This is a genomic window from Candidatus Methylomirabilis sp. (assembly GCF_028716865.1).
Lineage (GTDB): Bacteria > Methylomirabilota > Methylomirabilia > Methylomirabilales > Methylomirabilaceae > Methylomirabilis.
This window is the reverse complement of sequence record NZ_JAQUOY010000015.1, coordinates 1-57,078: the sequence shown is the minus strand read 5'-3', so window position 1 is coordinate 57,078 and position 57,078 is coordinate 1. Positions and strand designations below refer to the sequence as shown.

Here is a 57,078-nt window from a genome sequence, read left to right as displayed (position 1 = left end):
AGATCCTCCTCGGCAAGGTACAATCGCTGCTGGGAGGCGAAGGAGACCTCCCGGATGGCGGCAGAATGAGCCCTCTAGGGAGCGCCTCTCCCTTGAAGGTGTTAACGCCCAGAGAGCAGGAGGTCCTCCGGTTCATCGCCCGTGGCGAAAGTGCCAAGGGAATTGCGAAACAGCTTCACATCAGTACCACCACCGCTCGTAACCATACCCAGAAGATCCTCGCCAAACTCGGCCTTCACACCAAACTCGAGGCCGTGGCAGTTGCCTTCCGCTACAAGCATTTCTAATCCCGTTCCGGCTTATGTCCTCCAGCTTTGAAGATGCGGCTTCCCCATACCTGAAAGGATTGCCCCCTTATCGCCATGGCAGACTGTTTGAGGAGGGTGGCAGAGAGCCGGTGAGTGAGGATTGGGTGAAGCTCGACTACAACGAAAATCCATTAGGGCCATCGCCGCTGGCGGTCAAGGCGATACGGGGGGTGTTGCAGGGCATCAACCGCTACCCCGATTGTCAGGGACACGCTCTCAAGGAGCGGTTGGCCGAACGGCTCGGGCTGTCTGCCGCGCATGTCGCGCTGGGGAACGGCAGCAGTGAGCTGATCGATCTGTGCGCGAGGTGCTTCCTCGGCCCCGGCATAGAGACCATCATGGGCGATCCCGCCTTCGCCTTCTACGGCCGGGTCGTCCAGGCCGCGGGAGGTCAACGGGTATCAGTCCCATTGAAAGCATTTCGTCATGATCTTCAGACAATGGCTGAACGGATCACGCCCCGGACCAGGATGGTTTTCATCGGCAACCCGAACAATCCGACGGGAAGCTGCGTCCCGCCTCACGACATCGCCGCCTTTGTCGAGGCGCTCCCGGAAGGGGTCATCGTCCTGCTTGACGAGGCATATCGTGAGTATGTCCCGGATGCGCTTCAGCCTGATACCGTGGGCTACGCGAAGGAGGGTCGCCCTGTGATCGCGTTACGGAGCTTCTCCAAGATTTATGGGTTATCAGGATTGCGGATCGGGTATGCAATCGCCCCGCCCGATTGCATTACACTCATCGACAGGGCGAGGCAGCCGTTTAACGTGAATGCCCTGGCCAGTGCAGCCGCCTTGGCCGCCATAGACGATGTGGTGCACCTCGTCAGCTCGAAGCGCCTCAATGAGGCCGGCAAGCGGTATCTGTACCAGGCCTTCGAGGAGCTTGGATTGCGCTACGCACCGACAGCGGCGAACTTCATCCTCGTCGATGTCGAACGGGACGGGGAACAGGTGGTTCGCGCCTTGGCGGACAGGGGGATAGCCGTTTGCCCCCTCACCCGTTATGGCCTCTCGACATCCTTAAGAGTGACCATCGGCACCCCCCGTGACAACGAACGCTTTGTCTCCGCCCTCCGCGAGGTATTCTCAACCCACTGAACTCGCCACGCTTCGCCCACCGTGGGCGCGGCAGGTAGTAAGAACACGGAGGAGGTAGTGCGATGGCTGACATCGATGCTGTGATCGAACACCGCTCCCGGTACGCAGTGGAGCTGCTGTCCCGCTATACCCCTGTAGCGGCGGCCTACCTGTTTGGTCCGTGGGTGGAGGGAAGTGCCGATGAATGGAGCGGCATCGATCTCGCGGTCTTTCTAGAGGACATCGAGTCGTGGGACCTTACTACCCGCGCGCACACCACAGCCCTGGTACAAGAGAAGGCAGGCGATGATATCACACTCCATTTCTTTTCCGCACGCTCGCTGCACCAACCTGAACCCGCCAGTCTCGCCGCATACGTCCTGATGCATGGTGTCGCAATCACCCCGTAAGTGTGAAGGAGCCTCCATCTCAGTTTCCCTGGGCTTACGACGGGTACGCCTCGAAACCGGCTGCGCCATATACGCGAAAAGGCGTTTTGACACAACGGTCGGCATCTACGAAAGTCAGCGGAAGTGTACAGGGACCTGTGGCTAGCCCGTTGATTCCGGTAGGTCGAGGAGAAAGCGCCATGCCGGAACGACCTCGATGGTTCTACCGTCCACCTCGATTCGCTCATGCTCGCTCCGGGTCACGATGGTTCCTGTTGTGAGCTTGAGTTCAGCCATCGCCTCGCTCAACGCCGCTGTTTCTCGTTTCCGTGTCTGCGGGTCGGCCAGGGACTCGCATACCTGAACCAACATCCGCGGTTGACCACGCATCGGGACGATGAAGTCGACCTCCCGTCCGGTCTTCGTCTTGTAGTAGTAAATCTCCGGGTACAAGCGCCGAAGAGCCGTAAACACGAGGTTCTCCAGGAGATGCCCGGAGTTGACCAGAATTCCCGAAGACACCGACGTGACCAGGGCGTGATCGACGCAGTAGATCTTTTTCGGATTGGTGTTGCTGCGTGCGAGCGACGGGTCGAAGATGCGCACGGTGAATAGGAAATAGGCATCCTCGAACCATTCCAGGTAATCCGATACGGCTGACTTCGGCGCCTTGTGGCCCAGTGACTTGAGATAGCCTGTGAGGCTGTTGACGGAGTAGTGCGATGCCGTGTTATCCACCAGCCAGTGCGCGAGATCGGTCACCGCTTTGGGGTGTGAGACGTCGTGGCGCTCGACCAAATCTCGAAACAGGATGGTGTGAAAGTATTCCTGGTGAGTCTTGATCCGCAGGTTTCGGCCAAGGCCGACGACCTCGGGGAAGCCACCGGTCTCCCGGTAGGTCTCGAAGGTCTTCTGAATGAGGAACCGCTTCTTCGTCGACAGCGCGCCCTCACTTTCGATGCCTTTGTAGTCCAGGAATTCCCTGAACGAGAACGGAAACAGCTCCCATGAGAGCGCCCGTCCGCGCATCTGCGTGGCAATCTCCTTTGAGAGCATCTTGGCCGACGAGCCCGTGAGATAGACCTCGCATTGTTCCGTCCGCATCACGCGGTCGACGAAGCGCTCCCATCCGGGAACGGCCTGAATCTCGTCGAAAAAGCAGTAGACCTTTTCGGTGTTTTTTTTCTCCGGATAGAGGGAGTAATAGGCTTCAGTGATCAGACCGAGATGGTCCTGCTGCAGGGTGTGGAGGCGGTCATCGAAACAGTTCAGGTACAGGATGTTCTGCCTGGAGACCCCGCTGTCCAGCAGCCGCTGGATCATTTGAAACATGTACGTCGACTTGCCGCTTCGCCGCACCCCAATGCAGACGGCGGCCTTGCCGTGAACGGTCTCGATACGCACACGCCGGGGCACCCCGGTCTCCAGCGGGGCTTCCTGGAAGTCCAGGATGATGGATTTGATCGTCTCAATCAACTGATCGCCCCCGGACATATATGTTTCCAGTGACTACCGCATCCGGTTACAAATATAGCCAGTATAGCCAATAAGTGTCAAGCGATATTACCGGATGCGGCACGAACTGTTTCGGACCGCCCATGCCGATTAAGGTGTCCTCGTGAGAAGGACAGATCTTGCTGAAGCCATCCTTCTGATAGTGGCACCTGATTCTTACCGCTCCAATTTTTTAAGGCCGTGAAGTGATCAGGAATGGCGGCAGCGATGACCCGGCTACCGAAGACATCACCCCAGCACGCGGAGATCTGGTCAGCAAGAAGCGATTTCCGGCCCCTTCGATGATATGGACCGCGTCGAGCGAACAGAGCGAGAAGAACATCGTGCGTAGGGTCGCTTCGCTTCAGCAGCCGAAGGCGCGCCGCCACCTGGCGCGCGGGTTGTCGAACTTCGGAGCAATCGGCGAATCGCCGATTCGCCACAACTCGCAATCTGTGGGGGTAAGATGTTTATCACCCATGCGATACTCTGAGACCTTACTGAAAAGTCTTCGGAAAGTCTCGGCTCTTATGGAAAAACAGCCCTCCCCCAATCTCCACATTCACCTCATCCCCTCGACCTTCGACACGGGTAGACGCGCCTTGCAACCTTTTACACCCTTTCTGAATGCCACCCTCTTTCTGCCGCGAAGTGAGACTAATATGGGGCAGAACACTCATTTTGGGGCTTTTGCCCCATTGCTTATCTTTCTCCGCTGACGTAGTCCGGCGACACTCCTCATTATGCTAGGCTAAGTATTTATAATCAAATAGTTACATAATCCGCCTTGAGGACGGTTGGCACTGGATGTGCATTGTCCCTTCAAGTCCTACTATTGGACTACAGCGTCCTTGCTACTCATTTCAAAACGAACGCGGAGGCGGAGATGTTTGAACTATCCACGCACATCCCTGGTCCAAAGCAGCTACACGAGATCGATCTGACCGCGTACGACGCGCTCTATCTGGGAGACTTTACGTGTCCCCTCTATCCTGGCAATTTCTCCCGCCATATCGACACCCTCGCCCTTGGGGTAGAGCGGGTCAAATCGATGGGAAAGAGGTGCTATCTAAGCCTGTATGCCATCCCGAAGGACAGCGACCTGGTCTGGATCAAGGAGCTGCTCCGGGGCGCTCAGGGGCTGCCCCTCGACGGTGTCGAGGTCCACAACATGGGACTGTTGGAGACCGTGCGCGAGATTCTGGGCGACATCCCTATCCACCTGGGGGTCTTCGGCAACCTTTACACCCACGAGACCGCGCGGGTGCTGAAAGGGTACGGGGTTGAACGGGTCTTTCCGAATGCCGAGTTAAGCCTGGAAGAGCTGATCTATATCCGGGATAACTCGCCCGTCCAGGTGGTGGTGCCCGTTCACGGGAAGATCCCGCTGGCGATCTCTGGGACCTGCTTCGTCACCGACTACACCGGTCAGGTGCCGACCAATTGTGAAGAGAGTTGCTCGCAGGGGCACTGGCTGACCCATGAAGATTGGCAACTCAAGAGCATCGGGAGGGCGAACCTGAGCGGCAAGGATCTCTGTATGCTTGAGTACCTGGATCGCCTGATACGGAGCGACCTCAACCTGTTCTACATTTATACGCTAGGAGAAACGGGGACCTACGTTGAAACGATCGGGAAGATCTACCGGGAGGCGCTCCACAAGGCCCAGTCTGGTGAGGAGTCTTGCACCGAGCGGTGGCTGGATCAGTCGAGATCGTTGTCGCAGAGCGGCCTCTGCAATGGATTTTATTTCGGCGTATCCGGGCAGGAATATCTCAGCCCCCATGCGCTATCCCAGACCGCGTAATGAAGAGCTTCAGGAGGCATAGACGATGGCGAAATTGATGGCGCCTGGGGGAACGCGGCGGATGGCCTTCTCGGTCCTGGAAGCGGGGGCCGATACGGTCTACGTGGGTGTCAGGGGATGGAGCCGGAGAGGTTCTGACACTGAACTGACCGATGCGGAGGTTCGGGATCTCTGCGCTGCAGCACGTGCTCAGGGCAAGCACGTGAGGGTTGTCCTGAACACGATGCCCAGCTCGGAAGAGGTCCCGCTCCTCTTGAAGAAGGTTGACATGTACGCCGGATGGGGCGTCTCCGGGTTCATGATCAGCGACATCGGTTCGATGGTCCAGGTGCGATCCCACTTCCCCGATATCACGATCCACGTCAGTGTAGGAGCCGGGCTGAGCAATGCCCTTGAGGTGCGGTTTTATCACGATCTGGGGGCCAGTGTCGTCATCCTGCCGTATCGAATGGGGATCGAAGACGTCCGGGCCATCAAGCGATCGATCGATGTCAGCCTGGAGGTCTTCCTGTTCAGGACCGAGAACCTGGATGGGATCGTCTGCCCGGGGAAGTGTACGATGAGCAGCTACTTCAGCTCCAACCGGTGGCTCGATCACGAGGGGAAAGATTATTTCTACGGCAGCGCCAACCGGGGCGGGGATTGCTTGCGGGTCTGCCAAGTCGGGTGGGAGGCGACGGCCGATGAGCGGGAGATCGACGGAAAGTTCGGCCTGAAAGGTAATCCGAAGCTCTGGCTGCAAGAGCTGTCGGACTACGTTCAGGCGGGCGTAGACTATTTCAAGGTGCCCGGGAGAGATCGATCCGATGAGCTGGTCCGGGACATCGTTCGCTTCTACCGGAAGGTCGTGGACGATTTGGAGACCTTTCCAACCGATGAGGTGGTAACACAGTACGCGCCTGAGTTGGAGGAGTTGAAGAAGCGATGGGCGAGCGAGCGGCGGAGGCGAGACGACCGCCTCGTTGCGCGGGCGAAGGCCTGACGTCGATGACGCTCAGTACACGCACTGCTACGCAGACGGTGAAACTGCTGGCCCCTGGCGGGACCCAGCGAATGGCTATCACGGCGCTTTCCGAGGGGGCAGATGCGGTCTATGTGGGCGCCCGCGGATGGAGCCGACGACCGTCACAGATGGACCTGACGGATGAGGAGATCAAAGAGCTTAGCGAATCAGCCGCCGCCATGGGGCGAGAGGTCAAGGTGGCCTTGAATGCCATGCCCGGTCCCACCGAAATGCCGCGTCTTATGCAGAAGGTCGAAGCGTATGCCGGCTGGGGCGTGTCCGGGTTTGTCCTTTCAGATCCCGGGTGTATCCTGGCCGTCCGACGCCATTTCCCCACCATTGACATCCACGTCAGTATCGGAAGCGCCGTCACCAACCGCGAGGACATCCGCTTTTACAAGGCGCTCGGAGGAAGTTGCATCATCCTGCCGTACCGGCTGCAGCCCGATGAGGTCAAGGCGATCAAGGCGGAGGTCGGCATGAACGTGGAGATCTTTCTCTTCCAGCCGATGCCTCATGGACTCGTCTGCCCCGGTAAATGCATCATGAGCAGCTACCTGGTCTATAAGGAGTGGTCGGACGAGGAAGACGATGCGCTGAGCGGTACCGCCAATCGCGGCGCACGGGGCTGCGCACGAGTCTGTCAGGCGGGATGGGAGGTGGCGGCGCCCGCTGCGGAACTCGATGGCAAGAGTACGCTGCGGAACGATCCCTTTCTCCAATTATGGGAGCTGCCTGGCTTTGTCGAGGCGGGAGTCGATTATCTCAAGCTCCAGGGACGGGAGCGGTCGGAAGAGTTGATGCAGGATATCACGCGGTTTTACCGGGGGCTGATTGATGCGATTGTGGCATCCGGGGCCGAACTATCGCTGCAGCCGTTCGTTCCAGAATGGCAAGAGCTGAGAAAGCGATGGACGATGGAGCGCACCAGGCGAGTCGGTCAATTGCTTGGAAGCGTCAGGGGTCCTCAGTGAGGCACAGAAAAGGGAGCGCATCGGAATGATGGTCGTAAAGGACGGCACAACCGCACTACCGGTCCTAAGAGCGGCCTTCGAGCCGACCGGGAGCCCCCGCTGGTTCGTGTACGCGATGAAGAAGCTGGGGCTTGATACCAAGCACGGTTTTGATCTGCAGATCACTCTTGTCCGGGATCAGATCACCGGCGCGTTTCAATCGTTTGAGGTGGCCCTTAAAGAGGGGGCCGTCGATCTCATCGATATCGATTGGATTGCGATCGGCCGCCACCGGGCAAACGGCCTCTCCCTGACAGCCTTCTTTCCCTATGGCCGGATCGCAGGCGGGCTCGTCGTCCCTTGCGACTCATCGATCAGCGGGCTGCAGGACCTGCGCGGAAAGCGAGTCGGGGTAGTCCGGCTGCGCGACAAGAACTGGATCATCTTGAGGGCCGCGTGCATGAAACGGTACGGCTTTGATCCCCAGCAGGAAGCGACAGTGGTCGAGGCGCTCTCGAAGGGGACCTTGGCTGAGATGCTGAAGGGGGGGCAGGTCGATGCCGCGCTGCAATGGTGGCAGTTGATCCCACCCTTGGTGGCGACGGGAGCGTACCGACAGATCGCGGATGTGCTCGACCTGATTGCAGACCTCGGGATCACCGGTCCGGTGCCGATTACTCTTTTTACCGTGAGTGATGAGTTCGCAATGCGCAACGCCGACATGCTGCGCGGCTTTATCCGCGCGTTCTGTGAAACGGCTGAATACATGCAGAAAAACGATGAGATCTGGGTTGAGGTGGGCGAGCAGGTCATGGGTGGGATCGATCCCAGGATTCTCACGATCCTGCGCGATAGCTGGCGGCGACGGGTGATGACCGCTTGGGATAAATCAACCATTCGGCAGATTGAACGTCTCTTTGGCGAACTCCTGAAGGTAGGCGGAGGGGCGCTCCTCGGTATCGACCGGTTGCCTCCAGGAACCTTTGCTGCAGGGTTTGTAGAGTAACAGCAGGTAAATAGACTGAAGACTGAAAGTTTTTGAGTAGTTTCCCTTCAGCCTTCAGTCTAAATCCCTAACTGCTGAATGCTGTTTCAGGGAAGGATAAGGACCATGGTGAAATTGTTGGCTCCAGGGGGGACGCAAGCGATGGCCTTGGCCGTGTTGGAAGCCGGCGCGGATGCCGTCTATGTGGGTCCCGCGGGCTGGAGCCGGAGACCTCCCGAGGATGAACTCCACGATGAGGAGATCCGCGAGATCAACGAGTTTGCGCGGAGCAGGGGGCAGGAGGTGAAGGTCGCGCTGAACAGCGTGCCTGGTCCGCAGGAAATCTCCCTCCTGTTCCAGAAGATCGAGAAATACATCGACTGGGGTCTGTCGAGCTTCATCCTCAACGATATCGGGTGCATCAGACAACTTCACCAGCGTTTTCCGGGAGTGAATATCCACGCCAGCGTGACGTGTGCCGTCTGCAACCGGGAGGACCTGCGGTTCTACCAGGAGATCGGCGCCGACTTCGTCATCCTCTCCTATCGATGGGGCGTAGAGGTCGACCAGATCCGCGCGATCAAGGCAGAGGTGCCGGTCGGCATCGAGGTCTTCCTCTTTACGTCGCTTCAGGAGGGGATCATCTGCCCAGGCCGGTGCACGATGAGCAGTTACCTCCGCTTCGAGCGATGGGTAGACTCCGAAGGGAAAGACCATTGCTTTGGCAGCTCCAATCGCGGGGGGAGCTGCTATCGGGTCTGCCAGGCCGGATGGGATCTCGACCGCACGAATGGGTCTCCAACGAAGCGGCTGGGCCTCAAAAGCAGCCCGTCACTCATTCTCCACGAACTGCCGGACTACGTCGAGGCGGGGGTCGATTACCTGAAGATCCCGGGACGGGAGCACCCGGATGGGGTGATGCGGGATATTACCAGGTTTTACCGGAAGGTGCTCGACGAGGTCCAAGCTTCCCCAGCCTCTGTTGAGATAGAACACTTTGTGCCGGAATGGGAGCAGTTGAAGTACAGATGGAAAGTCGAGCGAGTCCAGCGCGACCGCTTCCGTATCTGGCGGGCCGGGCAGTCAGACGCCTGAGAAACATGACGGGGCGATTCCGCATCATCGATCTTCAGGATGTTCGGGAGGGTGATCTGCCCCGTGTCGGGCGGAAGGCCCTGCACCTGGGTGTGATGATGCGGGCTGGCTTCACGGTGCCAAGAGGGTTCGTCATCCCCACCGCCGCCTGTGAAGAGGCGATACGATCTTCCGGTGAACAGATCGAACTCGATGAGCAGTTGCAGGCGGCGATTGTTGCAGCCTATCGGGCAAGAGGGTTTCAGCGGGTAGCGGTGCGAAGCTCGGCGACCTTGGAAGACCTCCGCCATGCCAGCTTTGCCGGTATCTACACGACGCGCGTCAATGTCGCCTCCGAAGTGGAACTGATCCAGGCTGTTGTGGAGTGCCTCCGCTCCTTGCGGGCGCCACGCACTGCCTTGTATAGGCAGCAGGTGAGCCTGGAAGAGAACGGCTGCGGGCGGGGCATGGCCGTCCTCGTGCAGGAGATGGTGGAGGCTGAGGTCTCGGGCGTCATCTACACCCTGAACCCGGTCACCTTCAGCCGAGACGAGTGCGTCGTCAACGCCGTATTCGGTCTTGGCGAGCCGCTGGTGTCTGGCCTGGTGCCGGGGGATACGTTCCGCGTAGATCGAAAGGGCCAGGTGCTGGAGACGCGAATCGTCGCAAAGGATGCGACGCTCACGCCGACCCAGCTCTGCGGCCTTGTTGATGTCGGTATTGCCCTGGAGACGCTCTTCGGTCATCCCCAGGATATCGAGTTTGCCATCGCCGGACGGCAGACCCACATCTTGCAGAGCCGACCCATCTCGGCCACGAGCGATTCGCTTGAACGCAAGGCGGCACGGTATCGGCAGATGGAGATCGACCGGCTACGCCGTCGGATCGCCGGGTTGAGACGAAAAGGGAAGCTCACCTGCGGCGAGGCGATCTATAGCGACGGCAACATCGCCGAAATTCTGCCCACGCCAACGCCCATGAGCTTCGGAATCTTCACGACGATCTTCAGTGATGAGGGCGGCATTCAGCTTGGCCGCCGCCGGCTTGGATATACACTCGCTGACGAGACCTCCGAAGGGCTGTTCGAGCTCATCTGTGGCCATCCCTACTTCAACCTTGAGTTGGATGCGAAGACGTTCCAGGTCGACTTTCCCCTCGATATCACGGCATATCTAAACCAGGTGAAGGCCGAACCGCACCTGGCCAATTATCCTGAGATCGGGCTCTATCAGCAGGAGTTGACCCTTGATGAGGCCGTAGGGAGATTCGGTCCAGATAAGGGCAGAAAGTACCACGACCGCTTTCTCGAATTTCTAAGCGGGATGATAAGGTGGGGGGAGGCATATCACACGCAATTCTCGGACACAATAGAACCGGAACTCCAAAGCTACCTGACCAGGGAGGAACCGGTTGCGCTGACAGGGCTTTCATGTGGGGAGATCATTGCGAAGCTCCAAGGCTACCTGGATCACCTGAGGTGGTCGACTGCCGTACATTACGTCGTCGCGGCGAGACTTGGTTTCTTCTTCACCGACAGGGTGAAGCGGCAACTACAGGGTTGGTTTGGTCTGGAAGCCGATGGGTTGATCGAGAAGCTGCTGCATGGACTCGAGCGAAGCAAGATCGGTCGGGAAGAGATCGACCTGTTAAGGCTTGCGCAAAAGGAGATGTCGCGCGAGGAGTTCCTCGCGACGTATGGCCATCTAGCCGCGAATGAACTGGAGATTGCGATGCCTCGTATGGCTGACGATTCCCAGAGCCTCGAGCGATTGCTCAGGAAGGCCGTGGCTACCGATTATCACCCTACCGTGGAATCGTTTCAACAAGTAGAGCGCAGAGAGCGGGCCGAGGCGGAGGTTCGAAATCGAATGGCGCAGTCCGGCGCGAGTCGGCTCGACATCCGGACGCTGTTCAAGAACCTCGAGTACGCCCAACGATACCTGCCGTTTCGCGAGACGATCAAGTATTACCTGGTCGCAGAGTATGCGCTCATTCGGCGGGCGCTGATGGTCTTGGGCCGGAAACTCGAACTGGAGCCTGACGAGGTCTTCTATCTGTTTCCGACGGAGCTCCCGGAATTGCTCAGCGATCTCAAGCGTGCGCGAGACACGATACAGGTCAGACGCAAGGAACGGGAGATCGCCCTGCTATTCGCAAGGCGCAAGTGGATGCCGAGGGTCATCTTCGAGAACTCGCTTGAAGAGATCGGCAGGCCACCAAGGCTTGATACCTCACAGGAATTTCAGGCTGTTCCTGTTTCTTCCGGCGAAGCGGTGGGGAGGGTCCGAATTATCGACCCCGATAGGCTCGACTCACTGAGCAACGGGAACGGCCTCCAAGCTCATGACGTCATTGTCGTTCCGGCGGTGAGTCTCGGCATGTTCCTCCACATCAGAGGGGTGGCCGGACTGGTGATGGAGACCGGCGGCATCCTCGCCCACGGCGCGTGCCTGGCCCGTGAGAGTGGAGTTCCTGCCGTGATATTAGAAAACGCCTCGTTGCTGCTCCCGGATAAGAGCCAGGTCAGGATAGATGGCAGCAGCGGGAAGGTCTCCCTGTTGAACTGTCCGATCTCCCCTGAGAGGCCGTAGGTCCTGAAGCTGCACCCTTTTGTTCCTCACTGTAGCCCACCTGCGAATACGTACTCTCTCTCTCCGGAAAACAGTTGACACCCTGATCCAGATACCATAGGTTTGCAATGTGAGAGCATTTTTCGCGCGAAGACCTCAAGTAGCAATTAAGGAACGATCCATTCGCGACGCGATAGATGCAATAGACTCTTTCTGAGGAAGTGTAGCGGCATGGAGGAGGAGAGGTGATGAAGGGGCTGGGCGAGCGGATGATCCGGGCCGCCAAACTGGATGGAAGCCTTTATGAGGAAGTTAAGGCTGATCGGCGCGCTCCGATGCAAGCCGCGATGGTGGTGATTCTGTCGGCTGTGGCCGCCGGAGTCGGTGTCATCATTCATGACGGGATTGGCGGCTTCTTTTTCGAGACGATGCAGGCGATGGTGCGGTGGTATGCCTGGGCGTTTTTCACCTACCTGGTCGGCACGCGATTACTGCAGGAGCCGCAGACCAAAATCGACTTTGGCGCAACGGTGCGGATAATCAGTTTTGCCAGCGCTCCGGGAGTCGTAAGTCTGCTGGGCATCATTCCTGGTTTGAGCGGCGTCGTCTTTGGACTCGTGTTGGCCTGGATGTTTGGAGCCATGATTATTGCGGTGAGGGAGACCCTTCGCTACACGACAACCTTCAGAGCGGTGGGAGCGTGCGTGATTGGATGGGTCATGCAGTGGCTTTTTATGGGCATCTTACTCAGTCTGAGAGGCCCGGCCCCAGGGGCATGAACAACAGCGATCAGCGTTCAGCCGTAGGTCGGGTTGGCGCAGCGTAACCCGACAACTTGGCTGACAGCGTGTTCTCCATGACACAGTTGCACGTCCTCGTCACAGGATCGACCGGATTCATAGGTTCGACGCTGGTTCCGTTTCTTGCGGCCGGCGGACATCGTATCACGCGCCTGGTTCGTGCCACTCCTGAGCACGAGATTGCAGAGGTTCGTTGGGACCCTGAGGCGGGAGTGATGGATACCGCCCGCCTTGAGGGGCTGGATGCGGTGGTCCATCTTGCGGGAGAAAACATTGCGACCGGAAGGTGGACGACTGAGAAGAAAGCGAAGATCCGCGACAGCCGGGTGGGCGGCACCAGGTTGCTCTGCGACTCGCTCGCCGGGCTGAAGCAGCCGCCAAGGGTGCTGGTGTGCGCGTCGGCCACCGGCTATTACGGCGATCGTGGTGATGAGGTGCTTACAGAGGAAAGTACCATGGGAACCGGCTTTCTCGCCGGAGTCTGCGCTGAATGGGAGGCAGCGGCCAAGCCTGCCGTCCAAAAAGGGATCCGCGTTGTTCATCTCCGCTTCGGGATGGTGGCCAGCGGAGCCGGTGGGGCGTTAGCGAAGCTGCTCCCACCCTTCAAAATGGGCCTCGGAGGGGTACTGGGGACGGGACACCAATACATAAGCTGGATCGCCTTGGATGACCTCTTGGGTGTGATTGCGCACGCCCTTACAACTGAGGCGCTCCAGGGTCCGGTCAATGCGGTGACGCCGAATCCGGTGACCAATCAGGAATTCACGCGGACATTGGGGCGGATTATCGGCCGATTCACCCTGTTTTCAATGCCTGCCACCGCAGCGCATCTCGCTTTTGGGGAGATGGCTGATGAAGTGCTGCTGGCCAGTCAGCGCGTCCAGCCTACCCGGCTGCTGGCCACAGGGTATCGCTTCCGCTACCCTGATCTCGAAGGCGCGCTTCGACACTCGCTTGGGCATTAACGCAGTACGTCACATCCCCTTCGTTAATTGTCATTCCGGGCTTGACCCGGAATCCAGGTTTAACGCGATCATCAGAAGCTGACGGCTAAGGGCTGATAACTGACCGCTTTCTTAAATCGGAACATGGCGAACGTTCTTATAGCTGGCTGTGGTTATATCGGAACGGCGCTGGGCTCTCTGCTCGCGGCTGAGGGACATACCGTCTGGGGACTGCGTCGCCATCCCGACACGCTTCCGCCTGACATTCGACCAGTTGCGGCCGACCTGACCTCGCCCGAGACACTTCAGACACTACCGTCAATAGTTGATTGGATGTTCTATACGGCTGCGCCCGATACTCATGACGATGCGGCCTACCGGGCAGTCTATGTGGAGGGAGTGCGAAACCTGCTCCACGCGCTTACCTTGCAGCAGGCACATCCCCGGCGTGTCTTCCTCACATCGAGTACGGGGGTCTATGGGGAGTCTTCGGGGGCCTGGGTAGACGAGACGTCTTCCACTAAACCGACTGAGTTCGCAGGGATGCGTCTCCTCGAAGGCGAGCGTCTCCTGCTGGAGGGCCCTTTCCCGACCACCGTATTACGCTTGGGCGGCCTCTACGGTCCTGGCCGCGCCTCGCTGATCGAGCGGGTGCGTCGAGGCGAGATTACATGGGGCAATGATGAGTCGCCCGTCTATTTTAACCGCATTCACCGGAATGACGCTGCCGGGGCTCTGCGCCATCTGATGATGCTGTCGAACCCGGACCCAATCTACCTTGGGGTCGATCACGAACCAACCACGCTGGCCGTGCTCCTTGACTGGCTGGCTGCAACACTTGGCGTGCCGCCGACTCGGCCGAGTGAATCTGCCTCGCCTCGAACGCCTCGTCATCCCGCCAACAAGCGTTGTCGCAACGCCAAGCTTCTCGCCTCCGGCTACGTCTTCCGCTATCCGACCTTCCGCGAGGGCTATACGGCCCTGCTTACCCTACCTCTACCAAAGTAGACCGATCCCCACTCCGACGTATCGATAGATATTCGTCTGCGTTTTATAGAGGGGTAGAAACGTGTCCGTCCTGTTGCTTACGCCCTGACGACTTTGTCTGGGGGGATGCCCTTGAAGGCGTTGCGCGTATCGACGATCAGATGGGCGTGCTGGCGGATCAGATCGAGGTCAAACGCCGAGTGGTTCGTCACGAGGATGACCACATCCTGCGCCTGAAGGGTCTCGGCCGTCAGGGGGAGAGCGGTCAGGTCAAGGTCGGGATAGTGACGGTGACCGTAGCACCGGGGGACGTGGGGATCGGCGTAATTCACCTGGGCTCCCTGTTGCCGCAGTAGCGTCAGGATCTCGAGGGCCGGGCTTTCCCGCTGATCGTCGATATCCTTTTTGTACGCCACACCCAGGACCAGGAGGCTGGCGCCATGCAGCGACTTACCCCGACCGTTCAGCGCCTCCACGACCTTTCCCACCACCCAGGCCGGCATGGCATGGTTGATCTCGCCGGCCACCTCGATGAAGTGGGTGGCCATGCCGTACTCGCGGGCTTTCCAGGTGAGATAGAAGGGGTCGATGGGGATGCAGTGGCCCCCCAAACCCGGTCCGGGATAAAAGGCCTGAAAGCCAAAAGGCTTGGTGGCAGCAGCATCGATGACCTCCCAGATGTCGATCCCCATCCGGTCCGAGAGCATCTTGAGCTCATTCACTAGTGCGATGTTGACCGCTCGGTAGATATTCTCCAGGAGCTTGGTCATTTCGGCTTCCTTGGGAGAGGCGACTCGCACTACGGTGGGTACAATCGTTCTGTAGAGCGTTTCGCCTAATTCCCCACAGGCATCCGACACCCCACCGAGGACCTTGGGGATGGTGGCCAAGCCGAAGTGTGCGTTGCCCGGGTCTTCCCGCTCAGGCGAGAAGACAAGAAAGAAGTCCCGCCCTACCCGAAGACCCGTTGCCTCAAAGCGGGGCTGAAGGATCTCCTCAGTGGTGCCGGGGTAGGTGGTGCTCTCCAGACAGATGAGTTGGCCGGTCCGCAGTGTGCGAGCAATGGCGTCGGCGGTCTGTATGACGTACTGGAGGTCTGGATTTCGATGGCGCGTCAGTGGTGTGGGAACACAGATGACAATCGCATCGGCCTCTTTGAGGCGGGTGAAGTCGGAGGTGGCTTCAAACCGACCCGATCCGACCAGGGAGGCCACCCGATCTTCCGGGAGATGCCGGATGTAGCTCTCGCCGGCATTGATTCGCTTCACTTTGTCAGGATCGATGTCAAAGCCCAGGACGCGAAAGCCCACCTCCCCGAAACGTAACACGGCCGGCAACCCGACATACCCCAGGCCGATGACGCCGACCGTATAGTCTCGCCGTCCGATACGTTCCTTCAGATGCGGGACGAGCGATGTCATCGTGTGTCCTTTCTCCTCACAAAGCGGGAGGCTTCGACGGCGCCATGAAGGCCAACCAGTCGGCGTTACCCTGTTGACACATGCATCGCCCACTCACGATTGGCTTGATACCATCGCACCAGCGCGTCAACGCCATCCTGGAATGTTGATTGCGGTTGCCAGCCCAGCAATTGCTTGGCCTTACTGATCTCCGCCCATGTGGCCTGCACGTCGGCTGGATGACGGGGTGTGTGTACAATCTCTGCTTTCTTCCCGAGGAATGTTTCGATAAGTCGGATTGCCTCGATCAGGACGATCGGCGTATCGGAGCCGAGGTTAATGACCTCATACCCGAGCGGTTTGAGGCCGGCGATCGTGCCTCTCGCGATATCGTCTACGTAGGTGAAGTCCCGGGATTGTTGGCCGTCGCCATACACCAGCACTGAGTGCCCTTCGCTGATCCACTGCACGAAGCGAAAGAGGCTCATATCGGGTCGCCCGGCGGGGCCGTAGACGGTGAAATACCGCAGCACCGTCACATCGATTCCGTACAAATAATGATAGGTATAGCAGAGAGCTTCAGCGGCCTTTTTGGAAGCGGCGTAGGGCGAAAGGGGGGCGTCGGTATTTGCGTCTTCCCGGTAGGGCATTGGATTACCCTGACCGTACAGGCTGGAGGTAGAGGCGAGAACAAACTTATTGATGCCGCGTTTCCGGCAGAGGTCTAAGAGGTTGAGCGTTCCGGTGACGTTGGTGTCGTAGTACACCCAGGGGTCTTCAACGGATTGGCGTACGCCGGCGCGGGCAGCCAAGTTGATAACGGCGACTGGACCGCGACCATAGGGTCCACATGCTGCCTCAAAGGGCTCGCTTAAAGCTGCCCGATCGCTGATGTCGAGTTGGTGGAGCTGAAAGCCGGGGTAGTGGAGGATCTGTTTGAGGCGCCACTGCTTAAGCCTGACATCATAGGCGTCGTTAAGGTTATCGATCCCGACGACGAGGTGACCGGTCCGGAGAAGCAACTCGGCGACCTTGCAGCCGATAAAGCCCGCACAACCTGTCAGGATAACCGTTCCTGGTTCCAAGCGTCGGTCCTTGGCGCGCTATATCCGGCTTAGATTGATGGTCTGCGCCGCCTTTGGTGCCATTGCGCAATCTGAACGATCGATGTCGGTGTGCGAAGATGCCAAGGGAGGTCAACCGCGAAACTGTGAGTATACAATGGTGCCGAAGGGGGGACTCGAACCCCCACGGGTGTAACCCCACCGCCCCCTCAAGACGGCGTGTCTACCAGTTCCACCACTTCGGCGCAGCAGTATGATGGCAATTGCCGCCACCCGCTGTCAACGGAAATCTGGGCTGTTGCCTTTTTTCCCACCTGAAAACACCAACGCCCTCCAAGGTCGCTGCCGGCCTGAAGGGCGTTGGTAACTGGCGCTATAAAGCTTCTACTCGTCCTCAACTTCCTCCTGGTTCTCTTTTCTGATCTTCAGCGCGACAATCTGACCATTTTGGATGACTGCCTTGACCTCGGTAAAATCATTATCGTTCAAGGTTAGTCCATCCGCTCTCACCCTGGTAGTTGGCGTGACAACGATGGAGATTGGCGGCCCGCCTATCCCACCAATGAAGAGAGTAAAGGTCTGGGCTGGGGAGCCGGGCGGGAGAGGAAGCGCCAGGCTCGCGCCTGGAACGTCAACGGCTCCAAAGGTCTCGATTTCCGGATTTTTCAACTCGATCTTAGTCGCCACAAGCTCCATGGTGGCCCCCACTTGTTGGGCCTTCGCTTTCACCCCGATCGAATCGCCATCCACAAGCGAGATGCTTCCTCCGGCCCCCTTTTCTTTCGAGTCCTCAGCATCGACTTTCGTGCTGGGGGTGATCGTGATCGGTACAGGCGACCCGCTGGGTCCGCCGAGAAAGAGGGTGACGATGACGTTAGGGGAGCCGGGCGGGAGGGGAAGCGTTAGACTCGCGCCCGGGACATCAACAACCCCTCGCAGTTTCCCATGAATCTTCCCGGCCCAGACTGGCGTGGCCGCAAAGGTTACGGTCGCCAGCCCCACCAGGAGCGCAGAAATCCAAGCTGCCCTTCGACTCGTTCTACCTGCCCCCTTGCTTGTAACCATCATGTCTCCCTCCATAGCGATTGAATAGTAGCTCTCATGATCCGGATCGATATCGTACAGGTTACCAACCGTATTGAGTGAGAGCAATAGTCATGCCAGGGCTCTCGGTTGGCATTGCGTCGTTCCTGAGGGGAAATGAGCAGCAAAACTACCTTGGAGCTGTGTAAAAGTTACAGGATTGAGATTCCTTAAGGAAGGTCCAAACACGACTTCAGCCGGTGTTGCATGGCCTGCCCCAGTTTGCTATTCTTTGCGTTATCTTTCAAATTCTTGGCTGTGAGCACCTCTCGAGAGGGCCGTATGTGTCGCCGAATGAAGTGGGCAGGTCTGAGACTTATGGCGTTGATCCTTGTAGGATGCGCAACGGCCCAGATTGCGGAACAACGGGTCGTCAGCGGCCGGATCACCGATCAACAGGGTCGGCCTGTACCGGGGACGCCCGTGCTGGTGGTAGGACGGCGGCTTGATTTGACCACGAAGTTTGACTATACGGAACTCGACCGACGGGAGTTGAGGGTCCTGACTGCCGACGACGGCCGGTACAGGGCCGAGTTCATTCCCGACGAACTCGGGAATAACCTTTACCTGTTCTTCTATGCCGAAAAGGGATTCGATGGCGTCCGGTTTCAAAGGCCGGACGGGATCGATATCACCAAGCGGTTGAAGGAGAGCAGAGAGCTGAGGTTGGATCAAGTGCTGCTCGACCATCCGCAATGGAAGGAAGTACAGCGACAGATCGCGCAGTTTGGTGCGGATTCGGCCAAAGGAAAGATTCTGCGTCAATTGGGCCTTCCGGAACGGATCGACCGCGGGACCAGCGATCAATTTGCGGAGACGTGGTGGTATTATAAGAAGGGAATCAGCTATCGCTTTGTCGGCTCTGCGGTCGAGGGATCGTATACCTTCCAGCCCATCCAAGGCGTGCTGCCGCTTCCCCCCACGAAGTAGCGCAGGCACCCCCTCCGCCCTATCACCTTGCTGGGCTACAAGAATCGGTTATAATAAAAAATTGGTAACTGCGTATAGCCTTCAGCCTTCAGTCTAAACGCCTAATCTGTAGAGGTTGGTCGGTATGGCAAGCAACAAGATTCTGATTCGTGGCGCGCGAGAGCACAACCTTCAGTCGATTGATCTGGAGATCCCCCGGGACAAGCTCGTGGTGATCACCGGCGTCTCCGGCTCCGGGAAGTCGTCGCTGGCCTTCGACACCATCTATGCCGAGGGGCAGCGCCGCTACGTGGAGTCGCTGTCTACCTACGCCCGTCAGTTTCTGGAACAGATGGATAAACCGGACGTGGACCTGATTGAGGGACTGTCGCCGGCGATCTCCATCGAGCAGAAGACCACCAGCAAAAACCCCCGTTCGACCGTCGCGACGGTAACCGAGATCTACGATTACCTCCGGCTCCTGTTTGCCCGTGTGGGTAAGCCGCACTGTTACACCTGCGGCAAGCCGATTGCATCCCAGACGATACAGCAGATCGTAGACCAGGTGCTGGCGCTGCCGGATGGCAGCAAGTTCCAGGTTCTCGCCCCGGTCGTACGAGGGCGAAAGGGGGAGTACCGTCAGGTCTTTGCCGATCTGCGTCGGCAGGGGTTCGTCCGTGTTCGTGTCGACGGCAAGCTTCGGGAACTTGAGGAGTCGATCGATCTGGATAAAAACAAGAAGCACACGATCGAGGTTGTGGTGGATCGGCTCATCCTGAAGACGGATATTCGAAAACGGCTGGCCGATTCGCTCGAGACCGCGCTCAAACTCAGCGAGGGGATTGTGACCGTCAACCTCCTCGAGCCGTTGAAAGATCTGATCTTCTCCGAGCGGCTCGCCTGCATCGACTGTGGCGTCAGCTATCCAGAAATCAGCCCTCGCATCTTCTCTTTCAATAATCCGCACGGGGCTTGTCCCACGTGCGATGGCCTGGGTACGAAGCTGGACGGACGGATGGAAGATCTGCCAGGCATCCTGGAGCCGTGGCACGGGGGTCCGAACATCCACTATCTGGACCGCCGTTATAAGGAGACATCCTCTTCCAAGGTACGGGAGGAGATTGAGAACTACGTCAAGCGGTTGGCCAGCATTCGCCCATGCCCGACGTGCCAAGGGGCGCGCCTGCGGCGGGAATCACTGGCCATCAAGGTAGACGGCAAGTCGATCGCGGATGTGACGCGGTATTCGGTCAAGGCGGGGCTACAGTTCTTCCAGGACCTGCAACTCGGCGAGAAAGACCGTGAGATCGCCCGCCGCATCCTGAAGGAGCTGCGGGAGCGTCTGACATTCCTCGTGAACGTCGGCCTCGATTACCTGACCCTGGACCGAACGGCGGCCACCCTGGCGGGCGGGGAGGCGCAGCGAATCCGCCTGGCGACGCAGATCGGCAGTTCGCTGGTCGGTGTCCTGTACATCCTGGATGAACCCAGCATCGGCCTGCATCAACGGGACAATGCCCGCCTCCTGGATACCTTGAAGCGGCTCCGCGATCTGGGGAACACCGTCCTGGTCGTCGAGCACGACGAAGAGACGATCCGCGATGCCGACTACGTCATCGATCTGGGTCCGGGGGCAGGGGTTTCCGGTGGGCGAGTCGTCGCGTACGGGAGCCCCCGTGACATCATCCGACATAAGAGTTCGCTGACCGGTCAGTACCTGTCGGGGCGTCTGGCGATCCCTGTTCCTGCCCTTCGACGGCGAGGGAACGGCCTCGTCCTTACCATCGTTGGGGCGCGTGAACATAATCTCAAGAATATTGAGGTGGAGATTCCCCTGGGCGTGTTGACCTGCGTAACCGGTGTGTCCGGTTCCGGGAAGAGCACCCTGGTCAACGAGATCCTGCGGCGGGCGCTCGATCACCGACTCTACGGCTCTCGGGAGCGACCGGGAGCGCACGATAAGATTCTTGGCGCCGAGCATATCGACAAGGTGATCGACATCGATCAATCGCCCATCGGCCGCACCCCACGCAGCAACCCTGCTACCTATACGGGTGTCTTCAGTTTCATTAGGGAGCTGTACGCGCTGGTTCCGGAATCGCGCATTCGAGGCTACAAGCCCGGCCGCTTCAGCTTCAATGTCAAGGGCGGCCGATGTGAGGCCTGTCAGGGCGATGGGCTGATCCAGATCGAAATGCACTTCCTTCCCGACGTCCACGTCACCTGTGAGGTCTGCAAGGGGGCGCGCTACAACCGGGAGACGCTGGAGATTATCTATAAGGGCAAGAGTATTGCCGATGTGTTGAATATGACCGTAGAAGAGGCGCTGGCCTTCTTCCAACCCGTCCCCAAGATCAAGGAAAAACTTCAGACTCTTTTTGATGTCGGCCTGGGTTATATCAAACTGGGCCAGTCGGCCACAACGCTCTCGGGCGGTGAGGCGCAACGGGTCAAGTTGTCGCGGGAACTCAGCAAACGAGGGACCGGCCAGACCTTATATATCTTGGATGAGCCAACCACCGGGCTGCACTTCCATGATATCAGCCAACTTCTGGAGGTCCTACACCGTCTGACCGATGTCGGCAATACCGTCCTGGTGATCGAGCACAACCTGGAGGTGATCAAGACGGCCGACTGGATTATCGATCTGGGGCCGGAGGGTGGGGATGATGGAGGGCGGGTCGTCGCGGCAGGACAGCCGGAGGAGGTGGCCGCCCATCCGACCTCCTACACCGGCCAGTTTCTCAAGCGGATGCTTTGAAATAGTTACGCGTCATGGATGCCTTTTGTCTAGCCGCGATCATTCAGGAACTGCAAGGGGTTGTCGTGGGCGCCACGATCGACCGGGTCGTGCAGCCCGATCGCTGGAGCCTGATGCTGGTATTTCAACGACACCGGCCTGGAGGGTTGCTGCTTTCTGTGAAGCCTGATGCGCCCAGGGTCGAACTACGTCCGCCGCCCCGCAAGTCGTCTTTGCCCTCATCGAGGTTTGGGGACCTCGTCGCCTCAAAAACGAAGGAGGCGCTGATTGAGGCGGTTGAGCAAGTAGGGTTGGACCGAATCATGGCGATACATATGCGCGGCGGCCCGCTGTCTGAGGCGGCCATGACCCTGTATATAGAGATGCTTGGGCCTGCGAGCAACTTTTTCCTCGTCGATCGAGTCACTGGAACGGTCATCGACCGCCTTCGCTCAGCCTCCGGAAGAACGAGGGGCAAGACACCGGGACCGGGCGAGCCGTATCAGCCCCCCTTCGATAACAGCCGCATCGATCCCAGATTTGTCAACGAGGACGAATTTCAAGAACTGGTTCGTGTGCGCCTTGCTGAAGGGGTCGAACCGGCGCGCGTCCTCGCGACCTGCTTTACAGGATTCAGCTCGTTAATGGCGACGGAACTGGTGGCCCGTTCCGGCCTTTCGACACTCGCCTCGCTCGACGAGCAAGCGCGCGCCTTGTGGAAGCCGTTTCACGAGTTCATGGACTGCGTGGCTACCGCTGCCTTCGAACCCAAGCTTCTCATGGGGAGCGATGGGGAGCCGGTCGGCATCGCAGCCTTTCCACTCGTCACGGTTCCTACCGATCACCAGGTTCCTTATTCCACGATGGCTGAGGCGCTTGCTGCCTACCATGCAAGCCGCGAACAGGGTGAGCGGTTGCAGGCCCTTCAGGTTGGGTTGCTGCGCCGTCTGCAGAGTGAGATCGGCGCCGCGGAGCGGCTTTTGGCTGGGCTCGGGCAGGAGGCCGCTCTCTATCGTGATGGCGAGCTCCATGCGCGGAAGGGCCGGCTCCTGCTTGCCAATCGGGCCAATATTCGGCGTGGACAGCAAACGGTCGAACTTGCCGACTACGCTGAGCCGGGAACGCCATTGCTGCGAGTCGAGCTGGACCCCGCATGTTCCATCGAGGAGAATGCTCAACGCTTCTTCGCGCTGCACCGCAAGGCGAAACGCGGAGCGGCTATCGTCAATACGCGTCTTGAAGAGGCAGCCCTGCGACTAGCTACGCTCCGGTCGCTGATCCAGAAAGCGAGCATGGCGAACGGCGCGGGCGAGTTGCAGTGGGTTGATGCCGCCTTGGCCCGTATGGCAAGGCGGAGACCTGTCCAAGGACCGGCAGCGCCGCGCGTTCAACGCACAGAAGGCCCCGAACCGCGCACCTTCCGCTCCTCTGACGGCTTCTCGATCCTGGTCGGCAAGAGTGGAGCGGGCAACGATCGCCTGACCTGGCGGCTTGCCCGACCTCACGATCTGTGGCTTCACGCCCAGGGCATTCGGGGCTCGCATGTCCTCGTGCGCCTGGCGAAAGGAAAGCAGGCCCCACCGCGGACTCTTTGCGAGGCGGCGCAACTCGCCGCCTACTACAGCCAGGCGCGTGGGGAGGTCAAGGTGCCGGTGGACTACGTCCTGCGGAAATTCCTGAGGAAGCCGAGGGCGGCCGCGCCGGGGGCGGTGCTCCTGACGCAGGAGAAGACGATCACGGTTCGGCCCGAGGCTGACCTCGTCCGCCGACTGCATACTGCAGACGCTCTTAGCGCCGAGGATTAAATGGCGATCTACGCGGCCATCGATGTCGGGACCAACACCCTCCGTCTGCTGGTAGCCGAAGCGGCGGACTCTGGTCGCTTCACTATCCTTCATCAAGAACAGACGATCGCTCGTCTCGGTGAAGGGTTGATGCCAAGTCGGCGACTCCAGGATGTGCCGCGTCAGCGAAGCCTGACGATCCTCAGAAGGTTCGCCGAAACGGCGCGCCGCTTCAAGGCGATGCACGTGGCGGCGATCGCCACCAGTGCCGTGCGGGAGGCGAGTAACCGCGAGGAGTTTGTGGCTGCGGCGCTCCGGGAGAGCGGAATTAGCCTCCGGGTCATCGACGGCAGCGAGGAGGCGCGGCTTACCCTGCTCGGTGTTCGGCACGGGCTCCGCCTCGGGTCAGAGCGAGTCCTGGTCATGGATATCGGCGGTGGGAGCACCGAGTTCATTCTCGCCACGGGGGAGACGATTGAGGCGATCGTGAGCACCGGTCTGGGCGTGGTCAAGCTGACCGAGGCGCATCTGTACAGCGATCCGCCAACCCCCGGTGAGCTGGAGGCCGTTGAACAGGTTGTCGCGGACCGCATTGGGCGGCTACGCGCTGAACTGCCAAAACTCGATGGGACGGTGCTCATCGCCACCGCCGGGACGCCAACTGCTCTCGCGGCAATTGACCTTGGGCTGACCGTCTATACTCCCGATCGAGTGGACGGCCATCGGCTGTCGTTGACTCGGACGAGGCAATTGCTTCGCGTGCTGACGACGAAACCGCTGACCGAACGGAGCAAGATCCCACCCCTGGAACCAGGACGCGCCGATCTGATTGTTGCAGGAACGACCCTTATCGTCACGGTCATGGGCGCGCTCGGCTACGATGAGTTCATGGTCAGCGACAGTGGCCTGCGGGAAGGGATCCTCCTTGACCTTCTCAGACAGCACGCCGCGTAAGGCTAGTGCGATATCCTCTCTTCTTTCCTTTGCGTTGACAACACTCTCCGTTGTATGCTAAGGATGATTTCACCATGCGGGGATTCGCAAGCCGTAAGCCCATAGAACCACTCGATGGACACTGACAAAGTATTGGTATTGAATCACTCCTTTGAACCCCTCCACGTCTGCACTACGCGAAGAGCCATTATTCTGCTGTACACTGGAAAGGCCGAACGGATCGAGGACAGTCCAAGTATTGTTCACTCCCCCTCGATCGTCTTTGTCATCCCTGCTGTGATCCGCCTCTATCGTTATGTGAAGCTTCCGGTCATCCCCGCGATTGCCTTCAACAAGAAAAATATTCTGAGACGGGACGCGTATACCTGCCAATACTGCGGCCGCAACGGTGGTGAACGGATGACCATCGATCATGTGATTCCCAGATCGCTTGGGGGACGAACCATCTGGGAGAACGTGGTGAGCGCGTGCCGCGCCTGTAACGTGAAGAAAGGGAACAAACCCCTTCACGAGGTCAAGATGAGCTTACGCCGCAAGCCCTCCAAGCCGGCCTCTGTCTTTTATCTGGGGATCATGTCCCACTCCCCGTACAGGCTCATCTCATGGAGTAAGTATCTCCCCCGCGAGGTTGGCGGGGACCTCCAGGGCGCCGGTTCCTGACTACCCTGACCATGCCTAATTTCAAGCTCGTCTGCGACTATCAGCCAAAGGGCGATCAACCCCAGGCGATCAGGAAGCTGGTTGACGGGTGCCTGCAAGACAGGCCTCACCAGGTACTCCTGGGGGTAACAGGTTCGGGTAAGACCTTTACCATGGCGAACGTCATCGCTGCGATCGAACGCCCAACACTGATCATTGCCCACAACAAGACCCTGGCGGCACAGCTCTATGAAGAGTTCAAGGCGTTTTTCCCGCACAATGCCGTTGAATACTTCGTCAGCTACTACGACTACTATCAGCCGGAGGCGTACCTGCCTGTCACCGATACCTTCATCGAGAAGGATTCGATGATTAACGACCAGATCGATAAGCTGCGTCATTCAGCCACGCGTTCGCTGCTGGAGCGACGTGACGTGGTCATCGTAGCCTCCGTCTCATGCATCTACGGTCTGGGTTCTCCGGAAGCCTATTATGGGATGATGGTCTTCCTGGAGCGAGGCAGCTTCTGCGATCGGGAGCAGATGCTCCGGAAGTTGGTGGAGATCCAGTATCAGCGAAACGACTACGATCTGCACCGCGGCAGTTTCCGGGTGCGAGGCGACGTGGTGGAGATCTTTCCCGCCTACGCCGATACGGTGGTTCGTGTGGAGCTGTTCGGCGACGAGGTGGAAGGGCTGTGGGAGATCGATTCGCTCACGGGCGAGCGGATCCAGGGACTTCATCGGGTTCCGATCTATCCGGCCACGCATTACGTGACCCCCCACGACCGTCGAGAGGCGGCCTTTACTGCGATCCTTAAGGAGCTGAACGAGCAGGTCGCGTCCCTTGAGAAGGCCGGGAAGCTCCTCGAGGCGCAGCGGTTGAAGCAGCGAACCGGCTTCGACCTGGAGATGATGCGGGAGATCGGGGTCTGCAAGGGGATCGAGAACTACTCGCGCCATCTCTCGGGACGAGTCCAGGGCGAGCCACCCCCCACACTGATGGACTACCTGCCCAGGGATGCCCTGGTCATTATCGATGAGTCCCACCAGACGATTCCGCAGATCCGCGGCATGTATCACGGCGATCGCTCCCGCAAGGAGACGCTGGTCGAGTATGGGTTTCGCCTTCCGTCCGCCATGGACAATCGCCCATTCACCTTTGAGGAGTTTGAGCGGGCTGTACGCCAGGTCATCTATGTATCGGCTACGCCGGGCCCCTACGAGCTGACGAAGGTCAAAGGGGAGATTGTGGAGCAGATCATCCGCCCCACCGGGCTGATCGACCCTGAGATCCAGGTCAGGCCGATCCGCGGGCAGATCGATGATCTGATCGGCGAAATCCGGGCCGTCACGGCCAGGGGCCATCGGGTCCTGGTCACGACGCTCACCAAGCGGATGGCAGAGAACCTCACCGACTACCTCGCTGAGGTCGGGATCAAGGTCCGCTACCTGCACTCCGATATCGATACGCTGGAGCGAAATGAGATCATCCGAGAACTGAGGCTTGGGAAGTTCGATGTGTTGGTCGGGATTAATCTGTTGCGGGAAGGGCTGGACCTCCCTGAGGTGGCGCTGGTAGCCATCCTGGATGCCGATAAGGAGGGGTTCCTGCGCTCCTCCGGATCCCTCATCCAGACGATCGGCCGGGCGGCAAGGAATGTTGAGGGACGGGTGGTGCTGTATGCCGATACCATCACAGACTCGATGAAGCGTGCCATTGAGGAAACCGAACGGAGACGTGAGGTCCAGATGGCCTATAACCTCGAGCATGGGATCACGCCGGAAAGCATCAGGAAGTCAATCTCCGATGTCCTCTCGAGCGTCTCCGAGAAGGACTACTATACCGTCCCAGCCGCGCCCGACGTCGAGCAAGTCGGCCGTCTCACAGAAGAAGAGCTGCTGGCCCAGATCGGGCAGTTGGAGAAAGAGATGCGGGCGGCGGCGAAGCGACTCGAGTTCGAGAGGGCGGCGGAGTTCCGGGATCAGATCCGGGAGTTGGAGAAACACCGCCTTGGAATCGTTGAGGGTTAGCTTGGGCCGAAGGAGAGAGGCGAGTCGAAGAGCGGAGCGGCGGATTATTTGGGGCTCTGGGAAAGGAATCCTGTCTATGTGGACAGGGAGTTGAAAGACGGCAGGTTCTTCATGACAAGAGGAGGTGGCGAGCATGAAAGGTAAGGTGAAGTGGTTTAACGTGACGAAACGGTTCGGGTTCGTTGTGCGGGACGATGGGGGGCAGGATGCATTCGTCCACGCGAGTGACGTGGAGGGAGGTACCACCCTGAGGGAAGGCGATACGGTCGAGTTTGACCTGGGCCAGGATGATCGTGGCCGCGCGAAGGCGGTCCGGGTCCGGGTCGTACAGGGGTAATCACTAGACCAGACCTGCCTGGGATAAGCATTCGCTCAGATTGAGCCGGGAGGGTCGTCGAGAGTGGATCCCTCCTTGCGTGCTATACATCTTTCCTTAGCGGTGTCCGAGGCGCTGCTATGTGAGGCCGTACCATAACCTTCGGACTGCCATCCGCAACCTCGTTAGACGCCTTGCCGCAGTGAAGCAGACAGACAAACAGATGGTGGCCTGAAAATGGCTGCTGATGATCGTGATATCTGTTTCGTATGCGGTACGCCTGGGGCCGATACTCGGGACCATGTGCTCCCTGAGTGCCTATTCGTGCCACCTCGTCCCAATAATCTTCTTACTCTACCCGCTCATCATGGGTGCCATAATCAATTACACGAAGAATACTTTCGCAACATCGCTGCTTTGCTAGGTTCTGATAGTAGCGGTACGGCCAACGCACTGTGGGAAGGCAAAGTTGCTCGATCGCTTCAACGCAATCGCCGCCTACGAGATTCACTTCATACCTCTCTTTTGAAGAAAGTTAACCTGATTTCTTCGGGAGGTATCTGGTTAAGAACGGCACCAGGAATCCGAGTTGACAGGGACCAATTCTATCCGCCACTTGAAAAGATCCTGCGTGGCCTTTATAAGTATCACGCAGGGGGGTATCTGCATGCAGACACCATGCTTAACTGGGCGATAAATGAACCGCTAAAAGGTGGGAGACTGAAGATTTTCCGGTTATCGGAACCAGGGCTCTCTTATCCTGACGTCTTCGGGTCTCGATTCGGTATTGCGTCCGATGACAAAACCGAAATCTCGGTCTGGTGGTTTCGTTTTTATCAAGGGCTGGTGATGCGGTGCGTGACCAGGATTGATCTCAAGCCAACATAGTGAGGCTCGGCGTCTAATCATGGCGTGCAGCCGACGCGTAAGAAGCCGCGCGCGGCTGATGCCCGGTAGCTACACACTCTGCGTTAAGCGGACACGGAGGTAGCGGAAGATGAGAATCGTTCCAATCCTACTCGCTGCTGTTACTCTAGCCGCCACCCCTTACTGGGCGGATGCTCAGGTTGGTCGGTATCAGGTCGTGCCTGTCGGCACGCCGGCCGTAGCAGTCTTGGTCGATACAGTTTCGGGATGTACGTGGCACCTCGCCAGCCTGCCCGGTTCCGGACGGCTGTGGTTCTCTTTTGTCCCGCGCGCGGCTGTGCCCCCCGGCAAAGACAAGACAACTGCACTGATACCGAAAGAATGCCTAAGTTTTGACGGCGTTACACTGAGTGATTTTCTGAAGTCCGAGGGAGCAGAAGGGGGACGGTGATGGCTGCAGCGTCTGACGCCCTCCACAATCTGGAAGCTGCAATCAGGTCCGCTTTGGACAAGCTTTCTCACCAGCAGCGAGCCGTGGAGGCAGAGGCGAAGCGGCTTTCGATAGCGTTCGTATGGACTTGTCTGCTGGCCGCGGCCTAACGGGCCGGTAGCTGTAAGCATCCACGTGGTGGGGCCGCGATGCGCAGCCTCACAGGTGGCTGGAGCGGCCTTCCCTGGGCGACTTATCAGCCGTCCTGTTATGCGGCTTGATGGAGGACAAAGTTGCAAAGCGTCTTTCTATTCTCTCCGGTTCATGATCCTGAAATCCTCCTGGCCCTAGAACCAGAAGAACTTGCTGGTGTAGTACTGCAATATCTTAATTCGCTCTCCGAAGGCGACCAGGGCAAGTTGAATCGTTGCACCTTTGGTCTGCCTCGCACCGTCCAACAGTATCCGCCGGAGTACTGAGATCGCCTGCGCTTAGCTTTGATGGAGGCATGGATGTGGCTTGAGCGAGAGAATTTTTTGGCTCCTTGTTCTGGCGCTCAGGGTGACTGGGTCTTTCTCATTCGTCGTGCAAAATAATTGACCACTGCCGAAGATCTAAAGAAGTACAGGCGGGGAAAATCTAGAGGACTCCTGCATTCGAGCCTCGCGCAGAAGATCTGGGCATCCCTTCTGCGAGGAGACTACGACACAGCCGTATTGCAGGGGTTCAAGGAGGTCGAAGTCCGCGTCCGAGAAGCGGGCGGTTTCGCAGACATAGACATCGGTGTAGATCTTATGCGCAAGGCGTTCGCGCCAGGGAAGGGCTCGTTCTTTGATCTCGGGGCCCCCAAGGCTGAGCAGGAAGCTCTAGCCCATCTCTTTGCCGGCGCGGTCGGTTCCTACAAGAAGCCGCATAGTCACCGGAGCGTTAGAATTGAGGCAGAAGAGGCTGTCGAGATGATAATGCTTGCGAGCCACTTATTGGGCATCGTAGATGAGAGGGCGGGTACGCGGTATCGCGCCGCTGGCGCCGCTGACCGCCCTGGCGTTCGCCGCATCCCTGGGAGATAGCAATGAAGAAGAGTGAGCGAAGAGCTCGCCTCATCCAGTGGCTTGAGATCATCTACGAGGACGTGGAAGATCTCTTGCTAGATGACCACATCTTTTGGGAGCTGCAAGGGGTCGTCCAGGAAAACCCGCGGTTCGCGGAATGCTCCGGGCTGTTCCTCCAATGGGCGGCTTCAGCCTTCGTCCAAGCCACGGCAGTAGGCGTTCGAAGGCATGCGAAGGCTGACGAAGATAGTGTATCCTTGCGCCGCTTCTTGAACGAGGTAGAGAAATATCCATCATTGGTGTCTCGTGAGCATTACATGGGCTTTTACGCCGGGGAAAAAGCGTGGCTCATCAAGGTTGGCCAAGAGGATTTTGATCGTTTGGCCGGTGCAGGCGGTGCTCATATCCCGGTGGCAGTCGTTAAGGACCATATAAGCCAACTGACTCAGGCGGTCGGTGGTATCGAGCACTATGTCGACCGACGCGTTGCTCACTACGACAAGAGAGGCGTCAAGCAACCTACACCGACGTTCTCAGACCTCAGCGAAGCCCTCAAGACGCTCGAAAGAATCATCATCCTCTACTGGCAGTTCCTGAAGAATCAGGGAATGGGCACCATGTTGTTAAACATCCAGTTTGATTGGAAGGAAATTCTCCGGTTCCCTTGGAGCCCTCCACCCCATGACGTAAGCGAGGCTATCTAGCCTCAGGCAGATCTGATCTGCGCACCTTGACTAGAGGAAACCATTGCGGTACATATAATAACTAAGGGATTGGACTTGGCCTGTTCTACTGTGAGCCCCGACGCTGATGGTGTGTTGATAGGTTGCAGGGCAGATGGGGGAGCAACGGTTCTGAATGCCACGGATCAAGGGTGTTCTCGGGCCGTATCGGTTATTCTTTACGAGTTTTGACTGCAATGAGCCGCCGCACGTTCATGTGGAGCGCGGGGACAGGACCTGCAAATTCTGGATCGAGCCGCTTGGGCTTGCTCGTAACTACGGCTTCAGAGCCCGAGAGTTGAATACGATTCGCCGGATCATCCAAACCCATCGCACAACCATTCTGGAGGCATGGCATGAACACTGTGGCGAGTAGCGATCCCCGCATTGAAAAGGTGCGGGTCACGGAAGACGAGATTATCGCGCATCTGGTAGACGGCCGCGTGATTAGTGTGCCGCTAGTCTGGTCCTGGCGATTGTCTGAGGCGACGCCAGCACAGCGCGCAAACTTTCGCCTCATCGGCACAGGTCAAGGAATTCATTGGCCCGAGATCAACGAGGACATCAGCGTAGAGGGGATGTTTCATGGGGTCCCAGCGCGCCGCCCAAGATCTAGGGCGGTAGCAGCCAGAGTCCGCTCGGCGCGGAGTCAGGCGACACCAAACAAGCGCACGCTGCTAACGCGCAAGAGGGCGACGAGCGGCTGAGCTTCTCCATAAGACCGCTTCAAGTCACTGCGGCGACGGTTCTCTTACATATCCTCTTCTCGTAGCCCCCACTTTCCTTTTGACTCCTCTCACCCCCTATGCCAAAATCCGGCAGACAACCACTCACGAGGAGAATCCTGCATGCATCATTTCCAGTATCGCGGCGATCAGCTTATGTGCGAAGAACTGCCGATCGAGCGGATCGCTGAGGAGGTCGGTACCCCGTTCTATCTGTACAGCCATGCGACGCTCACGCACCATTTCCGGACCTTTGACCAGGCGTTCGCCGATATTCCCCACCTGATCTGTTTTGCGGTAAAGGCCAACTCCAACGGCGCGACCTTGAAGCTCTTTGCCGACCTTGGAGGCGGTGCCGACGTCGTATCGGGCGGGGAGTTGTATCGTGCCATGAGGGCCGGCATTCCGCCCAGCCGGATCGTCTTTGCGGGAGTGGGCAAGACCCGTGAGGAGATGGGCTTTGCCCTGAAGTCTGATATCCTGATGTTTAACGTGGAATCCCCCCAGGAACTCCGCCTGTTGAACGACGTGGCTGGGGCCATGGGGACGAAGGCGAGGGTGGCGTTGCGGATCAACCCGGACGTCGATCCTAAAACGCATCCGTATATTTCGACCGGGCTGAAAAAGAGTAAGTTCGGCATCGACATCTCCCTGGCGATGGAGGAGTACCGAGTCGCCAAGGAACTGCGCCACATCGATGTCGTTGGGGTCCATCAGCATATTGGGTCCCAGATCACCGAGATCGCGCCCTTTGTAGACAGCCTGGTGAAGGTTGCGGGGCTGATCGTCGAGCTCCGGCAACATGGCTTTGCGATTCAGTACCTGGACGTCGGTGGCGGACTCGGGATTACCTATAAGGATGAGGATCCGCCTGTGCCGCGGGTCTTCGCGGAAGCGATGATTGCAGTCATCAAGGATCTGGGCTGCACCATCGTACTGGAGCCTGGCCGGGTGATTGTTGGGAATGCGGGGGTCCTGGTGACGAAGGTTCTCTACGACAAGCGCACGCCCGCCAAGCACTTTATCGTAGTTGATGCGGGAATGAACGACCTAGTCCGCCCGAGTCTGTACGGTTCTTTCCACTCTATCCTCCCCGCGCGGCGCCAGAAAGGTCGGGAGACGGTGATGGCTGATGTGGTGGGCCCTGTCTGCGAGTCGGGAGATTTTCTGGCCAAGGACCGGTCTATGCCGGCCCCCGAGCCGGGAGAGCTGTTGGTTGTGATGAGCGCCGGCGCCTATGGCCATACGATGTCATCCAGCTATAATAGCCGACCCCGGCTGCCGGAGATCCTGGTGAAAGGAGATCGCTGGTTCACGATCCGCGAGCGGGAAAGCTACGAAGATCTGATCCGTGGCGAGCGGGCACTGCCGGATCTTTAAAAAGAACAGTGCGAGGTAAAGCGTAAGGCAGAGGCAAGATGGACAAGCTGATCTTTATGAAGATGAGTGGGAGCGGGAACGATTTCATCATGATCGATAACCGCGACGGCCGTCTTGACATAGAGCCAAGGACGTTGGCCGAACGGATCTGCCGACGGCGGATATCGGTTGGAGCCGACGGCCTGATTCTGGTCGAGCCTTCTTCAGTAGCGGATTTTCGAATGCGAATCTTGAATGCCGACGGCAGTGAGGCGGAGATGTGCGGTAATGGTGCGCGTTGCGTGGCTAGGTTCGCCGAGGTGCTGGGGATCGCCGGACCCCACATGGCCTTTGAAACGCTGGCAGGGATCATCCGAGCCCAGGTAGACGGTTCCAGTGTCACGCTCCAGACAAGTCGGCCACAAGGGATGCGCCTTCACCAATCGATCGAGGTAGATGGTGTTGCGCATGAGGCCCACAGTATCAATACAGGGGTCCCTCACGCCATTCTCTTTTTCTCGGATTTGGAGGCGATCCCAGTCCGAACCCTGGGGCACAAGATCAGGTTTCATCCGGCCTTTCAACCGGCGGGAACGAACGTCGATTTTGTCAGTCGCCTTAACGAGCGGACGCTTCTCATCCGAACTTATGAACGCGGTGTCGAGGACGAGACGCTGGCCTGTGGCACGGGGACCATCGCCGCGGCGCTGGTTGCGGCCACATTGGGGCTGGTCTCTTCCCCGGTGGGGGTCAGGGTGAGGTCCGGCGAGACGCTCACTGTGTCGTTTACCGGCAATGGGCCGGAATTTGACGAGGTCTTTTTCGAGGGAGAGGTCCGGCTGGTCTACCAGGGCGAACTGATGGCGGAGGCTCTGTCAGTGTAGTTTCGGGTGTGGAATTCCGGATTTCGAGAACTCTCAACTCGAAACTGGACTGGTTGGAGGTCACATGAAGCGAATGTTTCAGGGATCGATGGTGGCATTGGTGACTCCCTTCACAGGCGGGAGAATTGACGAGCCGGCCCTCCGTGAGCTGGTAGAGTTTCACATCAAAAACGGCACCGATGCCGTGGTTCCTTGCGGGACGACGGGAGAGTCGCCCACTCTCAGCCATGACGAACACAGGCGGGTGATCCGGCTTGTGGTCGAGGTGACGAATGGGCGTATAGCGGTCGTCGCCGGGACCGGCTCGAACAGTACGGCTGAAGCGATCGATCTGACCCGCTATGCCAAGCAGGCCGGGGCTGATGGCGCACTTTTGGTACTCCCCTATTACAATAAGCCGACCCAGGCGGGTCTCATCGCGCACTGTCGCGCCGTTGCCGATGCGGCTGAACTGCCGTTGATCCTCTACAATATCCCGGGACGGACGGGGGTCAACATGCTGCCGGAGACGCTGGCGGCGCTGGCCGACCATCCATACATCGTCGGCATGAAGGAAGCGACCGGCAACCTGGAGCAGATGACCCGGGACATCGTCCTGTGCGGGGATAAACTCTCGTTCCTGTCCGGGGATGATACCCTGACGCTGCCGCTTCTGGCGGTAGGGGGGCGAGGGGTGATCTCGGTAGTCGCGAACATCGTACCACGTGATGTGGCCGACTTGACTCATGCGTTCCTTGGCGGCGACTGGAAGCGCGCCAAGGAGATTCACCTCAAGCTCTTCCCGCTCTGCCAGGCGATGTTCTACGAGACGAACCCGATCCCGGTCAAGACCGCCATGGCCCTTCTGGGAATGATTGGCGGTGAGCTTCGCCTGCCGCTCTCGTCGATGAGCGAGTCCAACCTGAACCGGCTTAAAGCCGCCATGCGGGCCTACGGTCTGATCTCGTGAGTATTCCTTCAGTTTTCAGCCTTCAATTTTCAGCCTTGCTCGGTGTCTCTCAATGATACGTGCTATTGTCTGTGGTGCGGCTGGGCGGATGGGTGGGCGGATCATCGCTATGATCCATGAGGCGGACGACTTCACACTGGTCGGGGCGGTGGAACGACCGGGTAGTCCAAGCATCGGGCAGGATGCTGGTGAGGTGGCGGGCATCGGCAAGATCGGCGTACCCCTTGTCGATGATCTGGGTACCGTGATGGGGAAAGGACAGGTGGTGATCGACTTCACCGCCCCGCAGGCCACGATGGCCCATCTGGCTATCGCGGCCCAATCGAGGGTGCCTGTTGTGATTGGGACCACGGGGTTGGGCACCGCCGATCTGGAGCGGATCAGGGAGCTTAGTTCGGCAGCTCCGTGCGTTGTCTCGCCTAATATGAGCGTCGGGGTCAACGTCCTGTTGAAGGTCCTCGCCGAGGTGGCCTTGACCCTCGGAGAGGAGTACGACGTTGAGATCGTTGAGACCCACCACCGATTCAAACAGGATGCCCCGAGCGGAACCGCGTTAAAAATGGCGCAGGTGATCGCAGAGAAGCTGGGCCGTGAACTGGACAAGACGGGAATTTACGGCCGTCAGGGATTGGTCGGAGCGCGCAGCAAAGAGGAGATCGCCATTCATGCGCTGCGGGCCGGCGACGTGATCGGAGATCATACCGTCATTTTCGGCGGCATGGGGGAGCGGATTGAGATGACGCACCGGGCCCACAGTCGGGATAATTTTGCTCGTGGCGCCTTGCGCGCGGCCAGGTGGGTCATCGGCTGGCCACCCGGTCTGTACGATATGCAGGATGTGTTGGGACTCAAGGACAAAGGTAGATAGACTGAAGACCGAAGACTGAAGGCTTGTTCGAATCCTTCAGTCTTTAGCCTTCAGCCTAAGCCCTATACTATGCGGATTGTGCGATTCGTCGTCGGCAAACAACCTCGATACGGTATCATCGAGGACACTGTTGTCCGGGAGATCCAGGGCGACATCTTCGGTAAGTTTGCCGTGACGGACCGGACGCATTCGCTGAAGCGGATCAGGTTCCTTGCGCCAACCGAACCCTCCAAGATCGTAGGGGTGGGTCTGAACTACCGTGATCATGCCGAGGAGTTGAATCTGCAGGCCCCGGATGAGCCGATTATCTTCTTAAAGCCGTCGACCGCGTCGCTCCCCCATCACGGCCGGATTATCTATCCGAAGTCGTGCGGTCGGTTGGATTATGAGGCGGAGCTGGGGATCGTCGTAAAGAGGACCGCGAGGGCCATACCGATCGAGAAGGCGCATCGTTATATCCTGGGGTATGTCTGCGTGAACGATGTGACAGCCAGAGACCTGCAGCGCAAGGACGGACAATGGACCCGGTCAAAATCGTTCGATACCTTTGCGCCGTTTGGCCCGTGGATCGAGACCGATCTCGACCTTTCCGATGCCCCAATCCGGGCGTTCCTGAACGGTGTAATCCGGCAGGAGTCGAACATCAATAACTTGATCTTTGAGGTGCCGTACCTGATTCATTTTGTCTCTACGGTTATGACCCTCTATCCGGGCGATGTCATTACCACCGGTACGCCTTCGGGGATTGGTCCGATGCGGCCTGGCGATACGATTGAGGTCGAGGTGGGAGGAATCGGCCGGCTGAGCAACACGGTTACCGCTGAAAGCTGATGGCCGATAGCTGATCTTTAAGTGAGGAGGAGAAGACGGGCATGGGAGCACCCTTTAGCGTAGCACAGCGGCTGTCGAAGCTGCCGCCGTATCTCTTTGCGGAGATCGACCGCTTGAAGCAGGACGCGATCCGTCGCGGCATGGATATCATCAACCTGGGGATCGGCGACCCTGATCTGCCAACGCCGCCGCACATCATCAGGAGGATGCAGGAGGCCTCGGCCGACCCGCGGCACCACCAGTACCCTTCATATGAAGGGATGCTCAGCTTCCGGCAGGCGGTAGCTGACTGGTACAGCAAACGGTTCGGCGTGACGCTTGATCCGGAGACGGAGGTTCTGAGTCTCATCGGTTCAAAAGAGGGAATCGGCCACATCCCTCTGGCGTTTGTCGATCCGGGCGGCATCGTCCTGATCCCCGATCCCGGCTATCCGGTCTATCAGGCAGGAACCGTCTTCGCCGAAGGAGTGCCGTACTTCATGCCGCTCACGCGAGAACGGTCGTTCCTTCCTGACCTTGACGCGATCCCATCGGAGGTCCTGAAGAAGGCTCGGATCATGTTCCTGAACTACCCCAATAACCCGACGGCCGCTGTGGCGCCCAGGGCCTTTTTTGCTGAGGCGGTCGACTTTGCGCGTAAGCACCGGCTGATTCTCTGCCACGACGCGGCCTATTCCGAGATGGCGTATGATGGCTATCTTCCGGAGAGCCTGTTGGCAGTGGAGGGGGCGAAGGATGTGGCCATCGAGTACCATTCGCTTTCCAAGACGTACAACATGACCGGGTGGCGAATCGGTTTTGCAGTCGGGTGCCGTGAGGTGCTTTCGGGTCTTGGTCGAATCAAGACGAACCTGGACTCTGGGGTTTTCCAGGCGGTGCAGGAGGCGGCTATCGCGGCGCTCAGTGGCCCGCAGGAGTGCGTTGAGGCGATGCGGGCCACCTATAGAGAGCGACGCGATGCGCTCGTGGATGGCCTGTCGGCGCTCGGGTTTGCGGTGGAGAAGCCCAAAGCGACCTTCTACGTCTGGATTGGTGTGCCTCGGGGCCGTACCTCAGCCTCCCTTGCCTCCGCGCTCCTTGCTGAGACCGGCATCGTCATGACCCCAGGTACGGGGTTTGGCCGATACGGTGAAGGTTACATTCGAGCGGCCCTGACTGTCGATGTCTCCAGGATCAAGGAGGCAGTCGAGCGGATTGCCGCCTCGAATCTCAAGCCCCAATAGTTTCAGGAGGCGAACCAGTGTCTTTCTATACCCTGGCTTCTGGAACATGAGCGATCGCGCGTATATCGGGATCGGATCCAACCTTGGAGACCGGATTAAGCACTGCCAGGAGACTATTAGGGTCATATCAGAAATTGCAGGGGTTACGGCCATGCGGGTCTCATCGTTTTATGAGACCGCACCGGTCCCTCCCGCCTCTGGCAACTGGTTTGTCAACGGCGTGGTCTCAGTACAGACGACGCTCAAGCCGGGAGCGTTGCTGCTCGAGCTGTTGCGGATCGAACGGAGTATGGGCCGCGCGACGGAGCGAGCGCGAGGCGAAGATCGGAGTATTGACCTCGACCTGTTGCTTGTGGGTTCACAGATCGTGGACCAGCCGGGTCTTGTCCTCCCCCACCCGCGACTGCATCAGCGACGTTTTGTCCTGGTTCCGCTCTGTGAACTTGATCCGGATCTTTGCCATCCGGTCTTGGGTGTGACCATGGGGCAGTTGCTCGATCATCTCGACGATCCGTCGCTTGTCCGGCTGCTGGTGCCGGTGATCAGGTCTGTAGAGTAAGGGGAGGATGACCAGGTGACAGGCCGTGCGCCTAAACCTCGTTATATCGTAGTCGAAGGCCCGATCGGCGTCGGCAAGACGAGCTTGGCCGAATTGCTGGCAGAGCGGCTGCAGGCCAGAAAGTTGTTGGAGGGTCCCGATGAGAACCCATTTATCGCTCAATTCTACACCGACATGCGTCGGTACGCCTTTCAGGCTCAGCTCTATTTCCTGTTGAACAGGTTCCGCCAGCAGCAGGAACTTGCCCAGTTCGATCTCTTCAAACAATCCCTGGTGAGCGACTATCTGTTTGCTAAGGATAAGATCTTTGCGTATCTGACGCTCGACGACAACGAACTGGCCCTCTACGAGCGGTTGCAGCCACTTCTGGAGACGCGTGTCGTCAAGCCCGACCTCGTTCTGTATCTGCAAGCCAGCACTGATGTTCTGATCCGGAGAATTCAGTCGCGGGCGAGGGCGTCCGAACGGGAACTGGGGCGGACCTACCTAGAGGATGTCAACGCAGCCTACAACCATTTTTTCTTCCACTACTCGACGACGCCGCTGCTGGTCGTCAATACCAACGAGATTGACTTCGTCAAGCATAAAGAGGATTTTGAAGACCTGGTCAGACAGGTCGAGACAGTGCGAGCGGGCACCCACTACTATGTGTCGCTTGGATCCCGCAAGTAGGGAGGGATCGACCATGACGAGTCAAACGGTCAGGACGGTCACCCTGCAGGAGATGAAGCGCGAAGGTCGGAAGATCACTATGCTGACGGCATATGACTACCCGATGGCGCTGCTTGTTGATCGTGCCGGGATCGATCTGATCCTGGTGGGTGACTCCGGGGGGATGACCGTCCTGGGGTACGAGACCACGATCCCGGTCACGATGGACGAGATGCTCATGATGACCAAGGCAGTTACCCGCGCTGTCAAACGATCCATGGTGATCGCTGACATGCCGTTCATGTCGTACGAGGCTGAGCCGGCCGATGCGGTCAGAAACGCCGGGCGGTTCGTGAAAGAGGGTCTGGCTCATGCCGTCAAGGTCGAGCGCGGTTGGCCCTCGCTACCATGTGTGAGGGCGATTGTGGACGCGGGGATTCCGGTCATGGGTCACGTCGGGCTTACACCACAAACGGCTGTGTTGCAGGAAGGGTTGAAGGTTCAGGGGAGAGGGCTCGATGCCGCCCGTCGCATCCTTGAGGATGCCCTGGAGCTTGAGAAGGCGGGGGCCTTCGCGATCGTGCTGGAGGCGATTCCAGGCGTACTCGCCAGGGTCATCACCAAACGGTTGACGGTTCCCACTATTGGGATCGGTGCCGGGCCAGACTGCGACGGTCAGGTCCTGGTCATCCATGACTTGCTTGGACTCTTCGATCGTTTCGTCCCGAAGTTCACGAAGCGGTACGCCGATCTGGCCGCGGTGATTACCGATGCGGTAGGCCGCTTTCGACAGGATGTCGTTGAATGCCGATTCCCGGACACCGAGCATACATACTCGATCGATCAGGAGACCGAAAGGGCATTGCTGAAGCTGTGAGGGACTGCCATGCGAGTTATTGATGAGCCGCCCTCGGTCCAACGCCAGTGTACGTCGCTTCGACGAGAAGGCAAGACGATTGGACTCGTGCCCACAATGGGCGCCTTTCACGAGGGACATCTGTCGCTCATGCGGAGCGCGCGCGCAGAAAACGATGTTGTCGTCGTGACCATCTTCGTCAATCCGATTCAGTTCGGACGGGGCGAGGATTTCGACAGCTATCCGCGAGACCTGCAGGGCGATCTGGCCCAGGCTGAGAGGACAGGGGTTGATCTGGTGTTCACGCCGTCCGCGGAGGCGATCTACCCGAAGGGCTTCCAGACGTACGTCGACGTGATCGAACTCACCGAGGGGTTGTGCGGCGCCTCCCGTCCGGGACACTTTCGTGGTGTGACCACGATCGTCACGAAGCTGTTCAATCTCATCAGGCCGCACCGGGCCTATTTTGGGCAGAAGGACTACCAGCAATCGGCGGTAGTTCGGCGTCTGGTAGACGACCTCAATCTGGACCTCGATATCGTCCTCTTACCGACGGTTCGAGAGGCCGACGGTCTCGCGATGAGCTCACGGAACGTTCGGTTGACGCCGCCGCAGCGACGGGCGGCATGTGTCCTCCATGCGTCCCTCAGGCTTGCGGAAGAGCGGGTCAGCGTCGGGGAGCGCAGCGCGAAGGCCATCCTCGACGAAATACGAGCAATGATCGAAGCCGAACCGCTGGCACGGCTCGATTATGTGGCCCTCTGTGATCCTGAGACACTGAAACCGCTCGACCGGATTGAAGGCCCCACGCTGTTGGCTCTCGCCGTACGGTTTGGCGGGACGCGCCTCATCGATAATAGCCTGATTAGGCTTCCCTGACGGTTGTCCTGCAGCAAGTCAGCCTCCAGTTATCAGCCATCGGCTTTCAGTCACACCCAAAGAATACCGTTTCACAACGACCTGCTTTCGGGTGAGTTGTGGGTCCAAAACCTACTTTTCCGCACTTGTCAGGCCAACGGTTGAAAGCTGAATACTGACCGAGAATCTTGCCTGCATATTTCTCTTGACAAGGCCAACAGGGTTCACTATTGTTGCGACACAGTGGGATGAGGTGGGATGAAATGGTATAGACTACCATAAAGAAGCGGTGCGATCCCATGTTCCGCGGAAGTTTCGAACACGCTATTGACGACAAGGGACGGCTCAGCATTCCGGCCAGATACCGCGAGATCCTTAAGCGGAGGCGAGAACGCGAGCTTATCCTCGTTGATCCTCTTTTTGACGCCTGCATCGTCGCCTACCCGATTAAAGCCTGGCAGCAGATCGAACAGAATCTCCTGAGTCATGGGAACTCGGACAGGAAGTTCCGGGAATACGCTCGTCTCATCTCAGCTCATGCGGTCGAGTCGACTGTTGACAGCCAGGGGCGAATCCTGATCCCTCCGCAACTTCGAGAAAAAGCGGATCTGCGCCGGGATGTCGTGATCGTTGGGGTGTTGGACAAGATCGAAATTTGGAATAGAGAGCGCTGGACGTCCTTTTGCGCGCAGGAGCGAGACCCTGAGGATTACGCGGGTAAGCTGGCGGAACTCGGAATCCGTGTGTAGGTGCAAGGTGTGGGGGCGATGTGGCAGAGGACGTAACCATCGAGGGCCGACATCTCCCGGTCCTGCTGGAGGAGGCAGTAGCCATCCTGCAACCGCGTGCTGGTGGTCGCTACCTGGATGCGACTGTGGGATTGGGAGGGCACGCGGAAGCTCTCCTGACGCGGAGCGAGCCGACGGGTCATCTGTGCGGGATCGATCGCGATGCCGAGGCTCTGGCCGTAGCCAAGAGTCGCCTCAGGCAGTTCGGGGATCGAGTCGAATTGTTCCAGGGTGACTTCGCCATGCTGAGTGCCGTTGCCGCTGAGAACGGGTGGGGCCCTTTCGATGGCATCCTATTTGATTTGGGCTTTTCATCCTTTCAACTGGATGATGCCTCCAGGGGATTCAGCTTTATGAAGGATGGGCCACTGGATATGCGGATGGATCGTCAGGGAGGCGGGAAGTCGGCGGCAGATCTGTTGGCCAGACTCTCGGAGCGCGAACTCGCGAGGCTCCTGCAAGAGTACGGCGAAGAGCGTTGGGCGAGGCGGATAGCGTCGCGAATTGTAGAAGAGCGGCGGAAGCAGCCGCTTACCTCCACCGCACAGCTCGTGCGCCTGGTGGCTGCGGTGGTGCCGAGGCGTGCTTGGCCTCGGCGGATCCATGTTGCGACACGAACCTTCCAGGCGTTACGCATTGCCGTGAACGATGAGCTGACCAGGCTTACACATGGCCTGCAGGATGCCATCGAACTACTTGCGACCGGAGGGAGGATTTGTATTATCAGCTTTCACTCGCTCGAGGATCGGATTGTAAAGGAAACGCTTCGTGGGTGGGCACGTTCGGAACCGCCGCGTGTCCATCTTCTGACCAAACGGCCGGTTGTCCCAACGGAGCGGGAGATCGAGGCCAATCCGCGTGCCCGCAGCGCAAAACTTCGGGCCGCAGAACGGCAATAGAGGAGGGGATGGGATGAGGGGACAAAGTATTGCCGCGTTGACGACGGTTGGACGAGACCGGGCAAGCAGTTTACTGAAACCGCGGGTTGATCAGATCCGAAGGTTCGATCTGCTCCCATCGCTGTTGCTGGGAAGCCTCGTTCTGCTCGGGGTCCTGTGTTACGTCTGGCAGCACATTCAGGTGGTTCGACTTGGGTACCAGGTAGAATACCTTGCGGGGGAGCGCGCCGGCCTCGTTCGACAGCAGAAAGAGCTGCGCCTGGAGGTAGCCCGACTCAGGTCGCTCCGTCGCGTAGAGGAGATTGCCCATCGTGAGCTTGGACTCACGAGTCCTAAGCCGGGTCAAGTGATCGTGGTTGAGTCGCTACTGCCCAAGACAACCGGCAACGATCTTTAGGGGTATTGAAATTCCTCATGTTGTTGATGGCCATGCAAGTCAACACGAGCTCTTAAGGATCTCAATATCTTCAGGATCGGGTCCAGAGTGATGGCGTGTATGCACCCTTCCTGTTGATAAAGAAGAAGAGAGAAGAGGAGGAGGAGGGAGAGTGAACGTACAGCAGCTCAATGATGTAAGGCAAAAGATCCTTGTCGTGGACGATGATTATATACAGCGGGAGCTGTTAACAGACTATCTTGAGCGGGTAGGCTTCGAGGTGCGAACAGTGCCGGACGGTCGCGCCGGACTGCACGCTCTGGGCGAATGCCGCTTCGATCTCATTCTGACGGACTACCGAATGCCTGCAATGACCGGCCTCGAGATGGCTGCATGTATTCGCAGGTCCGATGCAGTAACTCCCATTATCCTGATCACGGGCGACCTCTATTCACTCGACCCGGAGGACGTAGCGCAGGCCGGGATTACAAAGGTACTGCCGAAGCCTTTTCAGATGAACGAGCTCTTGAATAAGTGTTTATTTACTACTGTCCAGAACAACGGGTAACGATCTGAAGGGGCATTACAATTCCTTTTGGTCCGGACGGGTTTGTAGTCGAGTAGTGTTTAGAAGACCGGTATGCCGATGCAGCGTCGTATTCGTGAGCGATCGACCAAAAAAGGAGAAACCGCGCCCGCGCCGGCAAAGCGCGGTCTGTTGCGACGTCGTGTCATCGTCCTGTTCTGCTCGCTTGCCGTAGCCCTCACTGTCATTTCCGGCCAACTCTTTTCTCTCCAGGTGTATCAATATCCGAAGCTGGTAGAGGCCGCCAAGAGGCAATTCTGGCGACGGGTTCCATCGGCCTCCCGGCGCGGAACGATTTACGATCGCAATGGTCGGGAACTGGCCATCAGCCTCGCGACTTCCTCAATCTTCGCCCGACCGTCTCTTGTGGAGGACCCGGAGGGTACCGCCGCAGCCCTATCTGCCGCGCTCGGCATACCTGTCGGGCAGATCCTTGAGCGATTGCAGACAGAAAAGTCGTTTGTCTGGATCAAGCGATCAGTCTCCTCGGAGGAGGCGGAGGCTGTCTCGCGCCTCATGCTGAAGGGGATCGAATCTGATGCAGAAAGTAAGCGATTTTATCCAAAGCAGCAACAGGCGGCCCACCTGTTGGGATTTGTCGGAACAGACGATCGTGGACTGGAAGGACTTGAACTGCAGTACGATGCCTACCTGGCCGGCAAGCGTAAGTGGATTGTGCGACAACAGGATGCCAAGCGTCGGCCGATTTTCAGAGAGGAAGCAGGTGATACACAGGGTGCAGATCTCTACCTGACGATTGATGAGGTGATCCAATACGTTACTGAGCGGGAGTTGGAAGCTGCGGTGACCCAATCCGGCGCCCTCAGCGGCAGCGCTATTGTGATGGATCCTTTCAGCGGCGAGATCCTGGCGCTTGCCAACTACCCCACGTTCGATCCCAATGCATATGCCGAGGCGCGAGCTTTCGCCCGTCGGAATCGGGCGGTGGCTGATTACTACGAGCCGGGATCGGCCTTTAAGGTTATCGTGGGCGCCGGCGCCCTGGAGGAGAAGTTCGTACGGCCCGAAGATCGGTTCAACGGCGAGGGCGGCGCCATTGAGGTGGGTGGGGTTACCATTCGGGATCATGAGCGGTTTGAGAGCCTCACGTTCGCTGAGGTACTGGCCCACTCCAGCAATGTGGGGGCCATCAAGGTCGGCATGCGGCTTGGGAAGAGCCTCTATTATAATTATATCAGCGGATTCGGGTTCGGAAATCTCACTGAGATCGATCTGCCCGGAGAAACGCCCGGCATGATCCGACGCCCGAAGGAGTGGTCCGCCCTCTCGCTCGCTTCGCTCTCCATCGGGCAGGAGATCTCCGTGAGTCCGCTGCAGATGTTGGTGGCGATGAGCGCGATTGCGAACGGCGGCAACCTGGTTCGTCCATACGTCGCAAAGTCAATCGTTGCGGCGGACGGCAAAGTCATTCGCGAGAACGCGCCAATGCAGGTCAGGCGAGTCATCTCCGAGGCCACGGCGAGAACCCTCGCATCCATCCTCAAGGGGGTAGTGACGGAAGGGACGGGGAAGGCTGCGGCCGTGGAGGGATTCGAGGTCGCCGGGAAGACCGGGACTTCTCAGAAGCTGGATCCGACCACTCGCCGTTACTCGCGGCATAAGGTGGTGGCGTCATTTGTCGGGTTCGTTCCAGTCGAGCAACCTCGACTGGCCATCATCGTAGCTATCGACGAGCCGAGCATACTCCGTTGGGGTGGATCGATTGCGGCGCCGACGTTCCGGGAGATCGCGCGTGAGTCGCTGAAGCATCTCAGGATTACCCCGGGCACCCAAGAGCAGCCCCGGTTGGTAGAAGGAATTCGCAGTGCATCTTTCCGCCTTAATTAACGGGAGCGAGCACCAGCTCCTCCGCGGGTCCGTCGATCTGGAGATCCATGAGATCCGCTACGATTCCAGACAGGTAAGGCCTGGGGATCTATTTGTCTGCATCAGCGGGTTTAGGCGGGATGGCCACGACTTCCTCCAGGCCGCCTGGGCAGCGGGAGCCGTTGCAGCCCTGGTGGAGCGCAGCGACCTGCCGGAGCAGGCGCTGCGGGGTGGGACGGTGGTGAAGGTGGCTAATGCCAGGCAGAGCCTTGCCATGGTCGCGTGTCGATTCTACGATCATCCTTCGCGCAAGCTCACCATGGTGGGTGTGACAGGGACCAACGGCAAGACCACCATCACCTACCTAGTCGAGTCGGTGCTGCGACGCGCGGGACATCAGGTCGGACTGATCGGCACGATCGGGTACCACTGCAATGGGGTGGAGATAGAGGCCGCGCGGACAACGCCGGAGTCCTGCGATCTGCAAGCGCTCCTCAAACGGATGGGGCATCTGGGCGCTGACAGCGTCGTCATGGAGGTTTCGTCTCACGCCTTGGCCCTGCATCGCGTGGATGGCTGCGAGTTTGACGTAGCTGTGTTCACGAATCTGACACAGGACCATCTGGACTTTCATGGCACCATGGAGGCGTACCGGAACGCAAAGCTGTCCCTGTTTGAGGGACTGGGCATTGGATCAACAAAAACGATCGAGAAGGCGGCGGTGATTAATCTGGATGATCCCGTTGCGAACCTCTTTCTTGAGGCGACGCATGTGAGACGCTACACCTACAGCGTGCAGCAGCCGGCGGATCTGTCGGCTACTGATATCGGTATAGGGCCGGATGGCATTCGGTGCCGACTGCAGACCCCGTGGGGAGCGACGGCGATTCGCTCCCCATTACTGGGGAGCTACAATCTGTCCAATATCCTGGCGGCTGCCGCCACAGGATTACATCTAGGCGTGGATCTGTCGACGGTGGCAGAGGGGATCGCAGCGCTCCACCACGTCCCGGGTCGGTGTGAGCGGGTAGACGAGGGACAGGAGTTCAGCGTGATGGTTGACTATGCGCATACTCCTGACGCCCTGCGACGTGTCCTCCGTATGGCACGGCAGTGCTGTTCGGGCCGCTTGATCGTCCTGTTCGGGTGCGGCGGAGATCGGGATCGGGGCAAGCGCGCGATTATGGGAGAAGCGGCTCTGCAGTTGGCCGACTTCACCGTGATCACCTCCGACAATCCTCGCAGCGAGGATCCTCGCCAGATCACCGAGGAGATCGAGATCGGGGCGAAAAAGGTATGGGGTCAGGGTAAGGGCTATGTTACAATTTTAGATCGAGGGATGGCTATTCGCGAGGCCCTCTCGCTGGCGGGACGAGGTGATATGGTGGTGATCGCGGGGAAGGGGCATGAGACCTATCAGATGCTTCGCGATCGCACGATCCCTTTTGACGATCGACAGGTGGCGCGAGAGGCGCTTCACGAGTTGGGGTTCTGTCGTTCTTAACCCCCCAACCCCTATACCCTCTACCCTGTATGTGGTGGTGGTGTGCTGATTCGTATCGGTGATCTGGATACCCATTTTACCGTGTGGGGGGAAGGCAGTCCGGTGGTGCTCCTTCATGGGTGGGGTACCTCAGCCGAGTCCTTGGGCGCAGTTGCCAAGGCTCTGGAGGATCGATTTCGGGTATACGCCCTTGATCTGCCCGGTTTTGGCTGGACTCCATCTGCGGCCACGGTGTGGGGGACATGGGAGTATGCCTCCTATGTCGAAGCGTTTATGGATCGTGTCAATATCTCCGTGGCCACCCTAGTCGGCCATTCATTTGGAGGCCGAATCGCGCTCGCCTTGGCTGCTCGGTGGCCCAAGAGGGTGAGAAATCTTATCCTTGTGGCCAGCGCGGGGATCCGCCCGAGACGAGGGCCTGTGTATCGCGTGAAGGTTGGAGCTGCCAAACTGGCGAAGCGGTTCTTTTCATTGCCTATGTGGGGTAGGATGGGCGAGCGAGTTGTGGCCAAGATCTATCAACGGGTAGGGTCACGTGACTACCGGGCTGCCGGACCATTGCGTGCCACGCTGATCAAGGTCGTGGGCGAAGACCTCCGATCGATCTTGCCGTCTATTCGCGTGCCTACCCTGATTATCTGGGGAGACAGGGATCAGGAGGTGCCGTTCTCCTCGATGGAGATTATGGCGCGTGGGATACAGGGTTCGCGGCTGGAGGTGCTCGAAGGGGCCGGCCATTTCCCGTTTGTCGACAGACCAGACCGTTTTGGCCGGTTGGTAAGGGAGTTTTTGTGTCAGGACAGTCGGTGATGCGGTCGGATAGAACGCTTGGGTCTTCATTCTTAGGCCGAGCTGTAACTGGTGTTTTGCCATATATGGTGGTCGTTGTCACGCGCCATCTGGATCTGATATACCTTACTCAGTTGGAGCGGTACAACAGTGCGCGCCTGCGAGGCTGGATCGCCAGGCACTGGGGTATAGCCCTGGACGGCCGAGGGGCCCTCGTCCAGGTGGCGGTCCTTGGGGCCGGAATCCTCCTCGCGTGGTTGCCGCTTCCTGACATTCCAGGGTTAGGGCACGCCGGGACAGGCACGTTCTATATTGTTTGGCTGGGTGCCGGGATATGGCTAAGAGCCCGGTGGTCCTCACTCCAGGTCAGCCAGCGGCTGCAGTGGACACCCCGAGCGGTGCGCGTGGCAGCGGTCACATTCGTCCTTGCAGCAGCGGTCATGTTTGCCGCCTCCTGGCTGACTGTGATCTTAGTGTCTCGACTCATACCGGCCCCTCGCGCCCTTCTTGTCGGTATCGGTTTGGCCGCCGGCCTTCTCGTGATATCCGAGGTCGCAGCGGGTACCGTCTTTGCGGCAAATCTGAGCCTCGCCCCGTTGGAGCAGGCGATCAATCACCGCTTCTATGCGCAGGCTAAAGTGCGCATGCGGCAGTATCCTGGAGAGGTCGTCGGGATCACAGGCAGCTATGGGAAGACGACGACTAAGTTCATCCTCGCCACGCTGCTTCAGAGGCGCTATTCGGTCTTCAAGACGCCTGACGGCGTCAATACCACCATGGGCATTGTTCGGGTCGTCCGCGAGACGCTTCGGGACGACCACCAGTTCTTCGTCGTTGAGGTGGCGGCATACGGCCCCGGCGAGATCAGGGAGGTATGCGAGATCCTGCGGCCCCGGCTCGGCATCCTCACAGCAGTTGGGGTCCAGCACCTCGAGCGGTTCGGCACGCCGGAGCGGATCGCCGAGGCGAAGTATGAGCTGATCGATTCGCTTCCACCGGGTGGCCTGGCGATCGTGAACGCTGACGATCCAGGCGCTCTGCGACTGGCCGAACGCGCGAGGCGGGAAGGTCGGCGCGTGCGCTTGTACGGAGTCGGTGAGGACGAGCGGGCTCTGGACATCCGGGGGAAAGATATTAAACTGTCCAGTCATGGCTCGGCCTTTCGTGTGGAGACCGAGCACGGCGCGGCCATGTTCGAGACCAAGCTGCTGGGAGGCTGGAACATTGCCAATATCCTGGGGGCGACAGCCGCTGCGTTAGAGTGCGGCGTGCCCCTGGAGGAGATTGCCGATGGGGTAAAGTCTCTCACGCCGGCGCCCAAGCGCCTGGAACTCCGCGAAGAGGGCGGGGTTATCAAGCTGATCGATGTCGCCAATGCCAACCCGCTCGGGGCGCAGATGGCCCTTGAGGTCCTCAGCCAGTTTGAGGGGGGCTCGAAGATCTTGATTACGCCGGGTCTGGTGGAGTTGGGCCAGATCGAGGCGGAGGAGAACCGCCGGTTTGGCCGGGCTGCCGCTGCGGTGTGTGATTACGTCCTGCTGGTCGGGCCACAGCAGACGCAACCGCTACGTGAAGGGCTTCGCGAGGGTGGTTTTGCCGGTAGCCGGGTCCTGGTGGCTCGGCACAGCGGTGAAGTGACAGACTACCTCAAGGCGATCGTCCGAGAGGGCGATGTCCTGCTCTACGAGAATCGACTGCCTGATACGTACCTGGAGTTCGCATGAGTGGCGCCATCAGACGCATAGGGCTGATCTTCGGAAGTCGCTCGGTGGAGCGAGAGATCTCCATCATGACCGCCAGCAAGGTCTATGAGGTTCTCCTCTCGTTGCAGGACCAGTTTGAGACGCTGCCGATCTTTCTCACGGCGGAGGGCACGTGGCTCACTGGTGAGTCGGTTCGGGATCTGTTGTCCGTCGATGCCGAGATACGGAGGCTGGCGGAACGAAGCGTCATGGCGGGACCGACTGAGCGAGCGAAGATCGATGCGGACAAGCTGAGGCTGAATCGGGAACGATACACGCCTCAGCTTGACAATCTGGATCGGGGACTGAGCGCGACGGGCGTTGAGCCGCTCTTTCTGGCGCCGGACCCATCGGTCGGCGCGTTGATGCCACAGCAGGAGCGGAAAGGCTGGCTTCGTAAGCAGCTTTACCCCACAATCGACTTGGCCTTCCCGGTCATTCATGGGACACACGGCGAGGATGGAACGATCCAGGGTCTGTTTGAAATGGCCGATCTGCCGTATGTCGGGGCTGGGGTCGTCGCCTCGGCCGCGGGAATGGACAAGATCATCTCCAAACTCATCTTTCAGGGCGCAGGCCTGCCGGTTGTTGAGGGGATTGGCATTACCCGGCGTGAACTGTTGGAGGATGAAGCGGCCGTCGTACAGGCGATTGAGCGCAGGCTGAGCTACCCGGTAGTGGTCAAGCCTGCCGTAGCCGGCTCCAGCGTTGGGATCGGTGTGGCTCATGATGCGGCCGAAGCGTTGAGCCTGGCGAAGCGCGCGATGCGATTCAGTCATCGCGTGCTGGTCGAGCGGGCTGTTGAGCAGCGTGTCGAGGTGCAATGCGGCGTTCTGGGCAACCATGCGTTGACCGTCTCGGAATGTGAGGAGCTCATCAGCTCTGGCGAGGTTGTGGGCTATCGTGACAAATACCCGGAGGACAAGCTGCCTGGGAGCGCGGACCTGGCGCCAAGTGTCATTCCCGCCAGGATTCCAAAGACCCTCGCTGATGAGATACGGTCCATGGCGGCAGCTGCCTTTCAGGCGATCGACGCGCGCGGGATCTCCCGGGTTGATTTTCTTATCGACTCAGCCGCGATGAAACCGTACGTCAATGAGGTCAATACCATGCCTGGGTCGCTTTCCTTTACCCTTTGGGAGCGGAGCGGGGTGAAGCCTGCGGATCTCGTCGTTCGTCTGGTGGAATTGGCGCTTGAGGCCCATCGAGACAAGCGTTCAACCCATTTCAAATCGACAGAAGGCAGGGCGTTGGTGGATCGACGGCATCTGGTGACGCCGGGGAAATGAGACTCAATGCTCTATCATCTTCTCTTCCCGTTACACCAGACCTACTCTATCTTCAACGTCTTTCGGTACGTCACCTTTCGCACGGCTGGGGCTATCCTCACCGCGCTGCTGATCAGTTTACTGCTGGGACCTGCGCTGATCCGCAAGCTTCGGGAGCTACAGATCGGCCAGAGCATCAGGGACGACGGACCAGCGGATCATCTGCAGAAGGCCGGGACGCCCACGATGGGCGGCCTCCTGATCCTGGCCTCTGTGTTCATCGCCACGTTGCTCTGGGCGAACCTGGCCAACCGATTCGTCTGGCTTGCCCTATTTTGTATGGTCTGGATGGGGGCGGTGGGGTTCATCGACGACTACCTGAAGGTGGTGTCCAAGAACAGCAAGGGGCTTTCGGCCAGAGCAAAACTGTTGTGGCAGGCGATTCCCAGCCTGCTTGTTGGGCTCTGCCTGTATATCAACCCGGTCGATCCGTCCACCACGAAGCTGGCTATTCCCTTCCTCAAACACTGGATGCCGGATCTGGGCTGGGGCTACGTCCTGTTTGTGATGCTGGTCATCGTTGGCACGTCAAATGCGGTAAACCTGACCGATGGCCTGGATGGACTGGCTATCGGCCCGATTCTGATGACGGCTGCGGCGTACACGATCCTGGCGTACGTTGCAGGGAATGCCAGCATCGCCCACTACCTGCAGGTGGTCTTCGTGAGGGGAAGCTCGGAGCTCACCGTCTTTGGCGGCGCCATCGTTGGGGCCAGCCTGGGGTTTCTCTGGTACAACGCATACCCCGCGCAGCTCTTTATGGGCGACACCGGATCGCTCGCGCTTGGGGCCGCCGTGGCAACGCTCGCTGTCCTGGTTAAAAGCGAGTTACTCCTGCTCATCGTCGGGGGGGTGTTCGTGGCGGAGGCCATCTCAGTGATCCTGCAGGTCTTCTCCTACCGGACGACCGGCCGACGGGTCTTCCGGATGGCGCCGATCCATCACCACTATGAGCTGAACGGGATGGCGGAGCCGAAGATCATTGTTCGGTTCTGGATCATCTCCTTTATCCTGGCCCTGCTTTCGCTCACGACATTGAAATTGAGGTGAAGTGGAGCCTGTAATGATCGATCTGGCCGGCAAGCGGGTAGTGGTCGTGGGGTTGGCGCGATCCGGGGAGGCGGCCTGCCGCCTGTTACTCAAGCAGGGGGCTACGGTCATCGGTACCGACCGCAGGAGTGAGCGTGAGATCGGTGCTGACATCTGCGGCCTGGAGCAGGACGGGGTCAGTCTTGAACTGGGCGAGCATCGTCTGCAGTCTTTACTCTCGGCCGATCTCGTCGTGGTAAGCCCGGGGATCGATCTCCGTGAGCCGCTGTTTCAGCGGGTCCGTGAGGCAGGCATCCCGCTTATCGGCGAGGTCGAGTTGGCCTACCGATACAGTGAAGCCACATTCATAGGAATCACCGGGACCAACGGCAAGAGTACTACCACGACCCTTCTGGGCGCGATACTCACGCAAGCGGGTTTGCCTTCGCATGTGGCCGGCAACATCGGAACCCCCCTCTGCGAAGTGGCGCCTTCTCTTGCGGCGGGCGAGTGTGTAGTGACGGAGCTATCGAGCTTTCAATTGGAATCGATTGAGGAGTTCAGGCCGCGCGTGGCGTTGCTCCTGAATCTCGCGCCTGATCATCTCGACCGATATGCGTGCGTCGAGGACTATTACCGAGCCAAAACCCGCATCTTCGAGAACCAAAGACCGTCGGACGTTGCCATCGTGAATGCGGACGATCCGCTGGTCCTCCAGGCGGCAGCGCAGGTCAGGGGACGGAGGATCGCATTCAGCCGAACGAGACCGCTCGATACGGGGGCGTACGTCGAGGGAGATCATTTGGTCCTCAACCTCGACGGGAGGCAAGAGGTGATCTGCCGGGTGTCCGAGGTGAAGATCCAGGGGGTGCATAATTTGGAGAACGCCCTGGCTGCGAGCCTCGCGGCAGCGGTAGTCGGCGTGTCCCCTATGGCGATCCGGAATGCGCTCACCAGCTTCGAAGGGCTCCCACACCGCCTGGAATTTGTTGCCGAGATCGATGGTGTTCGGTATATCGATGACTCTAAGGGGACAAACGTTGGGGCGGTGGTTCGATCACTTCAAAGTTTCACTGTCCCCATTGTGCTCATCGCCGGCGGCAAGGACAAGCAGGGTGACTTCAGGCCGCTGGTGCCTCTTGCCCGCGAGCGGATAAAAAGGCTGATCCTGATCGGCCAGGCCGCTCCAAAACTGCGGCTTGAGTTGGCTGGAGCCTGTCCGATGGAGGAGGCCTCGAGTCTTGAGGAGGCCGTTCGGTGCGCCGCAGCCGCCGCATCGCCGGGGGATATTGTGCTGCTTTCGCCGGCCTGCGCCAGCTTCGATATGTTTACTGATTTTGAAGAGAGGGGGCGTGTCTTCAAGGCGGCGGTACGGAGGCTTCTGCCTCCTATTTACAGCATACGGGGGCACGCATGATTGGTAAGCGCATCTCTTATGATAGGCTACTGTGCAGCGTCGCCCTGTTACTGGTCGGGCTCGGTATCGTGATGGTCTATAGCGCGAGCGCTATCAAGGCTCAGGAGAAATACGGCGATCCGTTCTTTTTCCTGAAGAAGCAGCTCCTCTGGGCCCTGATCGGGTTGATGGTCATGGTCTGGGCCATGTACCGCGACTACCGCACATTTCAGCGGTATGCGCCCCTGTTGTTCTTTTTCTCGTTGTTTCTCCTCGTTCTGGTGCTGGTCCCATCAATCGGGGTTAAGGTCAACAACGCCCGTCGGTGGATCAGGCTGTTCGGGGTTTCCTTTCAACCTTCCGAGCTTGCCAAGCTCTCTATCGTTCTACTCTTGGCCAGGTACTTTGCCAAAAGCGCCGATGGGGAGGAGCACTTCGCCAAACGCTTTCTCTTGCCGCTTATCCTTTCCGGACTCGTGTGTGGCCTGATTGTATTGCAGCCTCACTTTGGGATGGTGGCAGTCCTGCTGTGCGTAGCCATGGCGCTTTGTTTCGTGGCAGGCGTCCGTCTCAGCCACCTGGGCATTGTTGTACTTGTGGTGGTGACACTTGCCGTCACGCTCGTCCTGGCCCACCCGTATGCCAGAACGCGCGTGATGACGATTCTGGATCCCAGTCACGCCTCCTCCCAGGCGGCGCATCAGACCCACCAGTCAATCTACGCAATAGGGCCTGGGGGACTACTGGGACGAGGGCTCGGAGACAGCTATGGGAAGCTGGGCTATCTGCCCGAGTCCCATACCGAGTTTATCTTTGCCGTTGTCGGGGAGGAGGCAGGGCTCGTGGGGACGCTGCTGGTGGTCTTTCTCTTCGGTATTCTCCTGTGGCGCGGGACCAGGATCGCACTCCGGGCGCCTGACCTGTTTGGCGCTTACGCGGCGATGGGGATTACCTTTATTATCGTAACACAAGCCGCCATCAACCTTGGGGTAGTTGTCGGCCTGCTACCCATCACGGGTTTGCCTTTGCCACTGGTCAGCTTCGGCGGCACATCCCTTGTCACTACCTTTTTGTGCATCGGGATCTTGCTCAGCATCTCCCGTCGTCAGACGGCGAGAGGACGACTCGCGTGAAGGCCATTATTACAGGAGGCGGGACTGGCGGTCACCTCTTTCCTGCTATTGCATTGGCCGAGGAACTCAGGTCAAGGCAGGCTGACCTATCGCTCCTGTTTGTTGGCGTCGAGGGAGGGGTTGAGGCGACGTTGCTGGCCACGAGAGGTTGGGACTTCGAGGGGATCAAGGCTTCAGGCCTGCAGGGCAAGCGGCTACTGTCGCGACTTCGGAGCCTCATGCTGATCCCCTCAGGTCTTATCCGGTCTCTATCGATCCTTCGACGGTTCCGTCCCGATGTTGTGGTCGGGTTTGGTGGCTATGCCTCAGCTGCCATGACGCTGTCGGGAGTGCTTACAAGGGTTCCAACCGTGATCCATGAACAGAACGCCTTGCCGGGGCTTGCCAACCGATGGTTGGGGAGGTTCGTTGATCGCGTTGCGGTCGCCTTTGAAGAGGCATCCGATTTTTTCCCCAAGGGCAGCGTGCTTGTGACCGGCAATCCGGTCCGAACGGAGCTCTTCGGCGTGAGCAGGACAGAGGCAGCGACCCGCTTGGGCCTCGATCCGAATCGATTTACCCTTTTGATCTTCGGCGGCAGTCAGGGGGCTCACGGGCTGAACCGAGCGGTCATGGAGGCGCTCCCTCAGCTTACAGACGAGCGAGAGCGAATCCAGTTCATTCATGCCACGGGTCCGCGCGACCTTTCTGCTGTTCGACAAGGGTATGATGCGCTTGGGTGCCCCGCGGTGGTAGAGCCATTCTTCCAGGCGATGGCTGTGGCGTATGCCGCCGCCGATCTCTGCCTCTGTCGGGCGGGGGCCGGCACTGTGGCAGAGCTCTGCGCCCTGGGGAAACCGTCAGTGCTCGTTCCGTTCCCCTTTGCCGCCAACGATCACCAGCGCTACAATGCTGAAGCGCTGATCGCCTCCGGTGGAGCCCGGATGGTCCTGGACCGCGAGTTGAGCGGCGCCGCAGTGGCCGAGCTCATACGGACGTTTCTTCGCGACAGAGAGGGGCTTGAGGCTATGGCGCGCGGGGCGAAGGCCTTGGCGAAGCCGGATGCGGCAGCCCGCTTGGCCGATCTCGTGACGCTCACTGCGGCCCGGGTGCCAGGCGCCAAGTTTCAAGTGACCAGCCCGGAATTGCGAAGCGGAACTCGGAGTTGTGGTCATGTTTAAAAAGATTCGGCACATCCACTTCGTCGGGATCGGGGGGGTCGGAATGAGCGGAATTGCCGAGGTCCTCCACAATCTTGGCTATCAGGTCAGCGGCTCCGATCTGAAGGTGTCAGAGCACGCCCTTCGCCTCCAGGAGTTGGGAATTGCCATTCAGATCGGTCACGATCCCGCCCACGTACAGGATGCCGACGTTGTGGTCCGGTCCTCGGCGGTCTCGCCGGAGAATCCCGAGATTGTCGCGGCGAAGGTTCACGCCATCCCGGTCATTCAGCGAGCTGAGATGCTGGCTGAACTGATGCGGATGAAGTATGGCGTCGCGGTTGCCGGCACCCATGGGAAGACCACGACGACCTCCATGGTAGCCACGGTCCTGGCCAAGGCGGGCCTCGACCCCACGGTAGTCATCGGGGGCAGGCTGGATGCGCTTGGCAGCAATGCGAAGCTCGGGCGTGGCGAGTTCATGGTCGCGGAGGCAGACGAGAGCGACGGTTCCTTCCTCAAGCTGGCTCCTACCATCGCCGTCGTGACTACCATCGACGCCGAGCATCTCGATTACTACCGTGATCTGCAGCAGATCAAAGAGACGTTCCTCGAGTTCATCAATAAAGTCCCTTTCTATGGCTCCGCTATTCTGTGCCTCGATCAAGAACAGATCCGGGACCTGTTGCCCAGGGTGGAGAAACGCATTATCTCGTATGCCTGTAACGAGCGGGCCGATTTGACGGCAGAGGGAATCTCGCTGACCGGACTCAACTCCAACTTCAAGGTGAGGTTCAGGGGAGAGCCTTTGGGGGAGATACAACTCAGGGTTCCCGGATTGCATAATGTGTCGAATGCATTGGCGGCAATGGCAGTGGGCCTCGAGCTGGAGATCGAGTTTGCCGTGATCCGGACGGCGCTCGGGGAGTTCTCCGGTGTCGCTCGACGTTTTCAGGTAAAGGGAAGCCCTCAGGATATCATGGTGGTGGACGATTACGCCCATCACCCGGCAGAGATCCAGGCCACACTGAGAGCGGCCAGGGCTGGATTTGATCGGCGGCTGATCGCCGTCTTCCAGCCGCATCGTTATACCAGGACCTGCAGGCTCCTACCCGAGTTCGCATCCGCCTTCGATCTGGCCGATCAGGTGATCATCACCGAGATCTACCCGGCTGGGGAGGCGCCGATTACCGGCGTCTCGGGTAGACAGATTGCGGACGGGGTTGCCGGCCGGAGAGGACCGGAGGTCCTGTATGTGGAACGCAAGGAAGAGATCCCGGACCGGGTCCTTGAGTTGACTCGTCCCGGCGACCTAGTCATCACCATGGGCGCGGGCGACATCTGGAAGGCCGGCGAGCAGATTCTCGGCCGGCTGAAAGACAGGGTATAGGGTGGAGGGGTTAGAGTAAGTGTGACGGAAATGATTACGACGCAGTTCAAGTTGCAGGAAAGGCTGCACGGTGTGATCAAGGGAACGATCCTCACTGAAGAGCCGCTCGCCCTGCATACCTACTTCCGGATCGGAGGCCCAGCCGAGGTGATGGTCTACCCCGCTGGCCTTGAAGATCTGAAGACCTTACTCAAGGTAACGCGGGACGAGGCGATTCCTCTCCTGATCCTCGGCAGTGGAAGTAATATGCTGGTGTTGGATGGAGGGGTCAGGGGTTTGGTTATCAATCTCTCACGAACCTTTCTGGAACTCCAAGCGACCGGTGAGCAGATCAGGTGCGGGGCCGGCGTGCGGACAAGCCGTCTGCTGGCCCTCTCCGCGATGAGTAGCCTGACCGGTCTCGAAGGGCTGGCAGGAGTGCCGGGAACCGTTGGAGGAGCGATCAGGGGGAATGCCGGGACGCCCGTGGGCGCCATCGTCGATCACCTGGACTGGGTTCGACTTGTGGACGGCTTGGGCGAGGAGCGGTATCTCACGCGGGAGGAACTCAGACCGGGTTACAGGCACTGTATCCTTCCGGCAGGTTCAGTGATCGTTGAAGCTTGCTTCACGCTCCGACGCGGAATGGCGGCAGCGATCAGAGGGACGATCTCAACGTCGCTGGCGAAGAGGAATCTAACGCAGCCTGTGGAGGTTAGGTCGGCAGGGTGCATCTTCAAGAACCCTCCGGGAGAGTTCGCGGGGCGTCTGGTGGAGCAGGTGGGGCTCAAGGGGCTCCGGCGTGGAGGAGCGCAGATCTCCGAGAAACACGGTAACTTTATCGTAAATCTCGGCGGGGCTACGGCGACAGATGTGCTCTGGCTGATCGAGCAAGCTAGAGCCCTAGTGATGGTCAAGACAGGAGTGGCGCTTGAACTGGAGATCCAGATTGTCGGATCGCCCATCGCGAGATGAGGATAGTGTTGGGTTTCGCCCAAATCGGCGCTTCCTGAGGTTGGAATCG

Annotated in this window: 54 protein-coding genes and 1 tRNA gene (1 of these 55 only partly in view); 50 read left to right on the top strand and 5 right to left on the bottom strand. The window is 59.0% G+C overall.

What is annotated here, in order from left to right; genetic code table 11:
• The 3 genes from PHV01_RS07580 to PHV01_RS07570 all read left to right on the top strand — a co-directional run.
• Nucleotides 1-287: the final stretch of a LuxR C-terminal-related transcriptional regulator gene (locus tag PHV01_RS07580; RefSeq protein ID WP_337290550.1), read on the top strand. The gene continues 397 nt to the left of window position 1, outside the view; only the last 287 of its 684 coding nucleotides appear in the window; its start codon lies off the left edge, out of view; its stop codon occupies nt 285-287.
• Nucleotides 288-301: 14 nt separating this feature from the next.
• Entirely contained in the window at nt 302-1,408 is a 1,107-nt protein-coding gene (gene hisC, locus PHV01_RS07575; RefSeq protein ID WP_337290549.1) for a histidinol-phosphate transaminase, read from the top strand.
• 62 nt (nt 1,409-1,470) lie between these two features.
• Nucleotides 1,471-1,797: a nucleotidyltransferase domain-containing protein gene (locus PHV01_RS07570; RefSeq protein WP_337290548.1), complete on the top strand. Its 327-nt coding sequence runs from the start codon at nt 1,471-1,473 to the stop codon at nt 1,795-1,797.
• Between the two features lie 141 nt (nt 1,798-1,938).
• On the opposite strand, the gene PHV01_RS07565 is transcribed toward PHV01_RS07570, so the two are convergent.
• Nucleotides 1,939-3,270: an ATP-binding protein gene (locus PHV01_RS07565; protein ID WP_337290547.1), complete on the bottom strand. Its 1,332-nt coding sequence runs from the start codon at nt 3,268-3,270 to the stop codon at nt 1,939-1,941.
• Nucleotides 3,271-4,156: 886 nt separating this feature from the next.
• On the opposite strand from PHV01_RS07565, the gene PHV01_RS07560 reads away from it, so the two are divergent.
• From PHV01_RS07560 to PHV01_RS07520, 9 genes are all read left to right on the top strand, one after another.
• Nucleotides 4,157-5,077 carry a peptidase U32 family protein gene (locus tag PHV01_RS07560; RefSeq protein WP_337290546.1) on the top strand — a complete coding sequence of 307 codons (921 nt, stop codon included), beginning with the start codon at nt 4,157-4,159 and terminating at the stop codon, nt 5,075-5,077.
• A 25-nt stretch (nt 5,078-5,102) separates the two neighbouring features.
• On the top strand, nt 5,103-6,059 hold the full coding sequence (locus PHV01_RS07555; protein WP_337290545.1) for a peptidase U32 family protein: 957 nt from the start codon (nt 5,103-5,105) through the stop codon (nt 6,057-6,059).
• Nucleotides 6,002-7,054 carry a peptidase U32 family protein gene (locus PHV01_RS07550; protein WP_337290544.1) on the top strand — a complete coding sequence of 351 codons (1,053 nt, stop codon included), beginning with the start codon at nt 6,002-6,004 and terminating at the stop codon, nt 7,052-7,054. The genes PHV01_RS07555 and PHV01_RS07550 overlap by 58 nt, the downstream gene beginning before the upstream one ends.
• Before the next feature lie 25 nt (nt 7,055-7,079).
• Nucleotides 7,080-8,039 (top strand): ABC transporter substrate-binding protein, encoded by a 960-nt coding sequence (locus PHV01_RS07545; RefSeq protein WP_337290543.1) that lies wholly within the window; start codon nt 7,080-7,082, stop codon nt 8,037-8,039.
• Between the two features lie 105 nt (nt 8,040-8,144).
• Complete coding sequence (locus PHV01_RS07540) at nt 8,145-9,113, top strand: peptidase U32 family protein (RefSeq protein WP_337290542.1); 969 nt, start codon at nt 8,145-8,147, stop codon at nt 9,111-9,113.
• Nucleotides 9,047-11,683, top strand: coding sequence for a PEP/pyruvate-binding domain-containing protein (locus tag PHV01_RS07535; RefSeq protein ID WP_337290541.1), 2,637 nt, complete (start codon nt 9,047-9,049; stop codon nt 11,681-11,683). Before PHV01_RS07540 ends, PHV01_RS07535 begins: the two co-directional genes overlap by 67 nt.
• A gap of 227 nt (nt 11,684-11,910) precedes the next feature.
• Nucleotides 11,911-12,441, top strand: a complete 531-nt coding sequence (locus tag PHV01_RS07530) for a hypothetical protein (RefSeq protein WP_337290540.1) — start codon at nt 11,911-11,913, stop codon at nt 12,439-12,441.
• Between the two features lie 77 nt (nt 12,442-12,518).
• Complete coding sequence (locus PHV01_RS07525) at nt 12,519-13,427, top strand: TIGR01777 family oxidoreductase (RefSeq protein WP_337290539.1); 909 nt, start codon at nt 12,519-12,521, stop codon at nt 13,425-13,427.
• Between the two features lie 123 nt (nt 13,428-13,550).
• Nucleotides 13,551-14,414, top strand: coding sequence for an SDR family oxidoreductase (locus PHV01_RS07520; protein ID WP_337290538.1), 864 nt, complete (start codon nt 13,551-13,553; stop codon nt 14,412-14,414).
• 77 nt (nt 14,415-14,491) lie between these two features.
• On the opposite strand, the gene PHV01_RS07515 is transcribed toward PHV01_RS07520, so the two are convergent.
• The 4 genes from PHV01_RS07515 to PHV01_RS07500 form a co-directional block, all read right to left on the bottom strand.
• Nucleotides 14,492-15,814, bottom strand: coding sequence for a nucleotide sugar dehydrogenase (locus PHV01_RS07515; RefSeq protein WP_337290537.1), 1,323 nt, complete (start codon nt 15,812-15,814; stop codon nt 14,492-14,494).
• 65 nt (nt 15,815-15,879) lie between these two features.
• On the bottom strand, nt 15,880-16,878 hold the full coding sequence (locus PHV01_RS07510) for an NAD-dependent epimerase/dehydratase family protein (RefSeq protein WP_337290536.1): 999 nt from the start codon (nt 16,876-16,878) through the stop codon (nt 15,880-15,882).
• A gap of 137 nt (nt 16,879-17,015) precedes the next feature.
• Nucleotides 17,016-17,102: transfer RNA gene (locus PHV01_RS07505), tRNA-Leu, on the bottom strand.
• Between the two features lie 139 nt (nt 17,103-17,241).
• Nucleotides 17,242-17,925: a hypothetical protein gene (locus PHV01_RS07500; RefSeq protein WP_337290535.1), complete on the bottom strand. Its 684-nt coding sequence runs from the start codon at nt 17,923-17,925 to the stop codon at nt 17,242-17,244.
• A 309-nt stretch (nt 17,926-18,234) separates the two neighbouring features.
• On the opposite strand from PHV01_RS07500, the gene PHV01_RS07495 reads away from it, so the two are divergent.
• From PHV01_RS07495 to murB, 38 genes are all read left to right on the top strand, one after another.
• Nucleotides 18,235-18,870 carry a carboxypeptidase-like regulatory domain-containing protein gene (locus tag PHV01_RS07495; protein WP_337290534.1) on the top strand — a complete coding sequence of 212 codons (636 nt, stop codon included), beginning with the start codon at nt 18,235-18,237 and terminating at the stop codon, nt 18,868-18,870.
• A 124-nt stretch (nt 18,871-18,994) separates the two neighbouring features.
• Nucleotides 18,995-21,610: an excinuclease ABC subunit UvrA gene (gene uvrA / locus PHV01_RS07490; protein ID WP_337290533.1), complete on the top strand. Its 2,616-nt coding sequence runs from the start codon at nt 18,995-18,997 to the stop codon at nt 21,608-21,610.
• Between the two features lie 14 nt (nt 21,611-21,624).
• Complete coding sequence (locus PHV01_RS07485) at nt 21,625-23,394, top strand: NFACT family protein (protein WP_337290532.1); 1,770 nt, start codon at nt 21,625-21,627, stop codon at nt 23,392-23,394.
• Nucleotides 23,395-24,327, top strand: coding sequence for a Ppx/GppA phosphatase family protein (locus tag PHV01_RS07480; protein WP_337290531.1), 933 nt, complete (start codon nt 23,395-23,397; stop codon nt 24,325-24,327). It begins immediately after the preceding gene.
• 114 nt (nt 24,328-24,441) lie between these two features.
• Nucleotides 24,442-24,987 (top strand): HNH endonuclease, encoded by a 546-nt coding sequence (locus PHV01_RS07475; protein ID WP_337290530.1) that lies wholly within the window; start codon nt 24,442-24,444, stop codon nt 24,985-24,987.
• An 11-nt stretch (nt 24,988-24,998) separates the two neighbouring features.
• Nucleotides 24,999-26,999, top strand: a complete 2,001-nt coding sequence (gene uvrB, locus PHV01_RS07470; RefSeq protein ID WP_337290529.1) for an excinuclease ABC subunit UvrB — start codon at nt 24,999-25,001, stop codon at nt 26,997-26,999.
• A gap of 133 nt (nt 27,000-27,132) precedes the next feature.
• A complete protein-coding gene (locus tag PHV01_RS07465; RefSeq protein WP_337290528.1) occupies nt 27,133-27,336 on the top strand; it encodes a cold shock domain-containing protein in 204 nt (67 codons plus the stop codon).
• Between the two features lie 976 nt (nt 27,337-28,312).
• Complete coding sequence (locus tag PHV01_RS07460; RefSeq protein WP_337290527.1) at nt 28,313-28,633, top strand: hypothetical protein; 321 nt, start codon at nt 28,313-28,315, stop codon at nt 28,631-28,633.
• The gene (locus tag PHV01_RS07455; RefSeq protein WP_337290526.1) at nt 28,633-28,782 is read left to right on the top strand and encodes a hypothetical protein; all 150 of its coding nucleotides are present in this window, start codon (nt 28,633-28,635) and stop codon (nt 28,780-28,782) included. Before PHV01_RS07460 ends, PHV01_RS07455 begins: the two co-directional genes overlap by 1 nt.
• 426 nt (nt 28,783-29,208) lie before the next feature.
• Nucleotides 29,209-29,682 carry a TIGR02391 family protein gene (locus tag PHV01_RS07450; protein ID WP_337290525.1) on the top strand — a complete coding sequence of 158 codons (474 nt, stop codon included), beginning with the start codon at nt 29,209-29,211 and terminating at the stop codon, nt 29,680-29,682.
• A 2-nt stretch (nt 29,683-29,684) separates the two neighbouring features.
• Entirely contained in the window at nt 29,685-30,368 is a 684-nt protein-coding gene (locus PHV01_RS07445) for a hypothetical protein (protein WP_337290524.1), read from the top strand.
• Between the two features lie 154 nt (nt 30,369-30,522).
• Nucleotides 30,523-30,762 (top strand): DUF4160 domain-containing protein, encoded by a 240-nt coding sequence (locus PHV01_RS07440; protein WP_337290523.1) that lies wholly within the window; start codon nt 30,523-30,525, stop codon nt 30,760-30,762.
• Nucleotides 30,743-31,093 (top strand): DUF2442 domain-containing protein, encoded by a 351-nt coding sequence (locus tag PHV01_RS07435; RefSeq protein ID WP_337290522.1) that lies wholly within the window; start codon nt 30,743-30,745, stop codon nt 31,091-31,093. The genes PHV01_RS07440 and PHV01_RS07435 overlap by 20 nt, the downstream gene beginning before the upstream one ends.
• 141 nt (nt 31,094-31,234) lie before the next feature.
• Nucleotides 31,235-32,491 (top strand): diaminopimelate decarboxylase, encoded by a 1,257-nt coding sequence (gene lysA, locus PHV01_RS07430; RefSeq protein WP_337290521.1) that lies wholly within the window; start codon nt 31,235-31,237, stop codon nt 32,489-32,491.
• 38 nt (nt 32,492-32,529) lie between these two features.
• Nucleotides 32,530-33,354 carry a diaminopimelate epimerase gene (gene dapF / locus PHV01_RS07425; RefSeq protein ID WP_337290520.1) on the top strand — a complete coding sequence of 275 codons (825 nt, stop codon included), beginning with the start codon at nt 32,530-32,532 and terminating at the stop codon, nt 33,352-33,354.
• A gap of 73 nt (nt 33,355-33,427) precedes the next feature.
• Nucleotides 33,428-34,303 (top strand): 4-hydroxy-tetrahydrodipicolinate synthase, encoded by an 876-nt coding sequence (dapA, locus tag PHV01_RS07420; protein ID WP_337290564.1) that lies wholly within the window; start codon nt 33,428-33,430, stop codon nt 34,301-34,303.
• 52 nt (nt 34,304-34,355) lie between these two features.
• On the top strand, nt 34,356-35,171 hold the full coding sequence (gene dapB, locus PHV01_RS07415; protein ID WP_337290519.1) for a 4-hydroxy-tetrahydrodipicolinate reductase: 816 nt from the start codon (nt 34,356-34,358) through the stop codon (nt 35,169-35,171).
• A 69-nt stretch (nt 35,172-35,240) separates the two neighbouring features.
• A complete protein-coding gene (locus tag PHV01_RS07410) occupies nt 35,241-36,002 on the top strand; it encodes a fumarylacetoacetate hydrolase family protein (RefSeq protein ID WP_337290518.1) in 762 nt (253 codons plus the stop codon).
• Nucleotides 36,003-36,043: 41 nt separating this feature from the next.
• A complete protein-coding gene (locus PHV01_RS07405) occupies nt 36,044-37,225 on the top strand; it encodes an LL-diaminopimelate aminotransferase (RefSeq protein ID WP_337290517.1) in 1,182 nt (393 codons plus the stop codon).
• Between the two features lie 46 nt (nt 37,226-37,271).
• Nucleotides 37,272-37,784 (top strand): 2-amino-4-hydroxy-6-hydroxymethyldihydropteridine diphosphokinase, encoded by a 513-nt coding sequence (gene folK / locus PHV01_RS07400; RefSeq protein ID WP_337290516.1) that lies wholly within the window; start codon nt 37,272-37,274, stop codon nt 37,782-37,784.
• A gap of 15 nt (nt 37,785-37,799) precedes the next feature.
• The gene (locus PHV01_RS07395) at nt 37,800-38,456 is read left to right on the top strand and encodes a deoxynucleoside kinase (RefSeq protein ID WP_337290515.1); all 657 of its coding nucleotides are present in this window, start codon (nt 37,800-37,802) and stop codon (nt 38,454-38,456) included.
• Nucleotides 38,457-38,469: 13 nt separating this feature from the next.
• Nucleotides 38,470-39,312, top strand: coding sequence for a 3-methyl-2-oxobutanoate hydroxymethyltransferase (panB, locus tag PHV01_RS07390; RefSeq protein WP_337290514.1), 843 nt, complete (start codon nt 38,470-38,472; stop codon nt 39,310-39,312).
• A gap of 9 nt (nt 39,313-39,321) precedes the next feature.
• Nucleotides 39,322-40,170: a pantoate--beta-alanine ligase gene (gene panC, locus PHV01_RS07385; RefSeq protein ID WP_337290513.1), complete on the top strand. Its 849-nt coding sequence runs from the start codon at nt 39,322-39,324 to the stop codon at nt 40,168-40,170.
• A gap of 278 nt (nt 40,171-40,448) precedes the next feature.
• Entirely contained in the window at nt 40,449-40,898 is a 450-nt protein-coding gene (gene mraZ, locus PHV01_RS07380; RefSeq protein WP_015744850.1) for a division/cell wall cluster transcriptional repressor MraZ, read from the top strand.
• A 20-nt stretch (nt 40,899-40,918) separates the two neighbouring features.
• Entirely contained in the window at nt 40,919-41,836 is a 918-nt protein-coding gene (gene rsmH / locus PHV01_RS07375) for a 16S rRNA (cytosine(1402)-N(4))-methyltransferase RsmH (RefSeq protein WP_337290512.1), read from the top strand.
• A 13-nt stretch (nt 41,837-41,849) separates the two neighbouring features.
• The gene (locus PHV01_RS07370) at nt 41,850-42,233 is read left to right on the top strand and encodes a cell division protein FtsL (RefSeq protein ID WP_337290511.1); all 384 of its coding nucleotides are present in this window, start codon (nt 41,850-41,852) and stop codon (nt 42,231-42,233) included.
• Nucleotides 42,234-42,384: 151 nt separating this feature from the next.
• Complete coding sequence (locus tag PHV01_RS07365) at nt 42,385-42,780, top strand: response regulator (protein ID WP_337290510.1); 396 nt, start codon at nt 42,385-42,387, stop codon at nt 42,778-42,780.
• Between the two features lie 78 nt (nt 42,781-42,858).
• A complete protein-coding gene (locus PHV01_RS07360; RefSeq protein WP_337290509.1) occupies nt 42,859-44,646 on the top strand; it encodes a penicillin-binding protein 2 in 1,788 nt (595 codons plus the stop codon).
• On the top strand, nt 44,624-46,129 hold the full coding sequence (locus PHV01_RS07355; RefSeq protein WP_337290508.1) for a UDP-N-acetylmuramoyl-L-alanyl-D-glutamate--2,6-diaminopimelate ligase: 1,506 nt from the start codon (nt 44,624-44,626) through the stop codon (nt 46,127-46,129). The genes PHV01_RS07360 and PHV01_RS07355 overlap by 23 nt, the downstream gene beginning before the upstream one ends.
• A gap of 42 nt (nt 46,130-46,171) precedes the next feature.
• Complete coding sequence (locus PHV01_RS07350) at nt 46,172-46,939, top strand: alpha/beta hydrolase (RefSeq protein ID WP_337290507.1); 768 nt, start codon at nt 46,172-46,174, stop codon at nt 46,937-46,939.
• A gap of 65 nt (nt 46,940-47,004) precedes the next feature.
• On the top strand, nt 47,005-48,642 hold the full coding sequence (gene murF / locus PHV01_RS07345) for a UDP-N-acetylmuramoyl-tripeptide--D-alanyl-D-alanine ligase (protein WP_337290506.1): 1,638 nt from the start codon (nt 47,005-47,007) through the stop codon (nt 48,640-48,642).
• Nucleotides 48,639-49,949, top strand: a complete 1,311-nt coding sequence (locus PHV01_RS07340; RefSeq protein WP_337290505.1) for a D-alanine--D-alanine ligase — start codon at nt 48,639-48,641, stop codon at nt 49,947-49,949. Before murF ends, PHV01_RS07340 begins: the two co-directional genes overlap by 4 nt.
• Nucleotides 49,950-49,955: 6 nt before the next feature.
• Nucleotides 49,956-51,038, top strand: coding sequence for a phospho-N-acetylmuramoyl-pentapeptide-transferase (mraY, locus tag PHV01_RS07335; RefSeq protein WP_337290504.1), 1,083 nt, complete (start codon nt 49,956-49,958; stop codon nt 51,036-51,038).
• A 13-nt stretch (nt 51,039-51,051) separates the two neighbouring features.
• Nucleotides 51,052-52,434 carry a UDP-N-acetylmuramoyl-L-alanine--D-glutamate ligase gene (gene murD / locus PHV01_RS07330; RefSeq protein ID WP_337290503.1) on the top strand — a complete coding sequence of 461 codons (1,383 nt, stop codon included), beginning with the start codon at nt 51,052-51,054 and terminating at the stop codon, nt 52,432-52,434.
• Nucleotides 52,431-53,546 (top strand): putative lipid II flippase FtsW, encoded by a 1,116-nt coding sequence (ftsW, locus tag PHV01_RS07325; RefSeq protein WP_337290502.1) that lies wholly within the window; start codon nt 52,431-52,433, stop codon nt 53,544-53,546. Before murD ends, ftsW begins: the two co-directional genes overlap by 4 nt.
• Entirely contained in the window at nt 53,543-54,706 is a 1,164-nt protein-coding gene (murG, locus tag PHV01_RS07320) for an undecaprenyldiphospho-muramoylpentapeptide beta-N-acetylglucosaminyltransferase (protein ID WP_337290501.1), read from the top strand. The genes ftsW and murG overlap by 4 nt, the downstream gene beginning before the upstream one ends.
• Complete coding sequence (gene murC, locus PHV01_RS07315; protein ID WP_337290500.1) at nt 54,699-56,075, top strand: UDP-N-acetylmuramate--L-alanine ligase; 1,377 nt, start codon at nt 54,699-54,701, stop codon at nt 56,073-56,075. The genes murG and murC overlap by 8 nt, the downstream gene beginning before the upstream one ends.
• Nucleotides 56,076-56,105: 30 nt before the next feature.
• Nucleotides 56,106-57,029 (top strand): UDP-N-acetylmuramate dehydrogenase, encoded by a 924-nt coding sequence (gene murB / locus PHV01_RS07310; protein WP_337290499.1) that lies wholly within the window; start codon nt 56,106-56,108, stop codon nt 57,027-57,029.
• The last annotated feature ends 49 nt before the right edge of the window (nt 57,030-57,078 follow it).

Excerpts from the sequence above, each read along its gene's own strand:
- PHV01_RS07500 (WP_337290535.1), bottom strand. The coding sequence starts at position 17,925 with ATGATGGTTACAAGCAAGGGGGCAGGTAGAACGAGTCGAAGGGCAGCT.
- ftsW (WP_337290502.1), top strand. The coding sequence starts at position 52,431 with ATGATTGGTAAGCGCATCTCTTATGATAGGCTACTGTGCAGCGTCGCC.
- murC (WP_337290500.1), top strand. The coding sequence starts at position 54,699 with ATGTTTAAAAAGATTCGGCACATCCACTTCGTCGGGATCGGGGGGGTC.
- PHV01_RS07545 (WP_337290543.1), top strand. The coding sequence starts at position 7,080 with ATGATGGTCGTAAAGGACGGCACAACCGCACTACCGGTCCTAAGAGCG.
- PHV01_RS07550 (WP_337290544.1), top strand. The coding sequence starts at position 6,002 with ATGGGCGAGCGAGCGGCGGAGGCGAGACGACCGCCTCGTTGCGCGGGC.
- PHV01_RS07535 (WP_337290541.1), top strand. The coding sequence starts at position 9,047 with ATGGAAAGTCGAGCGAGTCCAGCGCGACCGCTTCCGTATCTGGCGGGC.
- uvrB (WP_337290529.1), top strand. The coding sequence starts at position 24,999 with ATGCCTAATTTCAAGCTCGTCTGCGACTATCAGCCAAAGGGCGATCAA.
- PHV01_RS07370 (WP_337290511.1), top strand. The coding sequence starts at position 41,850 with ATGAGGGGACAAAGTATTGCCGCGTTGACGACGGTTGGACGAGACCGG.
- mraY (WP_337290504.1), top strand. The coding sequence starts at position 49,956 with ATGCTCTATCATCTTCTCTTCCCGTTACACCAGACCTACTCTATCTTC.
- PHV01_RS07560 (WP_337290546.1), top strand. The coding sequence starts at position 4,157 with ATGTTTGAACTATCCACGCACATCCCTGGTCCAAAGCAGCTACACGAG.
- mraZ (WP_015744850.1), top strand. The coding sequence starts at position 40,449 with ATGTTCCGCGGAAGTTTCGAACACGCTATTGACGACAAGGGACGGCTC.
- hisC (WP_337290549.1), top strand. The coding sequence starts at position 302 with ATGTCCTCCAGCTTTGAAGATGCGGCTTCCCCATACCTGAAAGGATTG.
- PHV01_RS07540 (WP_337290542.1), top strand. The coding sequence starts at position 8,145 with ATGGTGAAATTGTTGGCTCCAGGGGGGACGCAAGCGATGGCCTTGGCC.
- PHV01_RS07495 (WP_337290534.1), top strand. The coding sequence starts at position 18,235 with ATGAAGTGGGCAGGTCTGAGACTTATGGCGTTGATCCTTGTAGGATGC.
- dapF (WP_337290520.1), top strand. The coding sequence starts at position 32,530 with ATGGACAAGCTGATCTTTATGAAGATGAGTGGGAGCGGGAACGATTTC.
- PHV01_RS07410 (WP_337290518.1), top strand. The coding sequence starts at position 35,241 with ATGCGGATTGTGCGATTCGTCGTCGGCAAACAACCTCGATACGGTATC.
- PHV01_RS07460 (WP_337290527.1), top strand. The coding sequence starts at position 28,313 with ATGAGAATCGTTCCAATCCTACTCGCTGCTGTTACTCTAGCCGCCACC.
- PHV01_RS07440 (WP_337290523.1), top strand. The coding sequence starts at position 30,523 with ATGCCACGGATCAAGGGTGTTCTCGGGCCGTATCGGTTATTCTTTACG.
- PHV01_RS07435 (WP_337290522.1), top strand. The coding sequence starts at position 30,743 with ATGAACACTGTGGCGAGTAGCGATCCCCGCATTGAAAAGGTGCGGGTC.
- PHV01_RS07485 (WP_337290532.1), top strand. The coding sequence starts at position 21,625 with ATGGATGCCTTTTGTCTAGCCGCGATCATTCAGGAACTGCAAGGGGTT.
- PHV01_RS07525 (WP_337290539.1), top strand. The coding sequence starts at position 12,519 with ATGACACAGTTGCACGTCCTCGTCACAGGATCGACCGGATTCATAGGT.
- PHV01_RS07530 (WP_337290540.1), top strand. The coding sequence starts at position 11,911 with ATGAAGGGGCTGGGCGAGCGGATGATCCGGGCCGCCAAACTGGATGGA.
- panC (WP_337290513.1), top strand. The coding sequence starts at position 39,322 with ATGCGAGTTATTGATGAGCCGCCCTCGGTCCAACGCCAGTGTACGTCG.
- PHV01_RS07480 (WP_337290531.1), top strand. The coding sequence starts at position 23,395 with ATGGCGATCTACGCGGCCATCGATGTCGGGACCAACACCCTCCGTCTG.
- PHV01_RS07465 (WP_337290528.1), top strand. The coding sequence starts at position 27,133 with ATGAAAGGTAAGGTGAAGTGGTTTAACGTGACGAAACGGTTCGGGTTC.
- PHV01_RS07515 (WP_337290537.1), bottom strand. The coding sequence starts at position 15,814 with ATGACATCGCTCGTCCCGCATCTGAAGGAACGTATCGGACGGCGAGAC.
- dapB (WP_337290519.1), top strand. The coding sequence starts at position 34,356 with ATGATACGTGCTATTGTCTGTGGTGCGGCTGGGCGGATGGGTGGGCGG.
- PHV01_RS07565 (WP_337290547.1), bottom strand. The coding sequence starts at position 3,270 with ATGTCCGGGGGCGATCAGTTGATTGAGACGATCAAATCCATCATCCTG.
- PHV01_RS07520 (WP_337290538.1), top strand. The coding sequence starts at position 13,551 with ATGGCGAACGTTCTTATAGCTGGCTGTGGTTATATCGGAACGGCGCTG.
- panB (WP_337290514.1), top strand. The coding sequence starts at position 38,470 with ATGACGAGTCAAACGGTCAGGACGGTCACCCTGCAGGAGATGAAGCGC.
- uvrA (WP_337290533.1), top strand. The coding sequence starts at position 18,995 with ATGGCAAGCAACAAGATTCTGATTCGTGGCGCGCGAGAGCACAACCTT.
- PHV01_RS07475 (WP_337290530.1), top strand. The coding sequence starts at position 24,442 with ATGGACACTGACAAAGTATTGGTATTGAATCACTCCTTTGAACCCCTC.
- PHV01_RS07445 (WP_337290524.1), top strand. The coding sequence starts at position 29,685 with ATGAAGAAGAGTGAGCGAAGAGCTCGCCTCATCCAGTGGCTTGAGATC.
- lysA (WP_337290521.1), top strand. The coding sequence starts at position 31,235 with ATGCATCATTTCCAGTATCGCGGCGATCAGCTTATGTGCGAAGAACTG.
- PHV01_RS07455 (WP_337290526.1), top strand. The coding sequence starts at position 28,633 with ATGGCTGCAGCGTCTGACGCCCTCCACAATCTGGAAGCTGCAATCAGG.
- dapA (WP_337290564.1), top strand. The coding sequence starts at position 33,428 with ATGTTTCAGGGATCGATGGTGGCATTGGTGACTCCCTTCACAGGCGGG.
- murD (WP_337290503.1), top strand. The coding sequence starts at position 51,052 with ATGATCGATCTGGCCGGCAAGCGGGTAGTGGTCGTGGGGTTGGCGCGA.
- folK (WP_337290516.1), top strand. The coding sequence starts at position 37,272 with ATGAGCGATCGCGCGTATATCGGGATCGGATCCAACCTTGGAGACCGG.
- PHV01_RS07360 (WP_337290509.1), top strand. The coding sequence starts at position 42,859 with ATGCAGCGTCGTATTCGTGAGCGATCGACCAAAAAAGGAGAAACCGCG.
- PHV01_RS07555 (WP_337290545.1), top strand. The coding sequence starts at position 5,103 with ATGGCGAAATTGATGGCGCCTGGGGGAACGCGGCGGATGGCCTTCTCG.
- murF (WP_337290506.1), top strand. The coding sequence starts at position 47,005 with ATGGTGGTCGTTGTCACGCGCCATCTGGATCTGATATACCTTACTCAG.
- murB (WP_337290499.1), top strand. The coding sequence starts at position 56,106 with ATGATTACGACGCAGTTCAAGTTGCAGGAAAGGCTGCACGGTGTGATC.
- PHV01_RS07340 (WP_337290505.1), top strand. The coding sequence starts at position 48,639 with ATGAGTGGCGCCATCAGACGCATAGGGCTGATCTTCGGAAGTCGCTCG.
- PHV01_RS07570 (WP_337290548.1), top strand. The coding sequence starts at position 1,471 with ATGGCTGACATCGATGCTGTGATCGAACACCGCTCCCGGTACGCAGTG.
- PHV01_RS07405 (WP_337290517.1), top strand. The coding sequence starts at position 36,044 with ATGGGAGCACCCTTTAGCGTAGCACAGCGGCTGTCGAAGCTGCCGCCG.